Source organism: Xanthomonas cannabis pv. cannabis, from assembly GCF_000802365.1.
Classification (GTDB): Bacteria; Pseudomonadota; Gammaproteobacteria; order Xanthomonadales; family Xanthomonadaceae; genus Xanthomonas; species Xanthomonas cannabis.
This window is the reverse complement of record NZ_JSZE01000031.1, coordinates 1-44,334: the sequence shown is the minus strand read 5'-3', so window position 1 is coordinate 44,334 and position 44,334 is coordinate 1. Positions and strand designations below refer to the sequence as shown.

Sequence of the window (44,334 nt, the reverse complement as noted above, 5' to 3'; positions counted from 1 at the left end):
GCTCGGTGTCGCGACGCGTCCAGGTGCAGAAAAAGACGTGGGTAATCGGTAGACCGCGCAAGGCCTTGGCCGTGCTATCCGCGTCGAGCAGGTCGGCTGCGACGGGAATGACGCCATCCTGCGGCAGTGGGCGACGTGCAAGGCCGTACACGGTCCATCCATCGGCAACCAGAACGTTGGCGAGGTTGTAACCGGAAATGCCGGTCACGCCGACAATCAAAGCAATGCCTTTACGCATGTGGGGAAACTCCTCGGAAACAGCGTCGAACATAGCGCTTCGCTCATGAAATCGAGGCGAATTGGGGGCGGCGTCGGCTGGCAGGCTGCACTGGTGATCGTGCATCACGCAACGTCCTGCTGATCGGCACGGTGATGCCTTGATGGCGTAGACGGAAGCGGATGCCGCGTTGTCGCGCTCACCGCGTTCGATCGAGCTTACTGGTCGGCTCCGTTGCTCGGCGTGCCGCTGCGCAGTGCAGGCATGTCGACCGGGATGACCGCTGCAAGGTGCAACGCCCACCGCACTCTCGCGCCTGCGCAAGGTGTGTTCGTCACGATCCGCTTTTTCCTACCTGACACGGCGCAGATCACCGCTATGGCCGGTCCGGGCCGTGGCCTAGGCTCGTGCTCTCGGCCTGAATCTTCAGGAATTGGACCAGCGACATGGATGTGTCAGCACAAGCGCCGCCACCGCCGCGGTTTGCCTCGGCGGTGCCTGTTGCAGCTGCCATGCTGCTGGGTGTCGTTGGCTGCGCGTGGTCGCCCGCAGTGCTGCCGCGCGCGCTCTACATTGGGTGCCTGCTCGCAGGCGTGCTGATCATCGGCATCGGCCTGTTGCGGTGGCCGCGCCACGGCGCCTGGATGCTGGGGCTTGCAACGGTGTCGCTGGGGTTTGGACTCACAGGCTGGCACGCCACCACCGTGCTGCAGTCACAGCTCCTGCCAGGTGACGAAGCGCGCGAACGCGCGGTACAGGGGCGGATCATCGGCCTGCCAGTGGCCGAGCAACGCCGGACACGCTTCCAGCTGCGGGTCGACGCCGATCGGACGCAGCCGCCGGCACTGCGCGGCAAGCTGTTGCAGCTGGCCTGGTACGACGCCTTCGGCACCGATCGGATCGGCCCGCGCGCGGCCTTGCGCGCCGGAGCGCACTGGCAGCTGCGGCTCAAGCTGCGAGCGCCACGCGGCTTGCGTAACCCGGGTGGGTTCGATGCCGAACGCCAAGCCCTGGCGCAGCGCATCGCCGCGACCGGCTATGTGCGCGACCCCGACGGCGCGCGCCAGATCGTCGCGCCGCACGGTGTGGATGCCTGGCGCGACCGCATGTCGCAACGAATTGCCGAGCAGGTGCCCGGGCCTTCGGCACCGTATCTGCGCGCCCTGGCACTGGGCGATACGCGTGGGCTGGACGATGCCGCATGGGCGACCTTGCGCGCGACCGGGCTCAGTCATCTGATCGCGATCTCGGGCTTCCATGTCGGCCTGGTGGCTGCCTTCTTTGCACTAGCAATCGCCGGTGTGTGGCGATGGCGGCCGGGCCTGGGCATTGTGATTCCGCGCATCCACGCCGCAGCAATCGCTGCGCTGATCGGTGCGACCGCCTATGCGGTGCTGGCCGGGCTGGCCTTGCCGACGGTCCGCACCGTGTTGATGATCGCGGTCGTTGCCGTGGCGCGCGTGGCGCGTCGACGCGCCACAACGGCGCAGATACTTGCACTCGCCTTGATCGCGGTAGTGGCCTGGGACCCGTTGAGCGTGCTGATGGCAGGCTTCTGGCTCAGTTTCGCCGGCGTCGCCTGGCTGGTATGGTGCCTGCCGGCCGACGACCGCGCCATCCTGCGGGGCTTTCTTTCCGCACAGACCGTTGCCACGGTGGGCCTGCTGCCGCTGACGGTCAGCTTGTTCGGGCAAGCCTCGCTGGTGGGCCCATTTGCCAACCTGGTCGCCATTCCGTGGTGGACCTTCGTGGTTGTTCCGCTATGCCTGATCGGCACCGCACTGGAGGCACTGTACGTCGGAGCGGGGGGCTGGGCGTGGCAGTTGGCGGGCTGGTGTTTCGAGCTGACCTGGCCGGGCTTCGTCTGGCTTGGGCAGACCACGGTGGCCTTGTGGTGGGTGCCCGAATCCGATGCGATCGCGCTGATCGCCGCGTTGCTGGGCGCATTCTGGCTGTTGCTGCCGCGTGGCACGCCGGGCAAGATCATGGCGGCCCTGTTGTGGCTGCCGCTGCTCTGGCCGGATCGCGCCATGCCCGGCGCTGGCGAAGCCGACGTGCAGGTGATGGATGTGGGGCAGGGGCTGGCGGTGCTGGTGCGCACGCAACGGCATGCACTGCTGTTGGACACCGGCCCGGCGGTGCGCGACGGCTTCGACGCCGGCGAGCGCGTGGTCCTGCCGGCCTTGCGCGCGCTCGGGGTGCGCCGGCTGGACGCACTCGTGCTCAGTCATGCCGATGCCGATCATGCCGGCGGCTATGCCGCGGTGCGCGCGGGGTTGCCGGTCGCAGCCACGTTGGCGCCGCCCGGTGCACCGCTGGACGTCAGTGCGCGCTGTCATGCCGGGCAGCGCTGGGAGTGGGATGGCGTGCGCTTTCGCTTCCTGCATCCAGGTGCCGATTTCCCGTATTTGCGCAATCAATCCAGCTGCGTGCTGCTGGTGCAGACGCCACACGTCAGCGCCTTGCTTCCGGGGGATATCGACGCGCTGGTGGAGCGCCGGCTGATGCGCGCGCAGGCGGGCGCGTTGCACGCCGACCTCGTGGTGGTGCCGCACCATGGCAGCGCAGACGGGTCGCATGCCGGCTTCGTTGCTGCCACCGGTGCGCGGTTGGCGCTGGTGTCCTCCGGTTACGGCAACCGCTTCGGGCATCCGCGCGCGCAGGTCGTGCAGCGTTGGCAGGACAGTGGCGCGGAGGTGCTCGATACGGCCGAGTCCGGCGCAATCAGGGTCTGGCTCGGCGCCGATGGCCTGCAGGTCCGCGAGCGACGGCGCTGGCAGCCGCGGCTGTGGGATGCTGCGGAACGGCGGCGGTCGGCTGCTATCCTATCGGCGAGCGAATAGGCGGCCGCGCTGCCGGAGGAATCACATCGTGTTGGAGCTGGTCAAGGCGGGCGGTTGGCCGATGGTGCCGTTGCTGTTGTTGGGTGTGGTCGCCATGGCGATCGTGCTGGAACGTCTGTGGACCTTGCGCCGCAACGAGGTGACACCGCCCGGGCTGGGTGAGGAGGTCCGCAACTGGGCCGCACGCGGCAAGCTGGACCCCTCCCATATCGAATCGCTGCGGCGCAACTCGCCGTTGGGCGCGTTGTTGGCCGCCGCGCTGGATGTGCGTGGCCGGCCGCGTGATCTGATCCGCGAGCGGATCGAGGACACCGGTCGCCACGTGGTGCATCGCATGGAGCGTTATCTGAATGCGCTTGGCACGATTGCCTCGGCCGGGCCGTTGCTGGGGCTGTTGGGCACCGTGGTCGGCATGATCCAGATGTTCCTGGGCATCCTCGATCACGGCGTGGGCGATGTGAATCAGCTCGCCGGCGGCATCGGCAAGGCGCTGGTCTGTACCGCCACCGGCATGATCATCGCCGTGCCGGCATTGATGGCGCATCGCTTCTTCAAGGGGCGCATTGCCGACTACATCATCGAGATGGAGCAGGAGGCCACCTTGCTGCTGGACACCATGGACGGCCGACCGGTTGTTTCGGCTGCAGTGCCGGCGCCGGCAGTTGCCAAGCCCGTCACGGCGAAGGGCTGACGGATGCGCATCGGCAGTGACCGAAGCCAGGACGAGCCGCACATCGATCTGGTGCCATTGATTGACGTCATCCTCGTCCTCATCATCTTCTTCGTGGTAACCACGACCTTCGACGCACGCTCCACGCTGCAATTGCAGCTGCCCACTGCCAGCGACCAGAACACCAGTGCGCCGCCGCGCGCGCTCAGTGTGCTGGTCAGTGCCGATGGCCATTACTTCATCAACGATCAGGAAGTACTGCGCTCGGATGTGGATTCGCTCAAGCAGACCATCGCCCAGATTGCTGGCGATGACCGCGAGCAGACGGTGCTGATGCGCGCCGATGCCCGGACGCCGTACCAGGCCGTGGTCACTGCGCAGGATGCGTTGGGGCAGCTCGGCTTCCGGCGCATTGCCATCGCCACGGCGCCCCAGACCGGCAGCGCCGGCACGACACGTACCAACGGAACCCGCCAGTGACCACCTCCACCGACCGCCCGGCGCCAGTCTCGTCCTGGCGCACGTATCGTCGCCTGCTGGCTTTCGCCAAGCCGTACCGGCTGTTGCTGGTCGCCGCACTGATCGCCGCGTTGATCGAAGCGGCAGGCACCACCGGCTTTCTGGCGTTGATGAAGCCGATCACCGACGAAACCTTCATCTACAAGAATGCCGAGGTCAGTCGCTGGTTGCCGGTGCAGATCATCCTGCTGTTCGTGGTGCGTGGGGTGGCCGGCTACATCACCGACATGGCGATGGGCAAATCCGCGCGCAGCATCGCGCGCGATCTGCGCGTCAAGGTGATGGCCAAGTACCTGCGCCTGCCTGGCTCGCGGTTCGATTCCGAGCCGGTGCCGTCGATGCTGATCCGTCTGGGCTCGGACTCGGATCAGGTGGCGCAGGCAGCGGTGGATGCGGTCAAGGTGATGATCCAGCAGTCGTTGCAGGTGATCGGCGCGTTGGCGCTGATGCTCTGGCATAGCTGGCAGGTCACCCTGACCATCCTGGTGCTGGCGCCGGTCCTGGCCTGGGTGATGGACAAGGTGGCGCGCCGGTATCGGCGCATCAGCCACAGCATCCAGGAAAGCGGTGCGCACTTGTTGCAGGCCGCCGACCAGACCTTGTCCAGCCACCAGGAGGTCAAGATCTACGGCGCCCAACAGACCGAAATGGAGCGCTATGGCGCGCTGGCCGACCGCAATCTGCGGCTGGCGATGAAGGTCGAATCCACACGCGGCATTTCCACCGCCACGGTGCAGATGATCGGTGCGATCGGGCTGTCGGCGCTGCTGTTCGTGGCAGGCGCACAGGCCTTGGCCGGGCGCCTGACCGCGGGCGACTTCGTGGTGCTGATGACCTCCATGCTCACGATCATTCCGGGCCTCAAGCAGCTCACCAATGTGCAGAACATGGTGCAGCGTGGGCTGGCTTCGGCCGAGCGCCTGTTTTCGGTGCTCGACAGCCCCGACGAGCCCGATCAGGGAACGGTGCCGCTCACCCGCGCAAAGGGCTTGATCGAATTTCGCGATGTGACCGCGCGCTATCCCGGCCAGGTGAATCCTGCGCTGGCCGAGGTCAGCTTCGTCGCGCAGCCCGGCACGGTCACCGCGATCGTCGGCCGCTCCGGCAGCGGCAAATCCAGTCTGATCAAGCTGATCCCGCGCTTCTACGAAGCCGAGGCAGGGCAGATCCTGCTCGACGGACATCCGGTGCAGGCCTACGCGCTGGCCGATCTGCGTCGACAGATCGCGCTGGTCGGACAGCAGGTGATGCTGTTCGACGGCAGCATCGCCGACAACGTCGCCTATGGCGAAATGCGCACCGCAGATGCCGGGCAACTGGAGCGTGCGATTCTGGGCGCCAATGCGATGGAGTTCGTCGCGCAATTGCCCGAGGGGCTGCAGTCGCATGTCGGGACGAAGGGCGGGCGCCTGTCGGGCGGGCAGCGGCAGCGGCTGGCGATCGCACGTGCGATGCTCAAGGACGCGCCCATCCTGATTCTGGACGAAGCCACCGCAGCGCTGGACAACGAATCCGAGCGGCTGGTGCAGGATGCCCTGCACAAGCTGATGCCTGACCGCACCACGCTGGTGATCGCACACCGCCTGTCCACCATCGAACATGCCGACCAGGTATTGGTGATGGACCAGGGACGCATCGTCGAGCGCGGCACCCACAGCGAATTGCTGGCGCAGGGCGGGCTGTATTCGCATCTGCACGGCATGCAGTTCCGCGAACGCCAGGCATGAGCAAGCGCGGCACCCGCACCCCGGGTTATTGGTACGACAACAGCCCGATCCCGCTGGCCGCACGCCTGCTGGCACCGGTCTACGCCGCGGCCATTGCGTTGCGGCGCGGCGTCTACCGGCGTGGCTTGCGCAAGCGACATGGCATCCCGGCGCCGGTGATCGTGGTCGGCAATGTCACCGCTGGCGGCACCGGCAAGACCCCGCTGACCATTGCCCTGGTGTCCAAGTTGCAGGATGCCGGCTGGACGCCTGGCGTGGCCAGTCGCGGCTATGGTCGCGATGACGCAGGCACGGCCCGCTGGGTGGATGCCGATACCCCGGTGGCACTGGGCGGCGACGAGCCGGTCCTGATCGCCTGGAAGACCGGCGCGCGCGTGCGCGTGGACAGCGACCGCGTCGCTGCCGCCAGGGCGCTGGTGGAAGCAGGTTGCGACATCATCGTGTGCGACGACGGTCTGCAGCACTACCGGCTGGCGCGCGACGTGGAGATCGAAGTGGTCGATGGCCAGCGCCGCTACGGCAATGGCCGGCTGCTGCCGGCCGGGCCGCTGCGCGAACCGGCCGCGCGTGCGCGCGATTGTGATTTTCGGGTGGTCAATCTTGGCCAGGCCAGCGCTACCGCGGCTCCGCAGGCGCCGGACGATTCCGGTTTCGGCGAGTGGCAGATGCGGCTCAGCATCGACAGCGTGCAACCGATGGATGGCAAGCGCGCGCAACCCTTGAGCATGCTGGCCGGACAGCGCGTGCATGCAGTGGCTGGCATCGCGCACCCGGAGCGGTTCTTTGCGATGCTGCGGGCACGCGGCATTGGCGTGGTGCCGCATGCGTTCCCGGACCACCATGTGTATCGCGCTGCAGATTTCAGCTTCGGCAGTCGCCTGCCGGTGTTGATGACCGAAAAAGATGCGGTGAAGTGCCGGCCATTTGCCGACGAGTGGCTGTACAGCGTGCCGCTCAAGGCGGACGTGCCCGCTGCGTTCTGGGTGAGCCTGCTGGACCGCTTGAACAAGCTGGCAAGCCGCCAAGGCGCATGAACTGCGGCCATGCGACGCGGTATAGCGCGCGAGGCGTGGATAGGAGCGTGGGTGTTGGTGCCCAAGTGCGCAGGCATCATCCGCTCCGTGGCAACCACGCACGTCGCAATGCCATCGATGCACTCGCAACACCCCTGCATGCACTGGTGCATGCAGGTCAGCCACTACACTGCGAACCAGCCTGACGTCGGCCCTGTGGCGCGCTGCTGCAGTCATGCAGAAGGCGTGTTCTGTGGGCGGGCGCACTGCGATTACCCTGCCGACGTCCATCCACCATTCCGCCGTTCAGAGCGCATACGCATGACCAACCCAACGCCTGCCGATTTCGTCGTCGCCATCCCGGCGCGCTACGCGTCCACGCGCTTGCCCGGCAAGCCACTGCAACGCCTCGGCGACCGTCCGATGATCCAGCATGTGGCCGAGCGGGCGCTGCTGGCCGGCGCGCGCGCGGTCTGGGTGGCCACCGATGATGCGCGGATTGCCGAAGCCATCGCGCACGTGCCGGGCGTGCAGGTGGCCATGACTGGTAGCGAGCACCTCTCCGGTACCGACCGCCTTGCCGAGTGCGCGCGCATTGCCGGCTGGGACGCGGACACCTGCGTGGTGAATCTGCAAGGCGACGAGCCCTTTGCGCCTGCCGCCGGCATCCGCGCAGTCGCCGAGCTGCTGCTGCACTCGGGCGCCGACATGGCCACGCTTGCCGCACAGGTGGACACCGCGCACGACCTGTTCGACCCGAACGTGGTGAAGCTTGTGCGCACCGCAGGCGGCGACGCGCTGTATTTCAGCCGCGCGCCGATCCCCTGGCACCGCGACAGCTTCGCCAGCCAACCCGAGCAGCTGCCGGTGGACGGGCAGTGGCTGCGTCATATCGGCATCTACGCGTACCGCGCCGGTTTCCTGCAGCGGTTTGCGGCCATGCAGCCGGGCATGCTGGAACGCCTCGAATCGCTGGAGCAGCTGCGGGTGATGGAGGCTGGCCATCGCATCGCCGTTGCGTTGACGCCGGAACAGTTTCCGCCGGGTATCGACACGCCCGATGATCTGGCCCGTGCCCAGGCGCGCGTGGCCTCCGCATGAAGCTGTTGATCGTGTGTCTGGGCAATATCTGCCGCTCGCCGATGGGCGAGGGCGCCGTACGCGCGCAGCTGGACGAGGCGCGGCTGTCGCGGCGCATCCAGGTCGATTCGGCCGGTACCGGCGACTGGCACGCTGGCGATCCGCCGGACCCGCGCGCCATCCGCTGCGCGCGCGGGCATGGTGTCGACATTTCCGGCCTGCGTGCGCGTCAGGTGCTGCGCCAGGATTTCGAGCACTTCGACTGGCTGCTGTGCGCCGACGCCAACAATCTACGTGATCTGCAACGGATCGCCCCCGCATCGCTGCGCGACAAGGTGGCACTGTGGTTGCCGTGGGCCGGCGTGGACGCGCGTGACGACATCCCCGACCCATATACCGGCAGCAGCAAGGAGTTCGAGCAGGTCTGGCAACTGGTCGATACCGCCGCGCGGCAGACGGTGGCCAGACTCACCCGAGGCTAATCACGCTTGGGCATAATTACCGCATGAATGCCCAGCTCACCCAGGAACTGCCGGAATTTCCCACCTGGCTCAACGCCAGGCCGTCCACCTTGCAGGAACATCGCGGCCGTGCGCTCGTGCTGGCCTTCGTCAACGCCAGCTCGGTGTGGTGTGCCGAACGCCTGGCCGAACTGGCGCAATGGCAGGCACGCAGTCCCGGGCGCTTGCAGGTGATCGTGGTGCAGGTGCCGCGCTTCGATAGCGAGCGTCTGCCGCAACGCTCGCTCAAGCAGTTGCGCGGCCACGGCGTCAGCGCGCCCATCCTGCTCGACAAGGACTGGGAAACCTGGCGCCGGTTCAATATCCAGTCCTGGCCCACGCTGGTGCTGCTGGACGCCTACGGGCGCGAGCGCCAGCGCCTGGTCGGCGTCACTGGCGATCTGGACAGGGCGCTGGCCGCCCTGTGCGACGGCCAGCAGCCGCCTTCCGATGCGGACCTGCAGGGCGTGGCCGAGCGCGACCCCGAGCCGCGGTTGGCATTGCGCTTTCCCACCGGCCTGGCCGCGACCGAAGACCGTCTGTACGTCGCCGACACCGGCCACCATCGCGTGCTCGAGTGCACGCATGGCGGCCGTGTGCTGCGTCAGTTCGGACATGGCAACGCCGACCTCATCGATGGCGGCATCGGCGAAGCCGCATTCCGCCGCCCGCAAGGCCTGGCACTGGAACGCGACCAGCTCTACGTCGCCGATACCGGCAACCACGCGTTACGGCGCATCAACCTGCGCAGCGGGCAGGTGGACACCCTGTGCGGCACCGGTCGCTCTGGCGAGCCGGTCGAAGGACCGCTGGCGTTCGCCGGCGCGTCCGCTCTGAACTACCCGCAGGGTCTGGCCGTTGCCGACAACCAAGTGCTGATCGCCATGGCCGGCGATAACCGCATCTGGAGCTACGACCTGGGTCGCGCGGCATTGAGTGCGCGCGCCGGCACCGGCTCCCTTGAAATCCGCGATGGCAGCGGCCATCTCGCAGCTTTCGCGCAACCGGCAGGATTGGCGGCAGTGCAGCAAGTGGCGTACGTCTGCGATGGGCTGGGCTCGTCGATCCGCACCATGCAGTTGCGCGGTGACCTGGTGCAGACCCTGGTCGGCGGTCAGGGCCTGTGGCAGTTCGGCGATGAGGATGGGCCACGCGGCACCGCGCAGTTGCAGTTTCCGCAGGCCATCGCGCTGGCCGCCGACTCGCCGTTGCTGTGGATCGCCGACACCGGTAACGGCCGCCTGCGCTGCTTGCGCCTGGGCGGCGGCGAGCTGACCACGGTCGAGCTGCCGCGGCGCCTGCATGGCCCGGCCGGTCTGGCGGTGGCCGCCGGTGCGGTCTGGATTGCCGAAACCGATGCCCATGCCGTGCTGCGTTACGACCTGGCAAGCGGCGCACTGAGTGATGTTGCGATAGACGAATGAACGCAAGGCCCCAAGCCGATTTCGATGGAAAAGCGTTTGCTGCGCAGCTCAGCACCGCGCCCGGCGTCTACCGCATGTATGCGGCCGACGACACCTTGCTGTACGTCGGCAAGGCGGGCGCGCTGCGCAAGCGCGTGGGCAGCTATTTCAACGGCACGCCGAAGAATGCACGGCTGACCTCGATGCTGTCGCAGGTGGCGCGCATGGACGTCACCGTGACCCGCAGCGAGGCCGAAGCGCTGCTGCTGGAAAACCAGCTCATCAAGTCGCTGTCGCCGCGCTACAACGTGTCCTTGCGCGATGACAAGAGCTACCCATACGTGCTGCTCACGCGCGAGGACTGGCCGCGGATCGCCTTGCATCGTGGCCCGCGTGCCGTGCAGGGGCGCTACTTCGGCCCGTACACCGGCGTGACCGGCGTACGTGAGACGCTGAGCCTGATGCACAAGCTGTTCAAGTTGCGCAGTTGCGAAGACAGCGTGTTCCGTAACCGCTCGCGGCCATGTCTGCAGTATCAGATCGGCCGTTGCAGTGGCCCATGCGTGGATCTGGTGGCCGCGCCCGATTACGCCGAGTCGGTGCGCCGCGCCACCATGTTTCTGGAAGGCAAGAGCGATCAGCTCGGCGAAGAGATCATGCATTCGATGCAGCAGGCCAGCGAAGCGCTGGAATTCGAGCGTGCTGCGCGCCTGCGCGATCTGTTGTCGTCGTTACGCAGCATGCAGAACCGCCAGTATGTCGATGGCCGCGCCGCCGACCTGGACGTGCTGGCCTGCGCCACGCAGTCCAGCCAGGCTTGCGTGCTGCTGCTGAGCTTCCGCGATGGTCGCAATCTGGGCACGCGCTCGTTCTTTCCCAAGACCAACGGCGAAGACAGCGCCGACGAGATTCTCGGCGCATTCGTATCGCAGTATTACGCCGAGCATTCGCCGCCGCGCGAGATCCTGCTGGATCGCGAAATCCCCGAGGCCGAACTGATCGAGGCCGCACTTAGTGCCGCTGCCGAACACAAGGTCGCGCTGAAGTGGAACGTGCGCGGCGAGCGTGCCGGCTATCTGCTGTTGGCGACCCGCAACGCGCAGCTGACGCTGGTGACCGAGCTCACCAGCCAGAGCGCGCAGCATGCTCGTAGCGAGGCACTGCGCGAGATGCTCGGGCTTGCCGAACCGGTCAAGCGGGTGGAGTGCTTCGACATCAGCCACACCATGGGCGAAGCCACCGTCGCATCGTGCGTGGTCTTCGATGCCAGCGGCCCGGTGCGCGGCCAGTATCGGCGCTTCAATATTTCCGGCATCACCCCGGGCGACGACTACGCCGCGATGCGGCAGGCAATCGAGCGGCGGTTCCGGCGCGCGGTGGAAGAAAACGGCGTGCTGCCCGATGTGCTGTTGATCGACGGCGGTGCCGGCCAGCTGGCCCAGGCCCAGGCCGCACTGGCCGACCTGGGCGTCGAGAATGTCCTGCTGGTAGGCGTGGCCAAGGGCGAGGAGCGCAGGGCAGGGCACGAGGCGCTGGTCATGGCCGACGGCCGCGAGCTGCGCCCAGGCGCGGCGTCGCCGGCGTTGCAGTTCATCCAGCAGGTGCGTGACGAAGCGCACCGCTTTGCCATCACCGGTCACCGTGGACGCCGCCAGAAGGCGCGCATGACCAGCAAGCTCGAGGATATTCCCGGTATCGGGCCGCGACGTCGCGCCAGCCTGCTCAAGCATTTCGGCGGTCTGGTCGGCCTCAAGGCCGCTGGCGAGGCCGAGATCGCGCGGGTGGACGGAGTCAACGCCGCACTTGCCGCGCGAATCTACGCTAACCTGCACGGGCTGGCGCTTCCCGATGCGGCAGGCGAGTCGAGTCCGTAATGAAGTTGACCATCCCCACGTGGCTGACACTGCTAAGGATCCTGATGATCCCGGTGCTGGTCGTGGTGTTCTACCTGCCGTACACGTGGACAAATTTTGCGTCCGCCGGCGTGTTCGCTCTTGCTGCCATCACCGACTGGCTGGATGGCTGGGTCGCGCGGCGCTATCACCAGTATTCCGCGTTCGGCGCGTTTCTGGACCCGGTTGCCGACAAGTTGATGGTCGCAGTGGCGTTGTTCCTGATCGTGCAGGGTCATCCCACCCCGTGGATGGCGTTCTGGGCGGCAGTGATCGTCGGCCGCGAGATCGCCGTCTCCGCGCTGCGCGAGTGGATGGCCGAGATCGGGCAGCGTGCCAAGGTGCGCGTGGCGGTGATCGGCAAGGTCAAGACCACCGCGCAGATGGTGGCGTTGCTCTGCCTGCTGTATTCGGTCACGCCGGGGCAGATGCCAACGCACGAAATCTGGTTGGGCAATCTGATCTTCCGTGCCGGTTACTGGACGCTGGCAATCGCCGCGCTGCTGACGCTGTGGTCGGGTCTCCAGTATCTGCAGGCGGCCTGGCCGAGCCTGCGTGCCGACGAAAAAGCCGCAATCAGCAACAAGCCGAAAAAAATCGAAAGCAACAGTTGACACCTATGCTGTTCGCTGTAGAATTTCGCCTCCCAAGCGGGAATAGCTCAGTTGGTAGAGCGCAACCTTGCCAAGGTTGAGGTCGCGAGTTCGAGTCTCGTTTCCCGCTCCAGTTAGTGACAAGGCTCCTGTGTTGGGGCCTTGTTGTTTCAAGGCAGGATGCCTTGGGTTAGATGTTTCGGCCTGGTGGTAGAGTGGTTATGCAGCGGACTGCAAATCCGCGTACGCCGGTTCAATTCCGGCCCAGGCCTCCACATCGCATGCGCTTTTTCTCATCGGCAACGATGACAGGGCTAGCGCAACGAAGTGACAAGCTGTACAATTTAGTTTCACGCGGGAATAGCTCAGTTGGTAGAGCGCAACCTTGCCAAGGTTGAGGTCGCGAGTTCGAGTCTCGTTTCCCGCTCCAAATTCGAACCCTGGATGTCAGATGATATCCAGGGTTTTTTATTTGTATCTGTGTGTCTGGATGTGCGCCGTCACCGGCCTGGTAGAGATGCGTTGGAAAGCATTTTTGAACGATGGCTTAGTGGGCGCTGCCGGATGTGGAGTTGCAACCGCCTAGGCGGCAACGCATTGCGACAGTGCAGCTCTCTGCACCCTTGCGCGCATAAGCAATCTCGCCCGGATACGTCGTTGTGCGGCCTTGCATCAGCGAAACCGACGCATACTGAGTAGCGGTAGCCGCTTTCTGCCTCGACTGGATCTTGGATGCCGTTTGGGTCGTATGCCTACTCACCAAGCGTGGCGTCGAGCCTTGTGACGTGGATGACTGCGAAAGGGGGCAGTGCCGATTGACAGAATGCCAACGCACCTCACGGCCGCTATGGCCTGCTTCAGCATGAGGTGATCAGCCACAGCTGCAGACAGTGAAAGAACGTCACGTTGAGTTGTCGCGAAGTCAACTCCGTCAGCTCTCGGATAACGGTGCCTCACGTCATCGGTGCAGCAGCAGATTTGCGCTGCGGTGGAGTGTGCCCGGGGCGGGGGTCGAACCCGCATAGCCTCACAGCTGAGGGATTTTAAGTCGGTAAGTTGTTGATTTCAATCAACAAGGTTCAACTAGGGTCAGCTGATAAATCAGTCACTTACAGCCTCGCCAACAACGACCAAAATTGGCTTATCTCGGGGGCACTGTCCCAAATTTGTCCCAGGGGTTGCGCTTTCTCAGTCCTGATGAGAAATTTGACGAACATCACAAACGGGGTTTGGTATGGCGATCTACATGATTGGGTACGACCTGAACCGTCAAGGGCAGAACTACAGCGGCCTGATCGAAAAGATTAAGGAAATTGCCAACGGTTACTGGCACCACCTTGACTCGACTTGGCTGATCAGCCATGCAGGCAGCGCATCTGTGATTCGCGATGCTCTAAAGCATTTTATCGATAGCAACGACGAACTGCTTGTTGTGAAGCTCGCACAAGGGGATGCGGCATGGAGCGGATTCAACACCGCTGGATCTGACTGGCTTAGAAACAACCTGAGCTAGCGACCAACAAAAAACCCCACTACGCCATCACGGTGAGTGGGGTTCGTGCCGGCTCAACTCCTCCAAAAGAGTCCACTGGCTGACATGGTTTTTCAAGGTGGCGGCACTCATGCCTGATCCGCCGACTGTAGGGAATGAACTGCGCGCGGCCCTACAGCCATACCCGCGCTAAATAAAGAACATCATCGGTTCGGCTTCTTGTGCTTCCGGCACCGTGGCTGCAACGCCAATAGCCATGGCGAGTGCGACCAACCCATCAATACGGCCAGTGGTTCGAGCCTTGTCAAATTTGCGAGATCCGGCCGGATCCTTGGTCACAATGGCGTTCGCTGCGCACATCGCAAGAACAGGATGGTTGCCGTGTGCAATCCGCGCGTTCAACAACTCTGCTTCCAGAGCATCGATAGCTGGCCCCATGTCCTTGAACCCTTGCCCAAATGGTTGCAGTGGTAGGTCGATGCCCAGCGTGTCTAGCTCCTTCTTCATCACGTCGATCCGCCAGCGGTCGAATGCGATCACTTGCAAATCTAGATCACTGACAATTTCACCGATGTCTGCCGCCACGTGCGCATAGTCAACACTCGCGCCCGGAGTGGTCCGCATGAATCCCTGTCGTGCCCAAACGTCATAAGGCGCACGGTCACGGTGTGCACGGTCTGCCAAGCCAACCTGCGGCGTCCAGAAGTGCGCCTGCGCTTGCCACACACCGTCAACCTTGCCGACGAGTAGTAGCGCCGTGAGATCGGTGCGGGCGGATAGATCAAGCCCGCCGTATACGGGGCCTTCGAATTGTAGGGCGGGGCTACCGCATGACTTCCATACGTCAGGCGATACGAACGGGCTTTCAGTGCTCACGCGCTGATTGAGCAATAGATTGCGCGCAGAGTTCTCCATAGACGGCATGCGCTGGGCCTGCTTCATCTGTTCGGCAAGATCATCACGACTGCGGAACGTGCCGAGCGCAGGATTTGAGGCCATCCACTCTTTTTCATCATCAAGCGGACATCCATCCGCTGCTGCATGAAGATGGCAAACAATGCGCGGGTCACTACTGCGTTCGGCATCATCGAGCCAAATGCTTAGCAAGTCTGCATCGTTGGCGGCTTGAGTCGAGATCACCAGCAGCAGCGGATTTGAGTGCGCCCCCTGACTTGTTACGATGGCATCCACGAAGTCAGATTGCGGCCCGCGCACTTGCCCGACTTCATCAAGAATGGCTAGCACGGGCGAAAGGCCATGCGCGGTTTTCCCGTCAGCGGCCAACGCGCGAAACTCGGTGTTGAGCGGCAAACCTACCAGACGTTTGCCGCTTGGGATGATCTTGACGATGCCTGAAAGGTCGGCAGATAGTTGGACCATCTTGGACGCAAGATTGAACACTAGCGCAGCCTGATCACGGCTCATGGCACCGCTCACAATTTGCGCATTCTGCTTTGCTTCCGGTCCAACAAGATGTGCCAGGAGTAGTGCAGCGATCAGCCCGGTCTTCCCGTTCTTTCGGCCAATTGAAAGATAGGCCCGCCGAGTGTCGGCAGGATTGTCGTAAACATCGCGGATGAAATCCTTCTGAAATTTGGCAAGGGTCATGGGCTGACCCACCTGCGCACCGTCAGGAGTCAAACAGTATTTTTCAATGAAGGCAATTACGCGGCCGGCTCTGCTGTCCATCACTTCACCGCCACCAATCGCGGAATTAGCGGATCACTGTTCGTGGCGGCTTGTTGTGCCTCACGCTGCAAGTTGAGTGAGTTACCTGCATCTCTACTCCGACCCTCTGTCGCTTCCGGGTGGACATGCAGCATTCGAGACAGTGCGATTGCACGGCGTCCAGCAGTGTCTAGCAGCTTATGGGCAGGGTGGGGCTTGCCACCCTGCGTCATGTCCCCTTCAAGACGCACTAGCGCCCGTAGACGCGCAATGTCGGCATGGATCATCGCAAGTTCGGCTGCATTGATCAGATCCAGGTCGTTCCACCGATCACGGGCACGATTCCCAATGATTGCTAGCCAGTGCGGCCATGCCTCAGCTGGGAAGTCGATATGTGCGGGCGGCTGCAAACTATCTGCGGCGGCATTCTTGGCGGCAGTCACGGCAGCAGCGACGCTATCGGATCGGCGATTTCTGGTCTTCTTCATGGCGATCTTTGGACTTAGCGATATTCAAGAGGAGGGAAGTCGGTCTTTTGCGTCGAATTCCCTAGCGATTTTTCTGATTCCAGTGGTGTGATGGATCTGCGGGCCATCCATCTTGATTGCAGCCCATAACCACTGATAAGCCGTGTCGTTCGCGTCCTGTCTTATGGCTATGGCATGAGTGGCAGAGTGGCTGAAGGTTCGCTGCGCTGTTGTCTGATGGATCACCACTCATGTGATCGATATCAGTAGCCAAAACAGTCATCCCGCGAGATTTGCAGTGGCGGCACAATGGATCGTGCGCCAGAAAATAGGCACGCAGCTTCCGCCATGCCGAGCTATTGAGTGGGATGGTGCGTCGCGGATCAGCTTCGCGCCCACTAGGGTTACTCCTGCGCATTCCCAATCCTTGGCAAATTTTCAAGCCTGCGGACTTCATCAACTGTCATCCAACCAGATGCAATCGCCTTAGCGTAAAAGTCGGCGCGTGCTTCAGGATTACCACGCAACAAACCTTCGACGCTGTGTTCGGCCAAGTATTTGCGGCGTGCGAGTGGGCCAAGAAGCTGACGCGTGATCTCGGCTTCCCACATTGCAATCCAGCGGGCCAATGAATACCGCACGAACTGGCTACCCAATTCGGCAGTGTTGGAGTAAGACCCATGACGCAAGTCACCCACCATCGTTGGGGGCACACGGAAGATGCGGCAGATTTCCTCCACGCTGAACTGCTGCGACGCCACCCACTGTGCGTCATCCAGGCTCATGCCAACTTGCTGATATTTCATGTTTCCCGATAGCACCGCTACACGCCCAGCATTGCCGCTACCCGAATGGCGTGAATTCCATGCGTCGCGCAGATCGGATTGCTGTTCGCTGGTGAGAGCCTTCGGGCCGTTATCTACGGTCAGAATTCCCCCCGGCTGCGCGCCATTCGCAAACGTGTTGGACCCATGGTTACGCAGAGCCAGCCCAAGCCCCAACGTCTCACGTGCAACAGTGATCCTGCTTTTCCCTACGATGCTGCCGAGATCACAACGATCAGCAAGATGGAAAATTTCGTCATCTAGTAGACGCGTGACGGCGACACTCCCGGCAACGTCATAGGCGTAGCGTCCCGATGCTAGCTCCACAATCGTGACCGTTCTAGGATCGATTGGGTGCAGTCCGGTAATCTCGCCTGCGCCATTTGATTCAATGCGAGCATATGCATTGCCATGCAGCAACACAGATGCGGTCATAGATTCGCGGAAAGACAGGCCCGATTGATTCGGGTTCGGTTGACGTAGTACGCGTGCTAATGGGTAATCATCGGCACGCACTCGCTCATCTTGCGTGCGCTGATAAACGTGCAACGGCAGGCATGCCACGGACTCACTGAGAGCCTGCACACAGCCAAAGACCGTGCTGATTGATTCGGCGGACTTCGCATCTACGAATTGACCGGAGACACTTGACGCTCCCCGTGCAGCCAATGCATTCCAGCTTGGATCAGTCTTGCGTTGTTCGCGGTTGAATGGCCAAAATTTCATCTGCATGTCTCCAACCAAAATTTCAGGATCGCGAGTTGATCCACGTGCTGTGATTTGCTGCGCAGGCTGACGGTGGTTGTTGGATAGGCGGGCCAAGACTGCACAATGCTGATCTCGATCAACTCAACTTCATGCAAGGTACGTCTATCCCCATCCCAACTATCGCGAGTCGCAATAAATCCCATCGATACGCCGCCGAGATCACCACGTTGTGCGAGCGTGCGAATGTCATTGCCTGTACTGGTGTCAGGAAGGGTCAGCGAATATTCCAGACCCTTATCGGTCTGGCGGAGTGCAAGCGTTCCCGATTTGGTCCGGCCCAACACCTTGTCCGGGGCATGGTCCGCAAGCGCGAGGATGTCTTTGTTCTCCGCTAACGTTCGGGTGAACGCGCCAGGGGCAATCAATTCTGAGAAGTCGGCGATACGTGTTTCAGTGCCGAAAGGAGCCGCCAGCCCGATAAGCTGGCGGCCCTCTACAGTGGCACCGGTTGCGAAGCGGCGCTCAATGTCCACGTTAGGCTCCCGTAGCCACTACGAACGCTTCTTCATGACGCACGGCCACATCAACCGTCGCCATCGCACGCACCAAAACACCGCCACGACGATAAGGCGTCTCGGCGTAGGGGTTGACCAAGATTTCCACCGCGCCCCACTGCCCCAACAGAACCTGCGACCAGTCGCCGAGAATGGCGGTGTTGGCAGGCGATGCATTGGAGACAGCCACTGCAAGTTCGCCAATACGGCTTGCGGTCGCAATGTAGTCGCTGCCGGCCGTAGGTGCTTTGAGAATTCCACGCAGAGCCGACAGAACGTCAGGGCTGGTGTACCAGCCGGTAGGATTGACGTTGATGGCCGCAAGCAGCTGTTCAATCGCGAGCACATCGGCCCACGTGGTGGGAATGGTGTCTTTCTGCACGCCGGCACGATTGATGATGCCCAACGGCTGACCATTTGCGCCCGTGCCTGCAATGATGGCCCGATCAATCGCAGAGGCGACGGCAAAACTCAGATCGTCGCGAACGAGATCTTCAATTGCCGGGGAACTCTGCTGGATCAGCTGGCGGCTCATCTCAGTGATGCCACCCACGTGCTTCGGGGTCAACGTGACCGAATCGAAGTCCATCTGCGACTCGGGCAATGCCTGACCCTCAGTGACCCATCCAGCGGTCAGGCCTGCGCCAGCCTTGGGAATCGAAACGTTGCCGGTCAGTCCGGTAAGAGTCCGGACACCCAGGCTGCGAACCAGCAGAGAGTCACGCAACGGGCCGATGTACTGGTCTGCACGGTGCTGGTTAGCCACCAACTCAGGCGCGGTTGCCGTGGTATTGGCACGCCGCTCGAATGCCGACAATGGCACCAAGATGCCGCCATTGCGTGCCGGACCGTGACGACGCTCCAACTCAGCATGCATCTCAGCTTCGGCACCTGTCAGCGAACGGCCTTCCATTCCTGCACGGACTACTGAAAGCAGGTTGACGCGGGTTTCGGTATCGCTACCGTTCGGCGTGTGGACGGGGCGAGCCTGTGAACGGCGCTCGGCATCGTCCAAAAACTGCTGACGTTGTTCGTCCGATTCCAACGCCGTGATCTCTGTTTGCAGATTGGCAAACTTGCCTTGTTCGTCGGTGGTGAGTTGGCGGTTAGCCTGTTCGGCTGTAGTGACCAGGGCGCGTGCTTCCGCAACCTTGGCTGCGCGTGCTTCGCGAATTTCTTTCAGGGTACGCATCTGTTTCTACTCCGGGGTTATAGGGAATTCCCGGATAGAGAAACTATGCATATAAAAATAGCCGTCAAACATCCTTGTTGACGGCTATTGGTGTATATCGATTTTTGATGAAATACGGGTTGGGCTGCGCAGAAAACTCAATAGTATGACACATCGATTGCAATGCCCATTGAAGGGCGATCCGCACCATACTCCGTAGTCGTATTTTGAAATCCACTTTGAAAATTGCCAATTGCCGGACGTGTCGGGCTGCTTAAAACTCCTCCGTATCTGAAATAGCCGAATTGGGGTGCGCCAATGTTCTTTGTATAAAAGCCGCTTGTGCAAGCCACAGCGTACTTTCGCCCAGCTGCCACATCCAGAAATCCGCCGTTCTCGCCGGTCGCTGGAAATAAGCCAACTACACGCATAGGCTTCTTAACCGCATCAAATATTACCCTTCCATTTTGATCGCGAACCACTAGGCCGTACTTCGATGTATCAGCGGTGTCCAAGATATCGAAGACCCATGCCTCGAACGCAGTCCCAACCGCTCCGGGCATTGTGAATTTGATCCTATAAGACTGCGCGCCAAGCTGCGTGATCTCCACTGACACCGGGAACGAATTGCCGACTGCTACGACAGGAAACGCCAGACAGCGAACATCTATGAACCGCCCAGATGAGAAATTTGCGACTTCCACGAAATCGCTTTGTGCTGAAATTTTTTGGCGAACAAACAGGTTTTGATACTTGTTGTCGATTTGCAGGACGCCCGAACCATCTTGCGCCCAAACCTTCATGCCGGCAGTCATGTCAATACACTCCATAGATCATTAGAACACTATCCCTAGCGGACGCGTCCCACGAAATCGTGCCGCCATTGATCGTCACCGCTGGAAATCTTCCCCACGTGAAAAAGTACCAGGGACGTCCCAGCGATGCGTCAACCTGCACTGAGCCCGATTGACCAGCGGTGATGACTGTTTGGCCGACTATTCGCGATAGGCGGCTTGTCAGATCAACCGTGAGATTTCCTTGTTCGTCCCAACACCTGAGTCCGGTGGTCATAAGATTTGCTCCGCTACGTGAAAAATTATCTGAAGCATGAAATTTATTTCGGGGCTGGTGATCCAGGGTGCGAAAATTTCGTCGATGTCCATAAAATTACCTTTGGCGGTTGGAGGCGATGCATTTGGGTGCATCCCCTGTAACTGGTGTAACTCCTGTAACTCCTGTAACTCTCGATTACAAATACAGGGGTTACAGGGAAGAAGTGTGGTAACTATGTTCTAGCGGTATAGATGCCGCTATGGGCAGTTACAGGGGGGTGTAACTGCCCTGTAACTGCTACAGGCCAATGACAGCAAGGGAGTTACAGGAGTTACACCAGTTACAGGGGATGTACCCTTTTGTCGGATGAAATTTCAAGATTTCTCAGCTGCTGTTGTTGGCGGCGGGATTGTGGGCCGCTCCAAGAAATATCCGATGGGGCTTTTTGAGATTTCACCAGCTTTGAGCATGCGGGTAAGCCGCACCTTCACTGTTCCGTATTTTGCGCCCGGTTCCATGGCATCGAAAATTTCGCGGGCGCTCGCTGGCAAGCCAAGCGTGACCATTGCATCTATGACATCGTTTCGTTCGCGCGAACGTTCGATTTCGTCCACCTTGCCAACGTAGTTCCAGCGACCATCGTCCAGGCTCAGCGCAAGATCTACAGGTTCCTCAACGTCACGCCCATCAACTCGTAACACTCCGGTGAACTCGCCACGCCCACGCTCAAGCGCAATGATGTTGTCTACCGAGCCGGTGAGGCCCTGCGTGCCGCTCACCATCTGCATGTAGTCAGCGCTTGCTTGCTTTCTCGTGTGGCTCACCAGAACGATGGAGACATTAAATTCCCTTGTGAGCGGCTTTAGCGATTCGCCAACTTCATAGTCAAACGCATAGGCGCTCTTGCGGCCCGGATCGGAATCACGAAACGCTGCCAAGGTATCGATCACCACCAGTCGTGTTTCAGGATTCGTGCGTATCCATGCAGCGATCTTGGCGACACCCTCATGAGATCTCGGCCAATCGTGCACGCAGTGCAAGCGCGTTAGATCAGGGTTCGAGATATTTTCGATCACCTTTTGCAGGCGTCTTTGCATACGGCGTGGGTTATCTTCCAGTGCGATGTAGAGCGCTTCTCCTGCGATCTCAGGCGCTCGCCCGGCCCAGAGAGGGGTGCCGGTTGCCACCGCCACACACGCTTGATAGACAAGCCACGACTTCCCACACTTGGGCGGTCCGCTCAAGATGGTGACACCCTCTGGCAAGATATCTTGCAGCGCCCATTGCACAGGCTTAAATTCGCGCGTCATCAAGTCCGCAGCCGAATAGATGCCTGTGTCCGGCTTCGGTAAGGACTTGGCTACGGGGACAGGCAGACTGTAGGTGATGCCCGGCAGCACAGCAGGATCTTTCGCACCCTTCCTGATCGCAGACTTGATTGTGTTGAGCGTCTTTTGTGGATCTGCCCAGCCAGCGCTCACCGTCGCAGCGTGTAGAGCCTTGATCGTTGATTGCTGATCCAGACGCCCAGCACCGACGAATCGTCCCATTGCGTGTGCAGCACCGTTGATATGGTGATTGCGGTTTCCTTCGGGAACGGAAGCAATGCGCTCCAAGGTGCGGGCAAGCTCCATTTCAGCCACGGCGATTGCAGCACCATCCGGGGCGACCATTGGGGCAGGAGTGGGCTTGGGCAGTGGCAGGGGTTCGGGCACTGGCGTGACGGCTGAACCTGAGAATTGCCAGTGTTTGAACCCGACGACAGGTAGAAACAGTGGTTGTTCAGAGCGATCACAGGCAGCGTCCCATTTGGCGGACGTACTGAGTTGCAGGCGAATCCGCTCACTTGTCAGTCTGACAGACTCACGCGATGCAGGTTGCGTCAACTCAATGATGATGCGTGCGCGTGGCGACTCATCTTTGTGCGATGCGGTGGTGTAGATCAAGGCATTGCATGATTGAAGTTTTCCAACGATCTGTGCGAAATCTTCCCGTGTGGTGCCGTCAATATCCAGGCCGATCCAATTGCGTGACGCTACGTTCTCACTGCAACGGGTACCATTGAACGGCGCTGCGATCCACGCATGTCCCTTGGCGGGCGAGACATCACCGAGAATTGCCGAACATAGCTCGCCCCAGTTGGCAACCGTCTTGTTCAAGGGTTGGATGTCGTAGATCCCCGAGCCTCTACTAAAGCTGACGGGCAGGGATGGTGCTACCTGCTTACCAAGTAAGATGCTGTTATTCATTGGGGTACCTCAGAAGCCTTTAAATTCGGCGTGTAGCGCGACAATCGTTTGAGCCGCTTGGCGATATGCAGCTTTCGTGTTCGGCTTGTCGCAGAACAGCGATAGCACTGTCAGATATCGGGCGATCTTATATTCATCAGGTTCGACGGCAGGTAGCTGTTGAAAGGCGGTCCATTGCAGGTGCGCATTTGCATACGCGCTCGCAATGTCAGCACGGCGGCGAGGGAAGAGTTCGCCAATTTTGCGGGTGAGTAAGATATCGCTGACGCTGATCATTTGGGGAATCCCCACACAATGGCGTCAATGCTTCCGCGCAGTGCCAGCTTTGCGTCAAAGTCGCGGCCCGCAAGTGTGTAGCGGACAATCAGGCAGGCAACCGCTTTCTTCGCGTACTCTGGAAGATGCTTATATTCCAGTGAAGTAGTCAGCGCATTTTTGGTTGATTCGATCACTCTGCCAATGTGCGCATCCGGATAGTCCGGGTAGTCTTCGCGATAGGTCTCGATCTGATAGGCAGGATGGCTCATCACGCTGCCCCCTGCTGGCTTTCAATCCACTTATCGAATGCCTGCACATCAACATAGACGCGACGGCCAACGCGGACAATTGCGCCATGGGCACGTAACCCGTTGTCCTCTTGTCGGAAAATCCACCAGCGCAACTGCGCTTCAGTGAACGGACTATCGGCGGCAAAATCTGAGACTGTTTTTAGCGTGCGATGCATTTGCTGACTCATGTGATTGGCTGTTGGATGGAGCCATCATGGGTCAGAGACTTTCGTCGTCAACTATCAACTTGAATAATCGTCCGATTCGATTATTCAAGGTGTCAATTAACTATTTGTTACTTTGAATTTTTATACTTGTTTTTAGGCTTTTTGATGCGACTATCAGTTCAAATTTTTAACTGAATCGATCGTTCAGGTGCTCATAGAAACTTCTCCGCCATCCGATCAATTGCGCTTTTGGTGTGTTGCTCGCTCAGGTGGCTATAACGCTTCACCATCGCCAATGTCTTGTGCCCAAGAATTGCCGCAATGTCCATCAGCGATGCGCCACTCATAGCTAAGTAACTGGCTGCGCTGTGCCGGAGATCGTGAAATCTGAAATCGTCTAGGCCAGCTGACAAACACACCGCGCGCCATGGCTTGTCGAGCATTGGGCCAGTGATAGGAAATATCGGCCCTAGGGTGCGTGGCATGGCCTGAAGCATTTGCGCTACGCCGGAAGCGAGCGGAATCGTCCTGTTCTCCCCATTCTTGGTGTCCATGAAGCGGACGGTGCGGCGTTCAAGGTCAACGTGGTCCCATTGCAGTCCCAGTAGTTCGCCACGCCTCGCGCCGGTAGCCAAAGCCAACCGGACAAGAGGGGCTAGGGGACGACAGTCCGAAGCATCGCATGCCGCCAACAGCGCCAAGCGCTCCGGCTCGCTCAGAAACCTCTCACGTCCTTTGCTCTCCTGCATGCGAGTGACGTTGGGGACAGGATTCTTGGTCAACCATCCGTACTCCTTGACGGTCACGCTCATCACCGCCGACAGGGAAGCTAGACGGCGGTTGATCGTGCTGCCACTTCTCAGCTTGTCGCCCCGAACTTTGCCCGATGCTAGACGGTCGCGAATTGCAGCAATCTTGGCGGGGGTTAGTCCGACAAGCGGCACATTGCCAATTTCAGCTTTCCACCACGCCAGCATCTGGATTTGCTTGGCTGCATCTTTTTGCCGCTTGGCCGGCAGTGTCACTTCTAGATAGCGATCAATGGCGTCACCGACAGTGCGCTTGCGAACTTCTGTAGACGGTACGAAGTCACCCACGTCCAACTTATGCTCGATGCTGCGCGCCCACTCTTGAGCGTCCGCCTTTCGATCAAACGACTTCGTGAGCGATGGGCCCGACAGTCGCCGCACGCGAACGCGCCAAGTGACTTTGCCGGCTGTTCCAACACGTTTTTCAAAGGTTGCCATCGCTCACTGTCCCAAAGTGTCCCAATGGGGAGAGACGATAGCTTTGAGCTCGGCTGCACACAAGCGCAAACTGTTGATTTCAATGGTGCCCGGGGCGGGAATCGAACCCGCATAGCCTTGCAGCTGAGGGATTTTAAGTCCCTTGCGTCTACCAATTTCGCCACCCGGGCATGGCGATAGCGTGCCTGATTGCGCGGCGATTGTGAATCTCCAGCCGAAGATCGTGCCAACTGCCGGTCCAAATCCCGCGTGCGCTATGCTGCCGCCGCACAGCTGCGCGGCAACCGGTCGCGCGATCCCGAGGAATTGCATGTCCGGCACCCCGCTCGTCCCACCGCAGTACGCACGCATCGCCGTCATCGGTCTGGGCTATGTCGGCCTGCCACTGGCAGTGGCGTTTGGCGAGCAGCGCGACACACTGGGTTTCGACATCGATGCGCAGCGGGTTGCCCAGCTGCGCGACGGGCATGATGCCACGCTGGAACTGGACGATGGCGAACTGGCCGCGGCCACTCAGCTGCGCTATAGCGCGGCCGCGGAGGACCTGGCGACGTGCAGCATCTTTATCGTCACCGTGCCCACGCCGATCGACAGTTTCGAACAGCCGGATCTGGAACCGTTGCGCAGCGCCACCACGTTGATCGCCGCCGCGCTCAAGCCGGGCGATCTGGTCATCTACGAATCGACCGTCTACCCGGGCACCACCGAAGAGGTCTGCGTGCCGTTGCTGGAAGCGGTGTCCGGCCTACGGTTCAACACCGATTTTTTCTGTGGCTACAGTCCGGAGCGGGTCAATCCCGGCGACCGACAACGCCGGCTGCGCGATATCCGCAAGATCACCTCCGGCTCGACGCCGCAGGCGGCCGATGCGGTGGATGCGCTGTATACCAGCATCATCACTGCCGGCACCTGGCGTGCGTCGTCGATGCGTGTGGCCGAAGCGGCCAAGGTCGTGGAGAACATCCAGCGCGACGTCAACATCGCGCTGGTCAACGAGCTGGCGTTGATCTTCGACAAGCTCGGCATCGACACGCTCGATGTCCTGGAAGCGGCAGGCACCAAATGGAATTTCCTGCCATTCCGCCCCGGCCTGGTCGGCGGGCATTGCATCGGGGTGGACCCGTATTACCTGATGCACAAATCCGAAAGCGTGGGCTACCACCCCGACCTCATTCACACCGCGCGGCAAGTCAACAATCGCGTGGGCCGGCACGTGGCCGAGCGGGTCTGCGGCATGCTGGCGATGCGCGGCGTTGCGCTCGCGCAGGCGAGAGTGCTGGTGTTGGGTGCCACCTTCAAGGAAAACTGCCCGGATCTGCGCAACAGCCGTGCGCTGGAGCTGGTGCAATTGCTGCAGGCGGCCGGCGTGCAGGTCGACACCTGCGATCCTTGGGCCGACCCTGCAGAGGCGCTGTTGCATGCCGGCGTGCAGTTATGCGAAGGCCCGGAGGAGGGCGCCTACGACGCCGTCGTGCTGGCGGTGGCGCATGCCCAGTATCGCGACTACGACGCCCAGCGCATCGCTGCATTGGGCAAGCCAGCTGCGGTGGTCTACGACGTCAAATCGGTGTGGCCACGCGTGGCCGTCAGTGATCGGCTGTAAGTTGATTGCCATGCTGCCTTAGCCACTCGATCGCACCAGACGCAGCGCGACGCCCGCTGGCAAAGCAGGCGGTCAGCAGATAGCCGCCGGTCGGTGCTTCCCAGTCCAGCATTTCGCCAGCACAGAACACACCGGGGCGCGCCAGCGCCATCAACTGCGCATCCAGGGCTTCCAGTTCCACGCCACCGGCCGAGCTGATCGCCTCCGCGAGCGGGCGCGGCCGCAGCAGACGCAGCGGCAGTTGCTTGAGCGTGCGTGCCACCAACGCCGAATCGTCGCCGGCCTGTTTGCCGAGCAGTTCGTAGACCAGCGCCGCCTTGACGCCCTCGATACCGATTTGGCGGCGCAGATGTTCGCTGAAACTACGCCCCTTGCGTGGCCTGGCCAACTCGGCGCCAACGCGCTCCAGCGAACGGTCGGGTAGCAGATCCAGCACCAATTCGGCTGTGCCATGCGCATCGATCTGCGTACGCAGCTCGGCCGCGATGGCATAGATCAGGCTGCCCTCGATCCCGGTTTCGGTGATCACGCATTCGCCCTGCAGCGCGTGCTGCACGCCCGTGCTGTCGCGCCAATGCGCGACCACCGGTTTGAGCGGTGCGCCCGCATGCCGTTGCGCGAAATGCGCACTCCAGTCGAGATCGAAGCCGCAGTTGGCCGGCACCAGGGGGCGCACGGCGATGCCGTGCTGCTGCAGCGGGGCCTGCCAGGCGCCATCGGAGCCGAGCTGCGGCCAACTGCCGCCACCCAGTGCCAGCACCGTTGCATCCGCCTGAAGATCGATAGCGCCGGCGGGTGTGGAAAATCGCAGCGCACCGTCAGCGTTCCATCCCAGCCAGCGATGCTGCACATGAAAGGTGACGCCCTGGTCCTTGAGGCGACGCACCCAGCCGCGCAGCAAGGGCGCGGCCTTGCGGTCGATCGGAAACACCCGCCCGGAGCTGCCGACATAGGTCTCCACGCCCAGCTCGCGCGCCCAGGCGCGCAATGCATCGGCATCGAACTCCTGCAGCCACGCCGCTACCATCGGCGTGCGCTCACGATAGCGCTGGGCGAACAGCGGCATCGGATCGGAGTGGGTGAGATTGAGTCCGCCCTTGCCGGCGATCAGGAATTTGCGCCCCACCGAGCCTTTCGCCTCGTACAGATCCACGGCGATCCCGGCAGCACACGCCACTTCGGCAGCCATCAATCCTGCAGGCCCGCCGCCAATGACCGCCAGCCGCGGTCTGCTCGCATCCATCATCACTCTCGCACTCAGCGCGGCTGCACGCCGAGCAATTCCACATCGAACACCAGCGAAGCGCCCGGCGGAATCACGCCACCTGCGCCGTTGTCGCCGTAGCCGTAATCCGGCGGAATCATCAAGGTGCGCTTGCCGCCCACGCGCATGCCGGCAACGCCTTCGTCCCAACCGCGAATGACCTGGCGGCCACCCAGCACGAACTGGAACGGCTCGGCGCGATCCAGCGAACTATCGAACTTCTTGCCGTGTCTGTCGGCCGCCTTTTCGTCGTACAGCCAGCCGGTGTAATGCACCGTCACCAGAGAGCCGGGCGTGGCCTCCGCGCCGGTACCGGCGGTGTGGTCGATCCGTTCGAAGCTGGCGATGGTGCCACCGGAGGGCGGCAGGGCGGGCGCACAGCTGGCAAGCAGCAGGGCGGCACAGAGCGTCAGCACAAGGCGCATGGGTATGTCCGTGAAGGAAGGCCGCCATTATCGCACCTGGCTCCCGGTATCATCGTCCCATGGCCAAGCTGCTGCTCAACCTGCGCAATGTCCCTGACGACGAGGCCGACGAGGTGCGGGCGCTGATGTGCGAGCACCTGGTACAGATCTACGAAACGCGGCCCAGCAACTGGGGGATCTCCGCAGGCGGCATCTGGCTCAGCGACGACGCGGACCACGCACGTGCCAAGGCCTTGCTGGGCGCCTACCAGGCACAGCGCGGCGCGATCGCACGCGCCCAGCGCCAGGAGGCGATTGCCGCCGGTACCGCAGAAACCTTTGGCGCATTGCTGCGCAAACGCCCGGTCTTCGTGATTGCCACGCTACTGGGCATGCTGGTCGTGGCCTCGTTGGTGTTGCTGCCGTTCCTGCTGCTGCGCGGCTGAGCGGCCCGGGGTCGGGACCGATCTGACTGAGATTGCGGCAGATCCAACGCCTCTTCCATCGAGCAGCGCGCCGCGTGCCGCTTCGCCGCGCCGTTCCGGAGCACGGTCGATCTTGTCCAAGCGCTCGCTAGCTCGGGCCTGCCGCCTTAAAATAGCCGCATGATTACCAATACTGCGGCTTACCACTTCGTCACCATCCAGGACCCGCAGCCGCTGGCCGACAGCGTGCTGGCGCAGGCCGAACAGCACCTGCTGAAGGGCTCGGTGCTGGTGGCCGAGGAGGGCATCAATCTTTTTCTGGCGGGCGAGGCGGACCGGATTGACGCGTTCTACCGGTGGTTGCAGTCAGACAGCCGCTTTGCGCACATGCGCATCAAGTACAGCCAGAGCACGCATCAGCCCTTTGCGCGGCTCAAGGTGAAGGTCAAGCCGGAAATCATCAGCTTCCGTCGCCAGGATGCATCGCCGCTGCCGGGCCGTGCGCCTGCGGTGAGCCCTGCAGTGTTGCGGGAGTGGATGCGCACTGGCCACGATGATCGTGGTCGCCCGCTGGTGCTGCTGGACACGCGCAATGCGCAGGAAGTGGCCTATGGCACGTTTCATGGCGCCCTGACCTTGCCGATCGACAAGTTCACCGACCTGCCTGCAGCGCTTGAGCCGCACCGCACCGCGTTGGCCGATGCCACGGTGGTGAGCTTCTGCACCGGCGGTATCCGTTGCGAAAAGGCCGCAGTCTGGATGCAGGCCGAGGGCATGGACAACGTGCTGCAGTTGGAGGGCGGCATCCTGGGCTATTTCGAGGAAGTCGGCGGCGAAGGCTACGACGGCCGCTGTTTCGTCTTCGATGAGCGCGTTGCACTGGACCCGCAATTGCGGCCGCTGGTGGACGACGCGCGGACCACCGAGCCAGGAAAAGTCTGACCGGGCACGACTGGGTTGCCCGATGCAGCTGGCATTGCAGGCGCTCGCATCATGTCACCACACTGCACTACAGAACCGACACGTGGTACTACACGTCGGAATGCGTGCAGTTCGCTCTAACTTGAGCGTAATACGTTGCATCGAGCTTGCCCTGAATTATTCACGGAGCTAGGCTGCATCAGCCAGCCGCACAGCGAGGACAACAAGGATGACCATCAGAGTTTTTCTGATCGACGATCATGCACTCGTGCGTACCGGCATGAAGATGATCCTGTCCAAGGAAGTGGACGTCGATGTGGTGGGTGAGGCAGAGAGCGGTGAAGCCGCCTTGCCGCAGGTTCGTCAACTCAAGCCCGATATCGTGCTGTGCGATCTGCACCTGCCCGGGGTGAGCGGTCTTGAAATCACCGAGCGCATCGTCAAGGGTGATTACGGCACGCGCGTAATCATCGTCTCCGTACTCGAAGATGGTCCGCTGCCCAAGCGCTTGCTCGAAGCCGGTGCGTCCGGCTACGTGGGCAAGGGGGGCGATGCGCATGAATTGCTGCGCGCAGTACGCGAGGTGGCGTTGGGGCGGCGTTATCTGGGCAACACGATTGCGCAGAATCTGGCGCTGTCCAATCTCGAAGGTGGCGGCTCCCCCTTCGATGCGTTGTCGCCACGCGAGCTGGAGGTGGCCTTGTTGCTGACCCAGGGCCTGCGCCAGGAAGACATCGCCAAGCGCCTGAATCTCAGTGCCAAGACCATCAATACGCACAAGGCGCGCCTGTTCGAAAAGGTCGGCATCCAGGACAACATCGCGTTGGCCCGTCTGGCCAATCAATACGGCCTGACTGATCCTGCCCGCACGATGTAACGCCCGGCTGTCGCTGATTGAGCACGGCGCTGCATGGATTGAATCGGTCTGGTTACCGGTTCCAGAATGCGTAACGCTGGCCGGCGCCCTGGATCCGCTGGCGGTGCTTGTAAGCGGTCGTCGCAGTGCGCAGCGCAGGACAATCCGATTCCGTTGACGCAGGCAGTGCGAACACGTTGGAAAACGCGTTGATCAGCAAGCAGCAGGACATCAGGGTTGGTAGGTGGTTAAACGATGGCCCGCAGCCACGGCGTAGTAGCGCGGCGCCTGCTGCACGCCGAGAGTTCTCATGGCAAGAGCGCCGCGTTCGTTCTAGGCTTGATCAGCATCCACTGGCCCGTCCAGATCTGTCCGTGCAGGGCACGGCGGTGTGGGAGCAGGTTCTCGTGCGATGTGCGAACGAGAGTGGCCTGCGCAGGGTCTTCTTCTTGCCGCGCTATCAGCACCACACGCGCACAAAAACACAGCGGCCCGAAGGCCGCTGTGTCTTGACGCTTCCTGACCCGCTAATGCAGGCCAGGTAGTGCGGCGGTCGTGACGATCAGTGCTGGTCACGCGGCTTGTCGGCGTCGCCATCTTCCTTGGAGGCACCCTCGGCATCGGCATCGGCCGACGACGCTGCAGGCTTGGACGCTTCGGAGACAACGACGGTCGCCTTCGGCGCGTCGGCTTCCGGCCGCTGCGTAGCTGCAGGCGCTACCGCTGCCGGTTGCGTTTGCTGCGCCTTGGGCGGGACCGGCGTAGCGGACGTTGCAGCTGCTGCATCATCCTTGGGGGCCAGTGCGTCCAGCATGGTCGTCTGCACCGGCGCGTAGGGCTTGCGTACCGGAGCGGGTGCTTCGTCTGCGACAGGCGTCTGCGGCACCGTCGTGGTCGAGGTCACTGCGACATCGACGGACGGAGCGACTGCACTGGTCTGTTCGGCATGCGGTGCCTTGGCGGTCAGCACGACGGCCTGCGCAGAAGGAGCGGTTGATGCAGCCGCTACAGGAGCAGCCTGCTCTGCCGTCACCGACGTCGATGCTGACGGCTTGGCAGGCTCCCGCTGCGCTGCCGACGTTTCCGGCACGGTTGCAGCGGGACGGTCCGGCGTACCGGCCGAGGACGCTGCGGCATCAGTCGATGCCTTGGGGACCGGCGTCGGCTGCGTGACAGAGGTCGGCTCGCTCGTCGACGACGGTGCAGCAACTGGCGCGACCGGCTTGGTGACAGCCACCGATGCGGCAGGCGCTGCCGCGCTGCCCGGTGTCGCCGTCACCGCAGGTACTTCGGCAGCGGGCGAGGGCACAGTGGCGTCAACCGCCACTGATGCCGAGCTGGTGACCGGCGTCGCCTCGGTTGCCGACGCCTGCTTGGCAATCGGGGCCGGAGCTGCGGGCGAGGTCGCAGTGACCTCTTGCGATGTCGCCGGAGTCGCTGCTGCCGGAGCAGACGCAGTCCGCGCCGGCGCTGCCGCGACGGCAGCGTCATTGCGTGCCCGCTCCGCTGCGGCGGCAGCCGGGGCTGTGGCTTGCTGCTCGAACGACGGTGCCGCGTTGGACACCGGTGCCGTCGTCACGGTGGTATCGCTGCCCGACGGGGTTTCCGCACGTTCCTTGGGAACCGGGCGTGGTTTCACCGGTGCCGCAGCGTCGGGCTCGGCCCTGGTGCGAGCGGCCGGCGCGGGAGCGTCGTCATCGAAGTCGAACTCCGGCTGACCCGCACGCGGAGCGGCAGATGCCTGGCCCTGCGTATTGGCTTCGTCGCCGTCGTTGTCGCCTTCCAGGTCGCCATCAACATCGCCATCGAGGTCGTCCGTCTCCAGACCATCCACGTTGCTGCCACCCTCACCGTTTGCGCCGGCGCCACGACGACGACGACGACCGCCGCGACGACCGCGGCGGCGACGGCTTCCACCTTCGCCATTGGCCGCATCATCGCCCGCGCCTTCCTGGCCAGGAGCATCCGCAACCGCATCACTGCCGCGATCGGCGGTGGACTCGCTCACCACAACCTCGACCGGGTGCGCCTGGGTTGCACCGGCCGCACTGGCCTGCACGGTGGCAGGCGCAGCGGTTTCAGCGATGGCTGCGACCACCCCCGTCGTCGTTGCACTTGCTGCCGTCGAGGTCAGGGTCTGCGCCGAAGCGGTCCCTTCATCCTGACGTGCAGGACGCGGCTGCCGCTCGGACGGTGCGCCATCCTGCTGTGCAGGCGCACGTGGCGGACGGGGCGCCTGGTTCTGCGGCTTGGGCTTCTGCGGCTGCTGCTTCGGTGCCTGCGACTCATTGCGCGGCGGCTTGGGCGCCTGCACCTGCTGCTGGGCCTGGGCGCCGTTTTGCGCGGCCTGGCCGTTCTGGCCATTGGCCGGCTGGCGGCGCTCGTCGCGACGCTCCTTGTTGGCGCCATTGCCGTTGCCGCGCTGATTGCCGCCGTTGCCGCCATTGCGGGCATCGCGTCCATCGCGGCGTTGGCCGCCACGTTCAGCGCGCTCGTTACGTGCATTGCGGCCGGCATCGTTCTGCCGCGGGCGCTGGGTCGTCTCGGGCGCTGGCGCGATCGGCTCGACCCCACCGAAGATGCGCTTCAGCCAGCCAACCACACCAGTGACCGGTGCCGGGATCGGAACCGTCACCACCGGGGCCGGTGCCGCGACGGGCGCCACCGGTGCAGGGGCTTCTTCACGCACCGGCGCCGGCTGGCTCGGCTTGATCGAGGTCACCGCCGGGGCCGCCGGGATGTTCAACTGCGCCTTGGTCAGCGCATGCACCGGCAGCTTGCGCGGGGTGCCGCGCTGGTAGCTCGGCTTGCCGCTGTCTTCGCCCAGCTCGTTTTCGCGCAGCCGGGTGACTTCGTAGTGCGGGGTGTGCAGCTGCTCGTCGGCGACGATGATGATCGGCGACTCGTGGCGCTGCTCGATCTCACGCAGCGCGCTGCGCTTTTCGTTGAGCAGGTAGTTGGCGATTTCCACCGGAGCCTGGACCAGCACCTGCCCGGTGTTTTCCTTCATGGCGTGCTCTTCGGCCACGCGGATGATGGACAGCGACAGCGACTCGACACTGCGCATGCGGCCATGGCCGTCGCAACGCGGGCAGACGATCTGGCTCGATTCGCCCAGGCTCGGACGCAGGCGCTGGCGGCTCATTTCCATCAGGCCGAAGCGCGAGATGCGGCCCAACTGCACGCGGGCGCGGTCGTACTTGAGCGCGTTCTGCAGCTTGTTTTCGACTTCGCGCTGGTGCTTGGACGAGGCCATGTCGATGAAGTCGATCACCACCAGGCCACCCAGGTCGCGCAGGCGCAACTGGCGTGCCACTTCTTCGGCCGCTTCCAGATTGGTCTGGAACGCGGTCTCTTCGATATCGCTGCCCTTGGTGGCGCGCGAGGAGTTCACATCGACGGCGGTCAGCGCTTCGGTCTGGTCCACCACGATCGAGCCGCCCGAGGGCAGGCGCACATTGCGCTCGTAGGCACCTTCGATCTGCGATTCGATCTGGAAGCGATTGAACAGCGGGATATCGTCGGTGTAGTGCTTGAGCTTGCGCAGGCTCTGCGGCATCACCTGCTTCATGAATTCCTGGGCGTCGGCGTACAGCTCCGGCGTATCGACCAGGATTTCGCCCACATCGGCGCGCAGGTAGTCGCGCAGGGCGCGGATGATCAGGCGCGATTCCTGGTAGATCAGGAAGGCGGCCGGCTTGCTCAGCGCGGCCTCGGCGATTGCCTTCCAGGTCTGCAGCAGGTAGTCCAGATCCCACTGCAGTTCTTCGGCGTCACGCCCCACACCGGCGGTGCGGATGATCACGCCCATGTCGTCGGGGATGTCGAGCTTGTCCAGCGCTTCCTTCAGCGCGGCGCGGTCTTCGCCTTCGATCCGGCGCGAAACGCCACCGGCGCTCGGCGAATTGGGCATCAGCACCATGTAGCGGCCGGCCAGCGAGATGAACGTGGTCAGGGCGGCGCCCTTGTTGCCGCGTTCTTCCTTGTCGACCTGCACCACGATTTCCTGGCCTTCGCGCAGCAGCTCGCGGATGGTCGACTTGTTGTGGTCGACGCCAGCCTGGAAATAGTCGCGGGAGATTTCCTTCAGCGGCAGGAAGCCATGGCGCTCGGCGCCATAGTCCACAAACGCCGCTTCCAGAGAAGGCTCGAGCCGGGTGATGCGGCCCTTGTAGATGTTGGATTTCTTTTGTTCCTTGGACGGCTGTTCGATGTCGATGTCGTACAGGGTCTGGCCGTCCACAATCGCCACGCGCAGCTCTTCGGCCTGCGTTGCGTTGATCAGCATTCGCTTCATTGTTGCGTTCCTCACGCGCTCTACCGCGCGGAACGCCGTGACGTTTCGCCTCTGGAACAGCTTGTCGGCCCTTCGCGCAACGCGCGGACAGGCCTGACCAGGGTTTCCAGCGCTGCAACACCACGGCATGCCGCGGGAGCGCTTGTCTTTAGGTTTTATAGGTGTTTCAGGGCCGGCAGCCGCGTCCGGACGAACCGGGGCAGCGCACGGGACATGTTCAGCGCAACGGTCAAAAACCGCCGGCGATGGCCGGGTAGGCCGGTGAGCCGCTAACATGGCCGCCCCTGGGGCGGTGGTCGCGCACTGTGCCGGAATCATCGGAAGTCAGGCTTCTGGCCAATCAACTTCCAACGAAATCAAACCCTTATCTCGCTCGCCGAGTGTAACAGAATAAAGAGCCGGATGACCGACCCCCAGCCCCCCAAGCCGCCTGCCGACCGTGTGGGCGTGCGCATTCTCAAAGTTCCGGAAGACCGTGCAGGGCAGCGGCTGGACAATTTCCTGCTCGGCCAGCTCAAGGGCGCGCCGCGCAGCCTGATCTACAAGCTGGTCCGCAGTGGCCAGGTGCGGGTGAACGGCGGGCGGGCCAAGGCCGAGCGCAAGCTCGAGGGCGGTGAAGAAGTGCGCATCCCGCCGGTGCGGGTGAACGAGGAGGGCGACAAGGCCGCGCCACCGTCGTCGTTCCTGGCCCGGCTGGAAGCGGCGATCGTGTTCGAGGATGCGCGGCTGCTTGCGCTTAACAAGCCGTCCGGGGTTGCCAGCCATGGCGGCAGCGGGATCAGCTTCGGTGCCATCGAAACCCTGCGGGCGTTGCGGCCGAATCAGACCCTGGAACTGGTACACCGGCTCGATCGCGATACATCCGGCCTATTGATCGTGGCCAAGAAGCGCTCGGCGCTGACCGAGCTGCAGGCGCTGATGCGTGAGGACGACCGCGTCGAAGGCCGCGGCATCACCAAGCGCTACCTCACCTTGCTGGTCGGGCGCATGCCCGACGGCGTGATGACCGTGGACGCGCCGCTGCATATCGGCCTGCGTCAGGGCGGCGAGCGGCATGTGCAGGTGAATGCGATCGGCAAGCCATCGCTGAGCCATTTCAAGTTGCTGGAACGGCGCGGCGGGCATTCGTATTGCGAAGTGCGCATCGAGACCGGCCGCACCCACCAGATCCGTGTGCATGCCCAGCACCTGGGACACCCGGTCGCGGGCGACGACAAGTACGGCGAGGCCGAGGTCAACAAGCGGTTGCGTGACCAGTTGGGCCTGAAGCGGCTGTTCCTGCACGCAGCGTCGCTGGAATTTGCGCTGGATGCCGGCAAGACCCCGTACGTGCTGAGCGCGCCGCTGGCGCCGGAGTTGGCCGAGGCACTGGACCGCCTGGGCCGCTGACGCAGGGGGCGCTACGCCAACGGATCACTGCAGCCCTGCTGACCGGAGTCAGCCAGGGCCTGTCGCGTAGCGAAAGAAGGCGACACATGGGGGCGCCAGCTTCGGCCATTTCCCTCGACGTGTATGACGGCTACGCGATGACGACGACAGCCGCCTCAGCTGTCGTGACGACGCTCGTGATGCGACGGCGCCTGTGCATGCGATTGGGACGGCCGAGGTACCGGCGCATGAACGGGGGCGGCGCGGGGTGTGGCGAACGTGGCGACGCGCTGCGGACGCTGCTGCGCCTGAATCTGCATCAATGGGCGTGGCTCCGGACGCGGCAGTTGCACCGGCAGTTGATGTTTCGCCCGTGGTGGCACCACGAGCGCGGCTTGCTGGCGAGGCGCCACGCGGGGTTGTTCCCGCAACTGAGGCGGCCGGGGCTGCAGCGGTGCCGGCGTGCGCGGCGGGATGTCGTGCATGTTCCGGGCGGTAAATGCCTCGCGCGGCGACAGGGTGGGACGAGCCGTTTCACGAGCCGGCTCACTGGCAGGGCGGGTAGTACCCGCAGGCAGCGCCTGATGTGCCGGCAGTGGTGGCATGCGCGCCTGCGCGACCGGCGACTCGCCCGTCCGCATTCCCGGAGGTTCGGTAGCGGGCGTCGGGTGCGGCGTGTTCGCTGGGCGTGCTGGCGACGGCAGGCTCACAGGCACGGGCTGCGGAGCTCTCGCGGCCACCGGGCGTCCTGCCTGCAGCATCTGCGCAGTGAAGTGCGGTGCAGACAGGTGCGCGACGTCGGGCGCATGGTGCAGCTCGGTGGGCGAAGACGCTGGTTCAGTCGGTCGCGGCAACGTACCGAGCGATGGCGCAGCCGCAGCCGCTGCAGTCGGCATGGCCGTGCGCGCCGCGGGCGGGGCTACTTTCGCAACCTCCGGTCCCGGCACGGGCGTGTAGGTCGTGTTCGACCACTGACGCTGGTCTTGCTGGTGCACAGAGGACCGCGCCTCCACGACGGTGGTGTGGTTGTTGATGATGGTGGTACGGGGCGCGTAGACGCGATTCTGGTAGACCACGTAATGCGGTGCGGCTGGTGGCGCGTTCCAGTCCACGCCCCAGCTGTTCCAGCCCCAGTGATGCCACGCCGGCGCTGGCGTGGCCCAGCCGAACCAGCCGTGGTGATGCTCCAATGCGCTGCCGACCAGCACACCGACACCAAACGACACCGCCCCGACAGTCGCCACATCGCCCTGGTCATACCAACGCACCGGGCGGTAGCGGTACTCGCGGTATACATTCACCGGCGTTCCGTACACCACGTCCGGGTCATAGTGCGGCACATACACCACCTGCGGTTGCGCAGGCTCGATGGTGATCACCTGCGCGGGCGGTGGGACGTGTTCGCCGTCCAGGATCGGCGTGACCACGACGTGCCGGGCGACCTGGACCCGCTGCTGTGACGTACTGCGCAGGTGGCCGCTGGCTTGCGCCCGCTGGCGCATGATCTGCACCGCGTCGAGCACGTCGTTCGGGTCATGCGCGTAGGCGTCGCCCAGTGCGCGGGTCCAGTCGAGATTGCCGGCCAACTGGTCCACGACATCGGGGAAGGCGGTCAAGGCCTTGACGCTGGGGTCCCAGGGCTGCGCGACGGTGGCCTGCGCGCGGTCGGCGGCTGTCAGGGCGCGGTTGCTGCGCAACCAGTCCTGCGCGGTGAGTACCTGCTCAGGATAGACCGACGCCGCCAGCGTCTGGGCCAGCAGCTTGTCGGGAAACAGGGCGATCGGCGCCACCAGTCGATACAGCTGGTCGGCGGTAGGCTCGGTGTATGCTGGCGCCGTCGGCGTAACGGTGGCCGGGTCGGTTGGCATCGCTGTGGGTGTTGGCGACGGTGCGCTGCGTTGACAGCCGCCGAGCGCCAGGACCCCGCTCGATGCGAGCGCCAACGCCCAGGCAAGGCGCTCTCGTGACCATGTGCGTTGCATACGGCTCCTCGCTGTGTGCGCGTGGATGACGCGCGTACCATGCGCCGCATTCAATGTCTGGAAGCTGGCTGACGTGCGGGCGATTGCGAGGCTGCGCGCCCATGTTCAGCCGCCATGCGGCTTGCCGAAGTGGCCGGCCGTCAGCGCGGGTGGACCGTCTTCCTGTGCGCTGCGAACGCCACGTTTCGATCCTGGCCCAAGGCTCCCGGCGGCGTGGCAGTGCTCGATCGCCTACTTCGTACTCAAGGCGTTGCGAAGCGGAACAACACCAGGCTGATTGCCAGCGTGCCCATGCCCGAGACCAGGCCGTAGACGGTCTCGTGACCCTGCGCATAGCGCTTGGCGGCCGGCAGCAGCTCGTCAAGGGCAAGAAATACCATGACCCCGGAGATCAGCCCGAACACCGCACCGAACACGGCGTCGGACAACACATTGGACAAGGCCAGATAGCCGATACCCGCACCGATGGGTTCGGCCAGTCCGCTCAGCAGGCTGGCGCCAAAGGCATAGAACTTGTTGCGTGTGGCGAAGTACACCGGCACCGCGATCGCGATGCCTTCTGGGATGTTGTGGATGGCGATGGCGAACGCCAGCGGCATGCCCACTACCGGGCTTTCCAGGGTGGCGAAAAATGTCGCCAGACCTTCGGGGAAGTTATGCGCCGTGATCGCAATGGCAGTCATCAGGCCAACGCGCCGGATGTAGGCACGGTTGTCGTCGCGGAACTGCGGGTCGTCCGTGGACAGGCTCTGGTGCGGATTGGGCACCAGTCGGTCGATCGCCATGATCAACAGCATGCCGCCCAGGAAGGTCAACGTGCCGAAGGTGAAACCCAGCTTGTCATTGTAGGCGCTGGAAAACGCCGCGATCGACTTGTTGAGGATTTCCGACAGCGACACATACACCATCGCACCGCCGGCGAAAGCCAGCCCGAACGCGAGCAGCCGCGGATTGGGCTTTTTGGCGAACACCACCATGAGGCTGCCAAGACCCGTGGCCAGTCCTGCGGCCAACGTAACCGCCAGCGCGGTCCAGACGTTCTGTGATGACACCTCAAGCATGCGATGCGACGACCTCGTGGAATGGAAAGCGCTCCTGCGGCGGGCGCGTCACGCGCGCGATCGCTGGCGGCAGCAGGATGGCCATCCACGGATGACGAACGCGTGCTGTCGAAGGCGACCGTGCGGGACGTGAAAGCCCGGCAAGGTCCATGGGCGCGATCCCTCATGTATAGGCGGCAGCGAGCGCCTGCGCCCGCCGCCACCGATCAGCCCCTGCGGCAGGGCGGGCTGCGGGGTTCAGCTGCCGCGGCGTGCGCGTTCTTCGATGGCGAAGCACTCGTCCGGGCGCGGTACCGGCGGCTTGAACGCGACTGGCACCTGGATGGTTTGTGGCACTGCCTGCCCGTTGCGGGTGGCTGCCTTGAACTTCCACTCGCGCACGCGCTTCTGGGCGGCCTCGTCCAGCACCGGCTGGCCGCTGCCCTGCGTCACCGACACATCGGTCGGCGTGCCTTCTGTCCCGACGACCACCCGGAGCACGGTGGTGCCGCCGACGCCGGCGCAGGCCAGCTCAGGCGCATACTCGGGCGGCGGCGTCTTTACAGCGGCAAGCTCGGTTGGGGCCACGGTAGGGGTGGCGGCCTGTTGCGGGGATTTGCCACAGCCGCTGAGGCCGGCCGCCAGGCACAGGCCGGCGAGTGCAGCGCGAAACATGGTCATGCAGTGACTCCCTGATCGTAGAGTTGCGCGGTCTTGGCCGCGCAGATGAAGTCGTTTTCACTCAGGCCGCCCACGTCGTGGGTGGAATAACGCACCACGACCCGGTCGTAGTGCACGCCTAGGTCGGGGTGATGGTCTTCGCGATGCGCAATCCAGGCCAGCGCGTTGACGAAGGCCAGGGTGCGGTAATAGTCGGCGAAGCGGAACGTGCGGGTGATGGCCGTGCCGGCTTCGCTCAGCTCCCAGCCGGGAACCTGCGGCAGCAGCTCGGCCAGGCGCGCTTCGGCAAGCTTGTGATCGCTGCCCTTGCGCGGAAGGCAATGGGCCTGCTCCAGGGGAATCAGATCGGTCATGACGGTCTCGCAGGAGTGGCGGACGGCGCACCCGCCAGGATCACGGTGTTCCATGAGCGAGGGCGCATTGAGCGGTAGAATAACCCGCATGATCCAGATATCCGACAAAGCCCAGACCTATTTCCGCAAGCTCATCGAACGCGAAGGCGTGTCCGGCATGGGCGTGCGCCTGAGCGCGGTGGACCCGGGAACCCCGCGCGCCGATGCCCGGTTGGAGTTCGCCGAACCGGCGGACCTGAGCGGCGACGAGTGGGCCATCGACTGCGATGGCTTCACCTTGTATGTCGTGGCAGCCAGCGTGCCGTGGGTGGATGGCGCCGAGATCGACTACGTCACCCAGTCCACCGGCAATCAGCAGCTCACCATCAAGGCGCCCAAGATCAAGGGCGAGGCACCGGCAGAGTCGGCCTCGATGGTGGAGCGCGTGCGCTGGGTGGTGGAGAACGAGATCAACCCGCAGCTGGCATCGCATGGTGGACGCGTGGCGGTGCAGGAAGTCTCGGCCGATGGCGTGGTGCTGCTGCGTTTCGGCGGCGGCTGTCACGGCTGCGGCATGGCCGATGTCACCCTCAAGCAGGGCATCGAGAAGACGCTGATGGGACGGGTACCCGGCGTGATCGCGGTACGCGATGCCACCGATCACGCCACCGGCGACGCCCCGTACATTCCGCGCGACAGCGCGGCCTGATTCCGCACCACCGGTGACAACGGCTGCCGATCTGCTGCAGGCACTGCGCGCGCGCATGCCGGGCAAGCTCATTCTGGATCGGCGTACCGGCCTGCCGTATGGCTGGGGTATCTGGATGGGCAACCGCGCACACGCCGCTGCGCCGTTTAACGATGACCAGCTGACGGATGTGCTGCTGGCACGGGCACAGCCGTCGCAGCGCGAGGTGGGCGGTGCAGCCATCCTGTCGCCATTCCAGGCATTTCGCAGTCTGTGGTGGCAGCACTGGGACCCGCGTCCGAAGGATCAGCGTCGGCAGCATTGGTTGGCGTTGCTCGGCAGTTTTCTGATCCACCTCGGTTTCATTGCGCTGCTCATCTGGGTGGTCACCGTGCGTTGGGCGCCGGATGACACCAAGCCTGGCGATGAAGCGCGGGTACGCATGACCTTCATTGGCGATGGCGCGGTGGAGCAGGGCGGTGGTGCGGGGCAACCTGGGTCTGCGGCACCGGCTACGGCGTCTGCTTCAGCGCAAGCAGATGCATCGGTGGCAGCAGGCGAACCAACTCCATCGGCGACGCAGGCGCAGCCGGCTGCCGATCCGATCGAAAGCTCCCGCACGGTCCAGATGCAAAACGAGGCGCCGGAGCCGGCGGATGCGGTCAGCGAACCGGTGACCGCGGATGTTCCGCAAGTGACCGTGCAGGTGCCGCCGGTGACGATTCAATCCGCGCTGCAAGTGACCGAAACGCCGGTGGCCACCAACGATTTTGTCGTGCCACCGCCACCAACGATCACGCTGACGCCGCGTGCCATCGAACGCGCGGCGCCGCAGGTCGAGGTCCGTCAACGCGACATCCAGACAGTGACCGAGCGCCCGCAGGTGCGCGAACTGGAACGTCCTGCTACCGAAGTGGCGGTGCGCACTGCCGATGCGCCAACGGTGCGCGAGCGCGACGTCGTCATACCCGAGCGCCCACACGTGCCGACGCCGGCCGCACGCGTGCGCGAGATCGCACCGGTGGTGCGCATGCCCGACGTCGCGGTGCGCAGCGCAGAGTTGCCGAGCGTGCCGGATCCGGCGCCGACGCCTGTGGCGGCGGCACCTGCGGCGCAAGCGGCGCCTGCGGATGCTTCACCGAGGCAGCCAGCCGCCGCGGAATCGGTGCAAGCGACAACGCAGACGCAGGCCAATCCCTCTCAGCCCGAGCGTTCCAGCAGCGCGGCAGCATCGTCAGCAGCTAAGCCGGCAGCCGACAGCAATGCCGGCCCGAAGCCTGCCGACCGCAGCGGCGGATGGGATGTGGCCGCCAATGCCGACGACTGGAGCAAATCCGACCGCACCCGCCGCGGCGAAACCACCGGCGGCAATGGTCGGCGCGATGGCATGTTCAATAGCGACGGCAGCGTCCGCGTGGCCGGGACCGGCGATGCCGGCAGCGGCGCTGGCGATCGCGGGCCGCCCGGCAGCGACACCGACACCTGGACCCGCGACCAGATCGCCCAGGGCGGCACCTGGCTCAAACGGCCCCCGTACGGCTATACGCCGACCTCGCTGGACAAGTACTGGATGCCCAACCAGACGCTGCTGCAGGAGTGGGTGCGCCGCGGGCTGAAAAAGATCGAGATTCCGATCCCGGGCACCACCACCAAAATCAGCTGCGTGGTGTCGCTGCTGCAATTCGGCGGCGGCTGCGGCCTGAGCGACCCGAACCTCAACGACCAACCAGCCACTGCAAGGCCGCCACCGGATGTGCCGTTCAAGCGGGAGCTGCAGGAGGACAAGGGTACGCTGCGGCGGAGTGGCGAATGATCGTGGGCCGTCTCCCGTTCCGTCGAACAGCTGCCGATGGGGCAGGGCGGCGACGTTCCTCGCTGGCACGCTCGCGCACCCAGCCGAACCGGCGCGGCGAAGCGCCGCAATGACCAGCGGCGGCCGTGAATTCTTGAAATGGCTGGCCGCCGTCTTCATGACCGGCGACCACGCGCTCAAGATCCTGGGCTTCGGCTACGTGCCGGTCGTGACCGAGTTGGGGCGCGTCGCGTTCCCGCTGTTTGCGTTGGTTCTGGCCTACAACCTCGCGCAGCCCGATGCCGACGTCGAAAAGTCGGTCAAGCGCTTGTTCGTGTGGGGCCTAGTCGCCGCGCCAGTGGCCGCGATCGCGACGCAGACGGTGTTTACGCTCAATGTGCTGCTGTCCTTTGCATTGGCTGCCGTCTGCATTCTCAGCATCGAGCGCCGTCGATGGGTCTTTCTGACGGTGTGCGCCGTGCTGGCGCCGGCGGCGGTCGATTACCAATGGAGCGGCCTGGCAGTGGTGCTGGGCGGCTGGGTGTACTGGCGCAATCCATGGCATTGGCGATTGCCGAAAGCCGTGTCAGCGCTCTTGTTGCTGGTGCTGCCGGTGTGCTCGCTTTTCTTCATCAACGGTAATTTCTGGGCACTGCTGGCGATACCGTTGCTGACGCTTGCGCGCCTGCGCATTCCCGTGCCACGCACAGGCAGGGCCTTTTATTTCTACTACGTGGGTCATCTGATGGTTCTCACGGGGTTGTCGTACGCAAGGGTTTGAGAAAACCCCGCAAGCGGCCCGGAAATCAGTATTGCGGGACGGCCGGCAATCAGACTGGCGCGTGTGTCGCCCATGGGCGGGACGAGCTGCACGAAGCGCTCCACAGCGCGGAAGAGCAGGGCGCGCTCTACCGAATGACAGCAAAAAATAACGGCGTGGCACCGTGCCGGAAGGAATGCGTACCCAACTGCGGAATCTCGCCCCGGGACATCGTCAGCGCAGTGCGGGCTCCCACGAGCAAGTCGCAGCTACGTACGCAGCGCGTGCGCCGGCAGCGGGCTGAGCCATACTGTGGCGCGAGACTTATTGTTACGATATAACCTAATATTTCAGTGGGGAAGGTCGTGCAATCTCGGGCTTTACGCGTGGTAGGTGTTCTGTCGGTGGGATTGATCGCGGCAACGCCGGGCGCTGCGCAGGAACTGGGTGCGGCCCGGTCTGGCTCGGTCGACAAGGAGCTGGATGCGGTCATGGTGAGCGTCGGCAGCCGCTTCGGGGGGCGGTCGCTGACCGAGTCGCTGACGCCGGTAGATCTGGTGTCGCGTGAGGAATTGGAGCGTAACGGGCGCGTCGACCTGCTGCAGATGCTCAAGAGTGAAGTGCCCAGTTTCAACATTCCGCGTCCCATTGCGTCCGGTGCGGGCGATTACCTGATGCCGCCTTCGTTACGTGGCCTGGGGCCGGGCGAAGTGCTGGTGCTGATCAATGGCAAGCGTCGCCATACCTCGGCCGATCTCAACGCGAGCAACGGCATCGGCCGCGGCGACATCTCGATCGACTTCAATGCCATTCCATCGCTGGCGCTGTCTCGCGTCGAAGTGCTGCGCGACGGCGCGGCGGCCCAATACGGCTCGGATGCGATTTCCGGGGTCATCAACCTGAGCCTGGACCGTTCGCTGCAGAGCACCGCGCACACGACCTACCAGACCACTGCGCGAGGCGATGGCGACACCTATGAGGTCGCTGCCGGTACCGGGTTTCGGGTCGGCGCCGAGGGCGTGCTGCGCGTGACAGCGGCAATCCAGGATATCGGTGCCACCGATCGATCGCGCCCGGACACTCGTCAACAGTACTTCGGTACAACTGCCACCGGCGCGTTGGTGACGCCATCCGGCAACTTCGGGTCCGGCATCGGCCTGACGCGCTCCAATGGAACACGCGACCCGCGCGAGTCACGCTTCGACCGCAATGGAGCCGCGTTCCTGGGCACACAGCCCAGCACCAATCGTCAGCTGTTCTACAACCTGGTGATGCCGGTGTCCGATGCGGTGGAGATGTATTCGTTCGGCGGCCAC

At 63.3% G+C, this 44,334-nt stretch carries 38 protein-coding genes, 4 tRNA genes and 1 pseudogene; 23 read left to right on the top strand and 20 right to left on the bottom strand.

Features of this window, described 5'->3' with window-relative positions:
• On the bottom strand, positions 1 to 238 hold a 238-nt coding region (locus OZ10_RS07460), incomplete at its 3' end, for an NAD-dependent epimerase/dehydratase family protein (RefSeq protein ID WP_039564359.1).
• 425 nt (positions 239 to 663) lie between these two features.
• Between OZ10_RS07460 and OZ10_RS07455 the strand changes: the two are divergent.
• From OZ10_RS07455 to OZ10_RS07390, 14 genes and pseudogenes are all read left to right on the top strand, one after another.
• Positions 664 to 3,195: pseudogene (locus OZ10_RS07455) on the top strand (DNA internalization-related competence protein ComEC/Rec2); the annotation flags it as partial.
• Positions 3,089 to 3,751: a MotA/TolQ/ExbB proton channel family protein gene (locus OZ10_RS07450; RefSeq protein ID WP_039409076.1), complete on the top strand. Its 663-nt coding sequence runs from the start codon at positions 3,089 to 3,091 to the stop codon at positions 3,749 to 3,751. The pseudogene OZ10_RS07455 and the gene OZ10_RS07450, both read left to right, overlap by 107 nt.
• 3 nt (positions 3,752 to 3,754) lie before the next feature.
• Entirely contained in the window at positions 3,755 to 4,210 is a 456-nt protein-coding gene (locus OZ10_RS07445; RefSeq protein WP_039409078.1) for an ExbD/TolR family protein, read from the top strand.
• Positions 4,207 to 5,976 carry a lipid A export permease/ATP-binding protein MsbA gene (gene msbA / locus OZ10_RS07440; RefSeq protein ID WP_039409079.1) on the top strand — a complete coding sequence of 590 codons (1,770 nt, stop codon included), beginning with the start codon at positions 4,207 to 4,209 and terminating at the stop codon, positions 5,974 to 5,976. Before OZ10_RS07445 ends, msbA begins: the two co-directional genes overlap by 4 nt.
• Entirely contained in the window at positions 5,973 to 7,010 is a 1,038-nt protein-coding gene (gene lpxK, locus OZ10_RS07435; RefSeq protein ID WP_039409081.1) for a tetraacyldisaccharide 4'-kinase, read from the top strand. The genes msbA and lpxK overlap by 4 nt, the downstream gene beginning before the upstream one ends.
• Positions 7,011 to 7,310: 300 nt before the next feature.
• Positions 7,311 to 8,090 (top strand): 3-deoxy-manno-octulosonate cytidylyltransferase, encoded by a 780-nt coding sequence (kdsB, locus tag OZ10_RS07430; protein ID WP_039409084.1) that lies wholly within the window; start codon positions 7,311 to 7,313, stop codon positions 8,088 to 8,090.
• On the top strand, positions 8,087 to 8,551 hold the full coding sequence (locus OZ10_RS07425; protein ID WP_039409086.1) for a low molecular weight protein-tyrosine-phosphatase: 465 nt from the start codon (positions 8,087 to 8,089) through the stop codon (positions 8,549 to 8,551). Before kdsB ends, OZ10_RS07425 begins: the two co-directional genes overlap by 4 nt.
• 23 nt (positions 8,552 to 8,574) lie before the next feature.
• Entirely contained in the window at positions 8,575 to 9,993 is a 1,419-nt protein-coding gene (locus OZ10_RS07420; protein WP_039409088.1) for a nhl repeat protein, read from the top strand.
• Complete coding sequence (uvrC, locus tag OZ10_RS07415; RefSeq protein ID WP_039409090.1) at positions 9,990 to 11,846, top strand: excinuclease ABC subunit UvrC; 1,857 nt, start codon at positions 9,990 to 9,992, stop codon at positions 11,844 to 11,846. Before OZ10_RS07420 ends, uvrC begins: the two co-directional genes overlap by 4 nt.
• The gene (gene pgsA, locus OZ10_RS07410) at positions 11,846 to 12,478 is read left to right on the top strand and encodes a CDP-diacylglycerol--glycerol-3-phosphate 3-phosphatidyltransferase (protein WP_039564356.1); all 633 of its coding nucleotides are present in this window, start codon (positions 11,846 to 11,848) and stop codon (positions 12,476 to 12,478) included. Before uvrC ends, pgsA begins: the two co-directional genes overlap by 1 nt.
• A gap of 36 nt (positions 12,479 to 12,514) precedes the next feature.
• Positions 12,515 to 12,590 (top strand) — tRNA-Gly (locus OZ10_RS07405).
• Between the two features lie 68 nt (positions 12,591 to 12,658).
• Positions 12,659 to 12,732 (top strand) — tRNA-Cys (locus tag OZ10_RS07400).
• Positions 12,733 to 12,811: 79 nt separating this feature from the next.
• A tRNA-Gly gene (locus OZ10_RS07395) sits at positions 12,812 to 12,887 on the top strand.
• Between the two features lie 804 nt (positions 12,888 to 13,691).
• The gene (locus tag OZ10_RS07390) at positions 13,692 to 13,970 is read left to right on the top strand and encodes a hypothetical protein (RefSeq protein ID WP_039564354.1); all 279 of its coding nucleotides are present in this window, start codon (positions 13,692 to 13,694) and stop codon (positions 13,968 to 13,970) included.
• A 168-nt stretch (positions 13,971 to 14,138) separates the two neighbouring features.
• Here OZ10_RS07390 and OZ10_RS07385 read toward each other — a convergent pair whose 3' ends face one another.
• The 12 genes from OZ10_RS07385 to OZ10_RS07335 all read right to left on the bottom strand — a co-directional run bounded on the left by OZ10_RS07385 (position 14,139) and on the right by OZ10_RS07335 (position 24,775).
• Positions 14,139 to 15,638 carry a terminase large subunit gene (locus OZ10_RS07385; RefSeq protein ID WP_039564352.1) on the bottom strand — a complete coding sequence of 500 codons (1,500 nt, stop codon included), beginning with the start codon at positions 15,636 to 15,638 and terminating at the stop codon, positions 14,139 to 14,141.
• Positions 15,638 to 16,105, bottom strand: coding sequence for a hypothetical protein (locus OZ10_RS21105; RefSeq protein WP_081419370.1), 468 nt, complete (start codon positions 16,103 to 16,105; stop codon positions 15,638 to 15,640). Before OZ10_RS21105 ends, OZ10_RS07385 begins: the two co-directional genes overlap by 1 nt.
• 383 nt (positions 16,106 to 16,488) lie before the next feature.
• Positions 16,489 to 17,634 carry a phage portal protein gene (locus OZ10_RS20570; RefSeq protein ID WP_158002162.1) on the bottom strand — a complete coding sequence of 382 codons (1,146 nt, stop codon included), beginning with the start codon at positions 17,632 to 17,634 and terminating at the stop codon, positions 16,489 to 16,491.
• On the bottom strand, positions 17,631 to 18,149 hold the full coding sequence (locus OZ10_RS07370) for an HK97 family phage prohead protease (protein ID WP_052209987.1): 519 nt from the start codon (positions 18,147 to 18,149) through the stop codon (positions 17,631 to 17,633). The genes OZ10_RS20570 and OZ10_RS07370 overlap by 4 nt, the downstream gene beginning before the upstream one ends.
• A 1-nt stretch (position 18,150) precedes the next feature.
• On the bottom strand, positions 18,151 to 19,362 hold the full coding sequence (locus OZ10_RS07365; protein ID WP_039564350.1) for a phage major capsid protein: 1,212 nt from the start codon (positions 19,360 to 19,362) through the stop codon (positions 18,151 to 18,153).
• Positions 19,363 to 19,499: 137 nt separating this feature from the next.
• On the bottom strand, positions 19,500 to 20,156 hold the full coding sequence (locus tag OZ10_RS22090; protein WP_139051285.1) for a hypothetical protein: 657 nt from the start codon (positions 20,154 to 20,156) through the stop codon (positions 19,500 to 19,502).
• Positions 20,157 to 20,768: 612 nt separating this feature from the next.
• Positions 20,769 to 22,643, bottom strand: coding sequence for an AAA family ATPase (locus OZ10_RS21090; protein ID WP_081419368.1), 1,875 nt, complete (start codon positions 22,641 to 22,643; stop codon positions 20,769 to 20,771).
• A 9-nt stretch (positions 22,644 to 22,652) separates the two neighbouring features.
• Positions 22,653 to 22,919 carry a hypothetical protein gene (locus OZ10_RS07350; protein ID WP_039564347.1) on the bottom strand — a complete coding sequence of 89 codons (267 nt, stop codon included), beginning with the start codon at positions 22,917 to 22,919 and terminating at the stop codon, positions 22,653 to 22,655.
• Positions 22,916 to 23,170, bottom strand: a complete 255-nt coding sequence (locus OZ10_RS07345) for a hypothetical protein (protein ID WP_039564345.1) — start codon at positions 23,168 to 23,170, stop codon at positions 22,916 to 22,918. The genes OZ10_RS07350 and OZ10_RS07345 overlap by 4 nt, the downstream gene beginning before the upstream one ends.
• Entirely contained in the window at positions 23,170 to 23,379 is a 210-nt protein-coding gene (locus tag OZ10_RS21085; protein ID WP_236726958.1) for a DNA-binding protein, read from the bottom strand. Before OZ10_RS21085 ends, OZ10_RS07345 begins: the two co-directional genes overlap by 1 nt.
• 191 nt (positions 23,380 to 23,570) lie before the next feature.
• A complete protein-coding gene (locus tag OZ10_RS20375; RefSeq protein ID WP_052209984.1) occupies positions 23,571 to 24,605 on the bottom strand; it encodes a tyrosine-type recombinase/integrase in 1,035 nt (344 codons plus the stop codon).
• Between the two features lie 83 nt (positions 24,606 to 24,688).
• A tRNA-Leu gene (locus OZ10_RS07335) sits at positions 24,689 to 24,775 on the bottom strand.
• 140 nt (positions 24,776 to 24,915) lie between these two features.
• On the opposite strand from OZ10_RS07335, the gene OZ10_RS07330 reads away from it, so the two are divergent.
• Positions 24,916 to 26,208, top strand: coding sequence for a nucleotide sugar dehydrogenase (locus OZ10_RS07330; protein WP_039409094.1), 1,293 nt, complete (start codon positions 24,916 to 24,918; stop codon positions 26,206 to 26,208).
• On the opposite strand, the gene OZ10_RS07325 is transcribed toward OZ10_RS07330, so the two are convergent.
• Together OZ10_RS07325 and OZ10_RS07320 are read right to left on the bottom strand one after the other, a co-directional pair.
• Positions 26,192 to 27,454: a TIGR03862 family flavoprotein gene (locus OZ10_RS07325; RefSeq protein WP_039409096.1), complete on the bottom strand. Its 1,263-nt coding sequence runs from the start codon at positions 27,452 to 27,454 to the stop codon at positions 26,192 to 26,194. The genes OZ10_RS07330 and OZ10_RS07325 overlap by 17 nt on opposite strands.
• 11 nt (positions 27,455 to 27,465) lie before the next feature.
• Positions 27,466 to 27,897 (bottom strand): FKBP-type peptidyl-prolyl cis-trans isomerase, encoded by a 432-nt coding sequence (locus tag OZ10_RS07320; RefSeq protein ID WP_039564344.1) that lies wholly within the window; start codon positions 27,895 to 27,897, stop codon positions 27,466 to 27,468.
• A gap of 59 nt (positions 27,898 to 27,956) precedes the next feature.
• On the opposite strand from OZ10_RS07320, the gene OZ10_RS07315 reads away from it, so the two are divergent.
• The 3 genes from OZ10_RS07315 to OZ10_RS07305 all read left to right on the top strand — a co-directional run bounded on the left by OZ10_RS07315 (position 27,957) and on the right by OZ10_RS07305 (position 30,099).
• The gene (locus OZ10_RS07315) at positions 27,957 to 28,322 is read left to right on the top strand and encodes a DUF6164 family protein (RefSeq protein ID WP_039409100.1); all 366 of its coding nucleotides are present in this window, start codon (positions 27,957 to 27,959) and stop codon (positions 28,320 to 28,322) included.
• 159 nt (positions 28,323 to 28,481) lie between these two features.
• Positions 28,482 to 29,243 (top strand): sulfurtransferase, encoded by a 762-nt coding sequence (locus OZ10_RS07310; protein WP_039409102.1) that lies wholly within the window; start codon positions 28,482 to 28,484, stop codon positions 29,241 to 29,243.
• 208 nt (positions 29,244 to 29,451) lie between these two features.
• Entirely contained in the window at positions 29,452 to 30,099 is a 648-nt protein-coding gene (locus OZ10_RS07305; protein WP_039409104.1) for a response regulator, read from the top strand.
• Positions 30,100 to 30,640: 541 nt separating this feature from the next.
• On the opposite strand, the gene OZ10_RS07300 is transcribed toward OZ10_RS07305, so the two are convergent.
• Positions 30,641 to 34,366, bottom strand: a complete 3,726-nt coding sequence (locus OZ10_RS07300; RefSeq protein WP_039564342.1) for an Rne/Rng family ribonuclease — start codon at positions 34,364 to 34,366, stop codon at positions 30,641 to 30,643.
• Positions 34,367 to 34,777: 411 nt separating this feature from the next.
• On the opposite strand from OZ10_RS07300, the gene OZ10_RS07295 reads away from it, so the two are divergent.
• A complete protein-coding gene (locus OZ10_RS07295) occupies positions 34,778 to 35,764 on the top strand; it encodes an RluA family pseudouridine synthase (RefSeq protein ID WP_039409108.1) in 987 nt (328 codons plus the stop codon).
• Between the two features lie 155 nt (positions 35,765 to 35,919).
• Here the strand turns inward: OZ10_RS07295 and OZ10_RS07290 are convergent, their stop codons facing one another.
• The 4 genes from OZ10_RS07290 to OZ10_RS07275 form a co-directional block, all read right to left on the bottom strand.
• Positions 35,920 to 37,725 (bottom strand): DUF3300 domain-containing protein, encoded by a 1,806-nt coding sequence (locus tag OZ10_RS07290; RefSeq protein WP_039564341.1) that lies wholly within the window; start codon positions 37,723 to 37,725, stop codon positions 35,920 to 35,922.
• Between the two features lie 242 nt (positions 37,726 to 37,967).
• Complete coding sequence (zupT, locus tag OZ10_RS07285) at positions 37,968 to 38,786, bottom strand: zinc transporter ZupT (RefSeq protein ID WP_039409112.1); 819 nt, start codon at positions 38,784 to 38,786, stop codon at positions 37,968 to 37,970.
• Between the two features lie 237 nt (positions 38,787 to 39,023).
• Positions 39,024 to 39,446, bottom strand: a complete 423-nt coding sequence (locus OZ10_RS07280) for an energy transducer TonB (protein ID WP_039409113.1) — start codon at positions 39,444 to 39,446, stop codon at positions 39,024 to 39,026.
• Positions 39,443 to 39,799, bottom strand: a complete 357-nt coding sequence (locus OZ10_RS07275; protein WP_039564340.1) for a 4a-hydroxytetrahydrobiopterin dehydratase — start codon at positions 39,797 to 39,799, stop codon at positions 39,443 to 39,445. The genes OZ10_RS07280 and OZ10_RS07275 overlap by 4 nt, the downstream gene beginning before the upstream one ends.
• 88 nt (positions 39,800 to 39,887) lie before the next feature.
• On the opposite strand from OZ10_RS07275, the gene OZ10_RS07270 reads away from it, so the two are divergent.
• The 4 genes from OZ10_RS07270 to OZ10_RS07255 form a co-directional block, all read left to right on the top strand.
• Positions 39,888 to 40,487, top strand: coding sequence for an NfuA family Fe-S biogenesis protein (locus tag OZ10_RS07270; RefSeq protein ID WP_039564338.1), 600 nt, complete (start codon positions 39,888 to 39,890; stop codon positions 40,485 to 40,487).
• Between the two features lie 13 nt (positions 40,488 to 40,500).
• Positions 40,501 to 42,279 (top strand): hypothetical protein, encoded by a 1,779-nt coding sequence (locus OZ10_RS07265; RefSeq protein ID WP_039564337.1) that lies wholly within the window; start codon positions 40,501 to 40,503, stop codon positions 42,277 to 42,279.
• Between the two features lie 109 nt (positions 42,280 to 42,388).
• The gene (locus OZ10_RS07260) at positions 42,389 to 43,039 is read left to right on the top strand and encodes a TraX family protein (RefSeq protein WP_039409123.1); all 651 of its coding nucleotides are present in this window, start codon (positions 42,389 to 42,391) and stop codon (positions 43,037 to 43,039) included.
• A 365-nt stretch (positions 43,040 to 43,404) separates the two neighbouring features.
• Positions 43,405 to 44,334: TonB-dependent receptor plug domain-containing protein (locus OZ10_RS07255; protein WP_236726957.1), on the top strand; the 930-nt coding region annotated here is incomplete at its 3' end.

Coding starts and splice junctions, on each gene's coding strand:
- OZ10_RS07445 (WP_039409078.1), top strand. CDS start 3,755: ATGCGCATCGGCAGTGACCGAAGCCAGGACGAGCCGCACATCGATCTG.
- lpxK (WP_039409081.1), top strand. CDS start 5,973: ATGAGCAAGCGCGGCACCCGCACCCCGGGTTATTGGTACGACAACAGC.
- kdsB (WP_039409084.1), top strand. CDS start 7,311: ATGACCAACCCAACGCCTGCCGATTTCGTCGTCGCCATCCCGGCGCGC.
- OZ10_RS07425 (WP_039409086.1), top strand. CDS start 8,087: ATGAAGCTGTTGATCGTGTGTCTGGGCAATATCTGCCGCTCGCCGATG.
- OZ10_RS07420 (WP_039409088.1), top strand. CDS start 8,575: ATGAATGCCCAGCTCACCCAGGAACTGCCGGAATTTCCCACCTGGCTC.
- uvrC (WP_039409090.1), top strand. CDS start 9,990: ATGAACGCAAGGCCCCAAGCCGATTTCGATGGAAAAGCGTTTGCTGCG.
- pgsA (WP_039564356.1), top strand. CDS start 11,846: ATGAAGTTGACCATCCCCACGTGGCTGACACTGCTAAGGATCCTGATG.
- OZ10_RS07390 (WP_039564354.1), top strand. CDS start 13,692: ATGGCGATCTACATGATTGGGTACGACCTGAACCGTCAAGGGCAGAAC.
- OZ10_RS07385 (WP_039564352.1), bottom strand. CDS start 15,638: ATGGACAGCAGAGCCGGCCGCGTAATTGCCTTCATTGAAAAATACTGT.
- OZ10_RS21105 (WP_081419370.1), bottom strand. CDS start 16,105: ATGAAGAAGACCAGAAATCGCCGATCCGATAGCGTCGCTGCTGCCGTG.
- OZ10_RS20570 (WP_158002162.1), bottom strand. CDS start 17,634: ATGAAATTTTGGCCATTCAACCGCGAACAACGCAAGACTGATCCAAGC.
- OZ10_RS07365 (WP_039564350.1), bottom strand. CDS start 19,362: ATGCGTACCCTGAAAGAAATTCGCGAAGCACGCGCAGCCAAGGTTGCG.
- OZ10_RS22090 (WP_139051285.1), bottom strand. CDS start 20,156: ATGACTGCCGGCATGAAGGTTTGGGCGCAAGATGGTTCGGGCGTCCTG.
- OZ10_RS21090 (WP_081419368.1), bottom strand. CDS start 22,643: ATGAATAACAGCATCTTACTTGGTAAGCAGGTAGCACCATCCCTGCCC.
- OZ10_RS07350 (WP_039564347.1), bottom strand. CDS start 22,919: ATGATCAGCGTCAGCGATATCTTACTCACCCGCAAAATTGGCGAACTC.
- OZ10_RS07345 (WP_039564345.1), bottom strand. CDS start 23,170: ATGAGCCATCCTGCCTATCAGATCGAGACCTATCGCGAAGACTACCCG.
- OZ10_RS21085 (WP_236726958.1), bottom strand. CDS start 23,379: ATGAGTCAGCAAATGCATCGCACGCTAAAAACAGTCTCAGATTTTGCC.
- OZ10_RS20375 (WP_052209984.1), bottom strand. CDS start 24,605: ATGGCAACCTTTGAAAAACGTGTTGGAACAGCCGGCAAAGTCACTTGG.
- OZ10_RS07330 (WP_039409094.1), top strand. CDS start 24,916: ATGTCCGGCACCCCGCTCGTCCCACCGCAGTACGCACGCATCGCCGTC.
- OZ10_RS07325 (WP_039409096.1), bottom strand. CDS start 27,454: ATGATGGATGCGAGCAGACCGCGGCTGGCGGTCATTGGCGGCGGGCCT.
- OZ10_RS07320 (WP_039564344.1), bottom strand. CDS start 27,897: ATGCGCCTTGTGCTGACGCTCTGTGCCGCCCTGCTGCTTGCCAGCTGT.
- OZ10_RS07315 (WP_039409100.1), top strand. CDS start 27,957: ATGGCCAAGCTGCTGCTCAACCTGCGCAATGTCCCTGACGACGAGGCC.
- OZ10_RS07310 (WP_039409102.1), top strand. CDS start 28,482: ATGATTACCAATACTGCGGCTTACCACTTCGTCACCATCCAGGACCCG.
- OZ10_RS07305 (WP_039409104.1), top strand. CDS start 29,452: ATGACCATCAGAGTTTTTCTGATCGACGATCATGCACTCGTGCGTACC.
- OZ10_RS07300 (WP_039564342.1), bottom strand. CDS start 34,366: ATGCTGATCAACGCAACGCAGGCCGAAGAGCTGCGCGTGGCGATTGTG.
- OZ10_RS07295 (WP_039409108.1), top strand. CDS start 34,778: ATGACCGACCCCCAGCCCCCCAAGCCGCCTGCCGACCGTGTGGGCGTG.
- OZ10_RS07290 (WP_039564341.1), bottom strand. CDS start 37,725: ATGCAACGCACATGGTCACGAGAGCGCCTTGCCTGGGCGTTGGCGCTC.
- zupT (WP_039409112.1), bottom strand. CDS start 38,786: ATGCTTGAGGTGTCATCACAGAACGTCTGGACCGCGCTGGCGGTTACG.
- OZ10_RS07280 (WP_039409113.1), bottom strand. CDS start 39,446: ATGACCATGTTTCGCGCTGCACTCGCCGGCCTGTGCCTGGCGGCCGGC.
- OZ10_RS07275 (WP_039564340.1), bottom strand. CDS start 39,799: ATGACCGATCTGATTCCCCTGGAGCAGGCCCATTGCCTTCCGCGCAAG.
- OZ10_RS07270 (WP_039564338.1), top strand. CDS start 39,888: ATGATCCAGATATCCGACAAAGCCCAGACCTATTTCCGCAAGCTCATC.
- OZ10_RS07260 (WP_039409123.1), top strand. CDS start 42,389: ATGACCAGCGGCGGCCGTGAATTCTTGAAATGGCTGGCCGCCGTCTTC.